Here is a 48603-nt window from a genome sequence, read left to right as displayed (position 1 = left end):
TACATCACCCCGGCCGCTTTGTTCGCGGTTTTTTGCTTGGGTGTGTTAGTGTTGTTTGGTTTGTCCTTATTTTTGTTTTCGTTGCTTTTGGGTTTTTTTGTGGTTTGGGCTGGTTATGTTTAATTGTGAGTTTTGGTGTTTGTGTTTGGTATGGTGGTTTGTTTGGTTGATGCTTGGCGTGAGCCGTATCATGTGGTGATTGAGGTTGAGAATGATAAGTGCAGGATGGTTGCGAAGCTTGCGTCTTTAGGGTTTGAACGTCTAAAGGTTGTTGATGTGCGCAGTTCCACAAGCGGGTCTGTTCGGCATTTGATGGATGTTGGTGAAGAGCAGGCGAAAAAGGTTCCCAGAGAACTTGCTGTTAAAGGGCATGTTGAGGGCAAATCGGCGGTTTGGCTTGAAAGTGAGGGCTGTGAAGTTTGCAATACCATTTTGGGGCATGATGCTTTTTTGGTGTCTGGCAAGAGTATTCAAGGTAACATTATAAGTTACAGTTTTATGGTGCCCACGTTTGAAGCATACAGGGGCATTATCGCTGATTTGGAAAAAGCAGGGCACAAAGTTGAGGTGCGTAAAATCGGCAAGCTCGAGAAGCAAATAGGCGTCTTAACAGAGAAACAAGAACGCATCTTTTGGCTGGCGCTGAAAAGCGGCTTTTTTGATTATCCACGGCAAATTGGCATGGCGGAGCTTGCAACTAAACTGGGAATTAGTCCTGCAACGCTCTCTGAGATAATGCGCAGAGGAACACGAAGGCTTTTGGAGCACTATTTTAAGCGTGAAATACAGCTGTGATTTTTTCTTAGAACCTTACTCTTCACAATAGTTGCAGGATTGAAAATGTTGCTTAGTGGTGTTTGTTTTTAGTTTGTTTGCTTATTGTGGATGGCGGCGCAGGCAAGCTTGCCGAAAAAGACCCTTTTTTATTGGATAACTCCGAAGATGTACGCTAGCAAACCCACCAAGAACAAAACCAACACCATATTCTTTATTTTTCTGGCTTTCTCCCGTGAAGGCTCCAAAAGCAGAAGAACAGAACAAGCAACCAATCCTACATCTGTCACTAAAACAATCGGTACAAACCAGAAGCCAACTAGCCCCAGCATCCATGTGACAGGCGTCAAAGCTACTGCGAAAATGTAGAATGCTACAGCTGCAACCGCTGCTTTTCCTTCGCCGAAACGCACAGCCAGCGTTTTTATTCCTTCTGCTCTGTCGCCTTTAGTGTCTACTATGCCTTTTGTAACTTCTCTGCCAGTGTTGGCTAGGAAAGCCATTGACGCAAACAGCAGTACATTCAGCGCGATAGTGCCGATGGCAACGATGCTTCCGTAGATGAAGGGGATAGCTACGCAGGCGCTGACCAAAAAGTTGCCAGGTAAACCGCTACGTTTGCCAACAGTGAGGTAAGTTGCTGTGATAACAAGCGACAGCGCCGCTACAGCAACGCATAGGGGGCTGACTAGGTATGCGAAAACGAAGCCTATAGCCGAGAGCACGACGACAAACGCCAAGGCTTCGGTGGTTTTTACAACTCCGCTGGGAATAGGGCGGTGGGGTTCATTAATGGCGTCGATTTTGCGGTCGTAGTAGTCGTTGATTGTCATGGCGGCAGCGCAGAATGTAAAGCCAGTCAGGAAACCGAAGAGGATGTAGAGCCAGTTGAGGCTGCCGAGTTGGTCAAGTGTTGGTTGGCTTGGAGCTATGCTGGCAAGAATTGCACCGACGAGTACGGCAAAGCCCATCATTGCACAGTTGACTGGTCGCATTAACCTTACAAAGCCGCCATGTTTACTCATAGGGGTCGAACCATTTGTGAAGTTAAGTTAGTTGAGGTTAGTTATAAAAATTGGCGACTAGCCAGTATTATTTTTATTGTAGAATGCGCTTTAGAAAAAGCAATGCAACCTTCTAGCCATACTCAAGCCAAATCAAGCAAAAAACAGCAAGTAAAAAGGACTCTGCTGATTATTGCAGGAACCATTTGCTTGGCACTAGGAGTCATAGGGATAGTTTTACCGATTTTACCGACCACGCCGTTTCTTTTGCTTGCCGCAGCTTGCTATCTCCGCAGTTCTGAACGCCTGCACAAGTGGCTGCTAAACAATAGGTGGTGCGGGGAATACATTAAAAACTACCAGCAGGGAAAAGGCGTCCCTCTTAAAACAAAAATTGCAGCCTTAACGATTCTTTGGGTAACAATATTGTATTCAACATTTTTTGTCGTACATGAAATTCTGATTGCTCAAATAGTGCTTTTAGCTGTGGCTGTTGGAGTAAGCGTGCACTTGATTCGAATGCCCACTTTTAAATGTCAAAGAGAAAAATCGCTAGTGTGTTAGGGTAGCAAACGTTGATTCTCGCGAAAAGATACTTTAAAGGGTTAGCGCATCCCATTATCAATGATACTTTGGTGAAGCCTTTGAGCAACGATTACGCACCCTTAGTTGGAGATAATTATGCACCTGAAAAACTACGAGTAATCATCCCTGTAGGCGGAAAAGCCACGCGACTTCTGCCCTTAACAGCAGAAACAAGCAAAGCTTGCCTCCGCTTGCTCAACAGGCCACTGGTTGAATACTCGCTTTTAACGCTTGCTAGTCAGGGCATACGCAACTTTATCTTTGGAGTAAAAGGCTACACCAACTACCGAGACATTTACGACTATTTCGAATCAGGCTACGGCTTTAGCGTACGCTACAACATCAAACCACGTGTCCACATAAAATACCAGCCGAACGTTGAGGACTTGGGAAGCGCTGATTCAGCCCACATCAACATGGAGTACTTCGACCTCAAAAACCCCGTTTTCGCCGTTCAAGGCGACAACATCTTCGACCTAAAAATAAAAAACCTAATTGACTTTCACCAAGAAAAAGAGTCCTGCTTAACCATCGTTCTGCGAGAAGTAGAAAACGTTGAAGGTTTAGGCATAGCAGACATTGACAAAGACAGCCGCATAAAACGCTTTGTCGAAAAACCCTTGCCTAAAGAAGCGCCAAGCAAACTGGCAAACACTGGGCTCTATGTGCTGTCGCCTGAAATTAGAAAGATTTTCAAAGAAAAAGGCGTTCAACAACTCATCAAAGAAAAAAATCGCTTAGACTTCGGCTACGATTTCATTCCATACGTGATTCAGACTGGACGCCCAGTGTATGGATACACTCTCAAGGGCAGCTGGTTTGACGTTGGCACGCCAAGCAATTATTTGGAGGCTATGAAGAACCTGTTGAATGGTCGTTTTTCAGCGCTCAGCGACTTTGGCGGTCGCCTAAACGAGGCACAGCCGATATGGGTACAAGGTGAAAGCAACGACTCAGAGAAACGTCGAAGTGAAATTGTGCGCAAAATAAAGCAGAAACGCATCACCCTCAAGGGTTCAGTTCTGATTGGTCGGCACTGCCAAATTGAGGACGGCGCAAGAATCACTAACTCCTGCATCGACAACTTTACACGAATCGGCAGAAACGCGGTTGTTTCGAATTCAGCGGTGATGGATAGGGTGATTATTGGGGATGGCGCTGAAGTGTCTGATAGCATTATCGGGCGACATGTTGCAGTGAAATCAAGCGCTAACAAACCAACGATAATTAGAGGAGTTTCTGTGGTTGCAGACGATGTTTTAATAGAAGAGGGGTGCGTACTCAACGCTACAAAAGTTTATCCGCACCAAAAAGTCAGGGGAGTTTTTGAAAACCAAACCATAATCGCAAATTAACACCGTTTATACCGTTTAAGAACCTCAATTATTCTGCTTTGTATCGAGCGCAAAAATTCGCTTCCCGCTGTGCTTTGGTTATAGCTACCTACGTGTACTTTACGTCCTGCTCAAGCGATTGGGCTTCTTTGGTTTGACTGATTTATTCTTGCTTGCTTTCGGAGAAGACCGCTTTTTCAACTTGAGAACTGTTGTAGCAATTGCGGCAATGACTATTGCTATCACTACGATGTAAGCCCATTCTGGCGCTGAATTATTTGTACTTTCCGTGGAGTCGGTGATTGCGGGATTGGACGGTGCTGTTGGGGTGATTGGGGGTGCGGTTCCTTGGAGGATTGGTTCATCTACTTGTAACAGTAGTGAATAGGTCGAAATTTTAGATTCTTGAGGTACAATTGATTGGTTCATATCAAAGGCGCCGAATTTAAAGTCAACCTTTGCTTGAGGAGATAGCTGAGTAGTAACTGTTTCACTGGTGTACCCTCCTACTGCAACCACGGCACCTGAAGAGTTATAGAATGTTCCTATGACCCTGACGTTTTTAGCTACCTGAGTGCCTGTGTTTTGGATGGTGCCAGTGACCCAGTACACGCCTTTATCCTCTGAACTAGTGCCGATTATTGCTTTGTTTGACGTGACTTGCAAGTCAGGGTAGAGATAATTTGTTGTTGGATCAGCCATGACGACTTGAAGTTCAATGTCTGAAATTCCTGACCATATACCACTATTTTGTGACAAAAACTCCATGTAGAAAGGTGCCTTCTGTTGTGGAATTAGGTTTCTAACCCAAGCTTGAGCGCTTGATTCTAATTGGCTCCCATCTGCTGTGGTGACTAAACCAGCTATAATCACTCGGCTTATAATAGAAGTTCCAGTATTCTCAATTTCTCCGACTACTGTTAGGTAACCTAGTGAATCGATATAATAGCTGTAGCTTACAACCTTTACATTCTCGGGTTGACTTAGTGCGTTTGGAACCAACTGTGCGCTGGTTACTAGCATTGTTAATATCAACAAGAGATAAACTGCTTTCTTTATCACGAGATTTGCCTTTCTTATGTTTTAGCTTTCAAATTAAAGTGTCGTGATATAAAATTGTTTTTCCAAATTAGTAAATCACTCAGTCTTAAAGTACCCATCAGAGCTGGCGCCTTTTCGTTTTCACATAATTACCACATTGAAATCTAAAGGCTAACCGATAAACGGGCAGGGAATTTGAGGTTCTCCGTCTATACCAAGTGCCGTCTGAGTAACTCTGATCCGTCATCCAATTAAGTCAAGCTAATGCCTTCTCATCATCCGGCAACACATTAAAAGGGTGATGAAAAATAAAAGCCTTTAACATACTCTTGGCTGGAAACTTCGGGGAACGCTTTTATTTTAGTTTTAAATAAGGCTCAGGTAAGGAGTTCTGAGAATATGAATTTTGTTGGAAGCCAAACAGAAAAGAATCTACTAGCAGCTTTTGCTGGCGAATCACAAGCAAGAAACCGCTACACATTCTTTGCTAGCGTAGCTAAAAAGCAGGGTTTTGAGCAGATAGCGGGGATTTTTGAGGAGACCGCGGCGAATGAGAAGGAGCATGCGGAACTATTCTTTAAACACCTCAAAGGCGGCATTGTAGAAATCCAAGCGTCTTACCCTGCGGGCATAATTGCGCAGACGGCTGAGAACTTGAAGGCGGCTGCTGAAGGCGAAAAACTTGAGTGGGGTACACTCTACCCGAATTTTGCTGAGGTTGCAGAGAAAGAGGGCTTTGCAGACGTTGCTAACACTTTTAGAATGGTTGCTCAAGTGGAAGCCTACCATGAACGCAGATTCAACAAGTTACTGGCGAACGTGCAAAACGGCAAGGTGTTCAAGAAGGATGCGCCGATTAAGTGGAAATGCAGAAACTGCGGCTACGTTTTCGAAGGAGCAGAAGTGCCCGACAAATGCCCAACATGCGCTCACCCACAGGCGTACTTTGAAGTCTGGATGGAAAACTACTAACAACCAACAACCTTTTTCTTTCCCTTTTATCCGCGTTTTATACGATGTATCGGTCTGTTTTTTCAAAATCTCTAACAATCTCCATTACGTGTTTTAAAAGAACACAAAGAACATCAGCATCTATACTTGCATCAAAACGATACAGAAAGTTATTTGTGTTTCTTAAAGTAAACCAGTAAGCTTATGCTCACAATAACCACAGACACTACAGCGGTGGCTATTATTAGTGCTGTTGGAAAAGGTCTTGACTCATCTCCGTCCGTAGATGTTGTTGGAACTGGTGTTGGTTCGTCATTGACCTTGGGGGCTCCAGCACCATTTGTAGGGTTAACTAAGGGGTTATAATCAACAATAAAGCTTAACTCATTAGGACCGGCTGTATAGTTGTATGGTGTGTCCCAAATACCTGTGTGCCCTATTTCTTTAGCATCAGGAAACAATGTTTTATAGTCACTCCAATAGTTCCTATCAAATTCAGCCCTACCATACAAAGCAACCCATACCACGCAATTGATGAAATCATTTTCAGTTACAACAGTTCCGCCAGCCCAATCTACAAATATTGCCGGGTTGCCATCGATAAAAACGTTATATTTGATTATATTCCCTGAACCCAACAAGCCATCATCGCTCCATCTGATTTCTATTCCACCCCCTTCAAAGGTGTTGTTGATGAAACAGTTACCAGCTGAGGAAGCAAATATGCTACTATTATCACAAAATCGCACATTCTTCACCACAACATTACCATAAGCAGAAACACCAGCATCATCTTTTCTAAGATCTATTCCTTTTGGATTTCTCAAAGGGAAGTTTTCATTCCCTCTAATCGCATATCCGGCGCCATCAATTGTAATGCCGTCTTTTTCAACTTTTATGGCGCCAAAAATATCCCCCGTAAACGTGTAAACATCACCGTTACGTTGAATCAAATCTGTTCCCGCAACACTTCCATCAGACATAATGGTTATGTTGGAATATGTCTGTGCAGATACCAAATTAACAAACTGACCTGCGATCACTGCTGAACATAACAATAGCAGAAACAATAAAGCTACACCCGCTTTCTTAATACACCCAAACTGCGATTTAACCAAAGTGAAATTTACCCCTCGATGCAAAAAACTGCTTAAGGTCAAACAGAAAAATGCTAACACTTCTGGCTCAACCATACTCCAACAGGCATAATGGCATTAATATTTTACTGAACTAATTTTTTAGGGAATTAGGTTTTAACAAAAAAGGAAGTAACGATGTTACCTGTGTCTCTTCTTAACTACTAATCCGATTGCTAATGCTCCAACAGTTACCGCTACAACCGCTACCACAATTGATATCATATTGTCAGGTGATGATGACTGTGACTCAGCGCCAGAAACGTTGATGTCATCGATAGCATAGGTTCCACCGGTTGCCATGTTGCTGTATGAGATGATTTCGCCGGTGTTAGCCCAAATAAACGCTGTGATGGCAAATACATTGCCAGGATAGACTTCGTCTAGATACATTCTGACGTCCCAGTAAGGTCTAAGCACGTAATCAACAGGAACTACAGCTAACTTAGCCATCGTAGCGTCCTTATTAACTTTAAAGTTTTGTACTATTGAACCATCAGGCATTTCATAAGAATAAGACGCTAAATTTTTTATCGCTATGTCAACGGCTTGCTCCATTGAGATATTTACTGAGGTGTCCCCAATTGTGTAAAGCCCCCGAGTGTCATACACTGAACGCACAAAACCCCCGATAACGCCAATTTCCAATTTGGTATAGTCTACACCGTTAACTGTGTATGTCTGCTTCAAATCTGTCCCACTTACTTCGAGTTTTGTATTTCCTTTGGTTATTATGGAATTCTTTGTTAGATCGACATCGCCTAGCATTGCTATTAGGTTAGTTGAATCAATATTGGTGTATGTTTGGTATTTTTCAAGAAAACCCTTCACTGCATCATTTCGGTTAGCGTACTGTGTGTTGGTGATAACTTTTGAGGGCAATAGCGAAGTGAAATAGGTTGTTAATACATCTTTTTCAAAAATAAAAATGACCTCTATGACATCTTCGTCACCATTACCTTCCAATGGAGTCAGTGCATACATTAGATCAGTTATTTTTCTGTTGTCATTGGCAAGTGGTACCCCATCCATTATTGAGCTGATTTTGAGTTCGATAGTGTATTTTGATAAATCCACCGACAGTACATTCTCTATGAAGTTCATAGCTTTATCTTGAGCAGCAGCTGTTTGACCTGCATCTAACGGTTGGGTGCTTGGTCTTGCAGGTATAGGAGTCAAAGTGTTATCTTGGGCAGCATTTTTTTGGCCTGCAACTAGAGCCGAAAAGGCCCCAAAAAAAGACGTGGCAATCAACACAACAAGCAAGGGTGCAAAAATTTTTGTCAAATAATTTTGTTTTTTCACCTATTTTTTCCTCCTAAGGCAGTGTTTTGTACATGTTTCCCCATACTACTAGCCAATTTGCTAGGGCTGTGTTTTCAAAAGAGGTGCCGTATACTGCGTAGGACATTAGTATTAGGGCATTGGCTGTTGAGTAGCCTTGCCCCATTCGATAATAGTACGTGCCAGCAACGTTAGCGTAGTTATAGTTGGGGTTAATGCCCCATTCATACTGAGGAGAACCAACTGTAGTGCCGCCACCTATAGTTACTGTGTAGTATTGTTGGCTTGTAAAGTTATATGCCAAAAGGTTTTGTTTGTCATTCCAGCCTAAGTAAACTTGACTGCCAGAAGTACTCCAATTGGCTATATTGATATTGTGTGTAAAGGCTACGGGCAATCCACGATATCCGCATGCATCAGGGTTTGTACCATTTGGTTTAATTGCTGTTTGGCAGTGCCATATAAACGTGTGAACGTTCTTTGATGAGGTTCTAGGGTAAATTTCATAATCCCATACAGTAGTGCTATCATTCATAATAAGTCCATAATGGGCATTGCCGTAGTCACATGTTTTTGCGTTTCTGTGCCCTTTAGAGTAGATTACGGCTGTGTCATAATCTTGCAGGGAGCTGAGAATAGTTTTAAAATTGCTGCCTGTACAGGAAGAGTCGCGATAAGAATTGAGATTACTATTTACCCTAATGGTAGATATTGTTCCGTTGTCAATTTGGTAACTGATTAAAGTTAGGGCTTGTTCTATACCTCGGTCGCTGTCCCAGTCTTGGCTTTGATTATTATACCAGCCATATGGTTTTTGTATGGAAAAATTGAGTACATTCGCGTTAAATAGGGTTCCGTTTATAGGGTAATGTATCGAAATTACGGGTACTTCAGCCCACATCACTGGAGCAATAAAATCATATGGTGCACCAAACTCATTCGGTGTTGAGGGGGTAGAGCAATCGACCAAATTCACCGTTGTGAATGTTGCAAAAATGAAACTAATAAAGATCCCCGACAAGCGTTTTTTTCTTATAGGCATGCTTTTTCACATACTGATTGTAGCATAAAGTGTTTTAATAACTCTTCTCAAGGGACAACCTGTTCTTTTAGGAGAACACTCTGTTCCTTGGGGAGAGTTATAAGACTCTTACCTCTTACCTTTGCTTACTTAAGTAGTGATTAAATCTAAAATAGGTGGTTAGCATAAACAAACAATTAAGACTGCTTTCCGGTATTCTATTATGTATAGCAATAGTTATTACAATATATTTTTCGGTTAATTTCTATCGCTCAAATCAACTATCTGTCAATCAATCTTCTCCAGAGCCTTCGTCTCATCCAACCCTAAACCTTACCGTATTTTCACCCGAGAATAAAACGTACGAATCTTTTCATATACCACTTAATTTTACAGTTAGCGAACAAGCTTTAGGAATTCTATATACCATTGATGGCGGCAAAAATATTACTGCTAACAACGAAACGATTACTGGGTTGAGTTATGGAACACATACCATAAAAGTTACCGCGTATGATGATATAGGGTACGCGACCTGTAGAGAAATCTTTTTCACTGTGGCTTCTGAAAAGACCGAGACTGTAATAGACTATTTTAAATCGAAGGGGTTTGCTATACAGGACTCTCCATCTAACGTCTCTTTTTCTACAGCCGCTCTTGATCTTGGAGGAAAAGAGACATTGGCCTACACCGCTAAACAGCTAAAAGCTTCAGTAATATACAAACTGGAGATTGGCGAGTGGATCTATTTGTTTGTGAATAATTCGTATGGAGATAAATTCTATATCCGTTTTATGGGATAAAGACGATATGGGCTTTTTTTATATAGAATCTTTGGCTGTTTGTAGTTCTGTTGAACAGGTGATAAGTTAAGCATGGCCAATAGAAAGGCGTAATTAAGTATTAATGCTGCCGACTTAATTGAAGGCAGCCTCCTTCGAAGGCGTGTCACCGCCTGTGTCCCAATTAATAAGGGAAAGAAAGAGAACGGGAGGTGTGATAGCATGAAAAAAAAAGTTACTTCTTGTTCTTATTGCAACGGCACTTCTTTTACTTGTAAGCCTTGGACCCGCTTATGCTACAACACTTAACGTTAATGAAGCCCCAAATGCTAAAAAAGATAATACCTCGTCTTCTGATTTTATCATACCAAACAAACTAGTGAACGCATCCGTCTTAGAGCAAATATGGAAACGAATGCTGGAACATAAGACACAAGAGATATCAAACGATTGGGAAATGTTACTAGATGACCCGCCTAGTTCCGCGAGTATATCGCTAATAACCTTCCATATTGCTGGTCCACCTGAAGGAAATGCACTTTGTGAGAATTGGCAGAGTCTCGCAGGCACACCCGATGGCTCTTATGCACATTTATATACGGAGGAATATCGAGACCCGGAATACTATGATACCGATGAATCTATCATAGTGGGGGTGATGGACACATGGGCCATTGGAAATATTTACCTTACTGGCTATTCAGAAATCGGTTCCTATTCAGATGTATGCGTTTGTGCGAGCGATGATCCAAACAGAACAATGTTAGAATGGGATGACATAGGATATGCGAGGTTCACACAAACTACCCCTCAAACGATATGTGTAGGAACTGCTACTAACCCGTTTCTATACATCGCAGTCTTTAGTTGGGCTAGAGAAGACCATGAATTAAACGACGCCTATGTTGACTCTGCGGTTGCGTATCAATACGGTAGTAGCCCGAATCAACTCATCATTGAAGCAGGACAAGGTGGCACTACTGACCCTGAGCCAGATACATATTATTCTAGTGAACCCATAACCGTTACTGCAATAGCATACCAAAACTATGAGTTTGATCACTGGCTTGTAGATTGCTACTATCAATCAACAGATAACCCAATCGAAATAGAGATGTGGGACGGAGATCATACTCTGGAAGCCTGTTTCTGCTTTATACCGACGCTGACAATAACGTCTACATCTGGTGGCACAACCAATCCTACTCCTGGTCAACATCAGTATGATTATGGTACTGGTGTGACGGTGTATGCGATTCCAGATCAGGGCAGCAGCTTTAGCTACTGGCTGTTAGACAATGAATATGTCTACACAGATAACAGCATTTATGTCGATATGTCTGCTGATCATGACTTGGAAGCGCACTTTAACGAGGCACTGCCAACTTGCCAGCTAACAATAACTGCTTATGACTATACCCAGTCGGTGCCTTATGTTGAGCCGAATGTCTGGGTCGATAGCCAATGGGTTGGCACTGCGGACTTGATGGTTAATGTTCAGTTGGGTACTAGAGAAGTCTGGGCAGATGACCCTTGTTATGTCGAGTATTATGGGTATGGTCCAGCCCTGTATACCATAGTTGACGGCGAAGTGTACAGTGGCGGTGCATATGCAGAGCTTCCAGTCTGGCGACTACATAAAACGATAGAATTCGTCTACATATGGCAAAAGTAAAACTCCCCTTTTTATTTTTTCAAATTGAAAATAAAAATAGGTCTCAGTTGATTCTTCAACTATCTTACCGAAAGCCAATCCTTTTAGAGCACACTTGAAAGTGCTATAGAGACTGGGAGCTGAAATGTGTTTGATACACAGTTCTGCTGTTGCCAACTTTGTCTGCTTGCGAAAATATCCACAACCAGCCAGCAACCCAACAAAAAACTCTCAAAAAACACCACCATTGAATAAATACGACAACTTAATCGTAAACCGTGTTTGGGGCTATTTTGTCGTGTTTTTCCCTGATAATTGGAGCGATACTCTGTTTAGATACTTTAATGTTTCAATAACGGTCAGGGTTTTATCGTTATCGTAATTTAGCCGGATAAGCCTCTTTCGTCCCAATAATTGTTGGATAATGAGGCTCTCTTTTTCTAGAATACTCAAGTTACGGTTAACTTCATGATGCGTACTATTAACTAATCGAACGAGTTGCATTATTGAAATTTCTCTGTTCTCATCAAAGTTTCGAGAATTCTTCGACGGATATCTGAACCAATTATCTTATTTATTTCCAATATCAAGGAACCTCCAAACATTGAGTTACATTTGATTTAATGATGAAAAGAGATTTATCGCCGAAAACTCTTCACCTCTAAAGACAGGTTTATTGAGTCTTAATTCTGTAAACTGCTTATAAAATTTTGCACACTAGGGTTAAATTATTTTTGATAACTTTTATTTAATATCTTAAGGAAAAGAAAGGGAAAAAATACCAAAAGCTAAATAAAAACTAACTGCGTCGAATGTACCTGAAGAGGATTAGTTGACTGCATTTTTAGAAAGCATATATCATATACTAGAAAGTATTCGCATTATTTAATACATTTTAATCACTGTTTTGATTCTGGGATTTGAACTGATTTAAATCCTTATGATTTAAAGGAGGAAAATAAATGAATAATACTATTAGAAAGAAAATCGTTGGGTTCTTACTAATGGCAACACTCATATTGTCTTTTGTAGCGACGGTTCAATCTTTTGCTATAGCACAAGAGCCTTCGGATGTTACTGACGTTACCGCAGAACAAGCACATGAGCTAATAAATAGACATTCTTCTAACATACTGATATTAGATGTTCGAAATAAAACAGAATACAAGTTTGCTCATCTATACAATGCATTGCAAATACCTTGCCATGTGCTTGAGGGTCTAATACATTATTACGAGGCAGTGCAAAATGCAACTATTATTGACTGGAGAATTGGCGAGCTAATGGAACACGTTGACGATCCGGTAATTGTTTATTGCCAAGGAGGTTCCAGAAGTGCAGTAGCGGCAAATATCCTTTCAGAAAATGGTTTTTCTGAAGTCTACAACATTGTTGGCGGCATAGAGGCTTGGTTGCAAGCTGATCTCCCAATTTACAATACTGCTCATGACATAACTGTTGATAGAAACAGAATTACTATCGATCCATGGACAACATTCAGCTGTGCATGTGGAACACCGTGCGGTTCAAATGAAGATGTAATACAGAACCGGACATTGGACATAATTGAGCAAACCGAAAACTTTACTCAGGGTATTCTTTCATTTGAATATAATGGTACAATGTATGAACACACTGTTTCGGCGACCACAATCTGGAATTACGCAGATAGTGATCATAAGTCTAACGTGACTGCTAGCTTTGAATTACTTCAGTCAACCGGCGGAACAGTAAACATACAGGAGTACGTATTGGAGTATCAAATTCAAACTTGCGCCTATAATTTTTCAGTGACTTCCATACTTCAGCCTCTGGATGCTAATACTTACAACGCCTCAGCAACAATGGTTAGATTTGTCCCAGTAGGAAAAAATGAATTTCTATCAATAGAGCGAGTAAACTTCACATCGTCAGTCACACTTTCAGGACTCTACTCCTCACTTGCAAGAGTTTGTAAAAACCTTGCGCATACATATCAACGTGACGGCATAAAACACAATGATGATATTCTAAAAGGTCTTGCTGACAGTTACGGTCACATGGCTAACGAATTAAAAAGCTTGTCCAAATTAGTACACATAGAATTCAGGAATTATGACCGAGAAATCATTCAAAGCATAGCATTGGTAACTGATGATTACTGTTGGGCTTGTATGTTGGTATGCGGTCTTTTGATAAATGTTGTTACTTGCGGTCCTTTGGACTTTCTCTTGGTCCCTGCCATTTGTGTTGCTGCTGGAATTGGCACAGTGGGAATCGCTGGCGTTGCTTGTGTTATAGTCGCGGGGGTTCTTATAGGTGCTTTATGTGAGGGAGGCATAGCTTTAGGTTGCGAGTGGGTTTGTCACGAACTGCATTATTGCGGGATTAACTATATCGAATATATTACTTGCGCTGCCCCCTATGGCTACGGAGCGGTTTATAACGAACAATATATGACTGGTGAACCTGACGGGTGGGGTGCAGCGATTGTCGGCTATTATTGGGGAGATGGCGGAGTCATAGCAGGCCAGTTAACTCAGATGAGTAGCGGAGGTATGTATATTCGCTTACATTCCGCTGATTATACATCACTTTGGGTCTATACTTCACTTGATAATCAGGACTGGGAGTGTATTGGTTTCGACGTTGTGCCCCCAATCTATGGATATGATAACATCTATGCATTGAACGTGGACCCTTATCTTTACGTCGCCGTAGCAGCCATGGCCGGGTCGAGTGTATGCGCGATAGAAATAGACTCAATTTCGGCAAATTACTGATGATCTAACAAAACTTCCGTAAAGTACTCTTTTTTTCTGATGTATTGTCGCCTTTTTTACAACCACTAAAAGTATGATTAGCAGGTTGCAGGATAGACCTCAAACCTGTTGCCTGACTTAAGGTAAGAGTGTCAAAGAAAAAATAAGATATTTTCTGTATAACTGCTATACGTAAAAAAACAAGACAAACTATAATAAACCTATTTCACTTAAAACCAAAAAGGAAGTTAACCTTGGCTTTTGCAGGTTATGACTTTCAGATTTTGTTAATACGGTCAATTAATTTTCTATATTCATCTCTTGCATTGCGAGCTTGTATCATACTGAAACTCATACAAGTAACGAAAACTGCCAAACTCACTATCAACAAAGACTGATTCTCAAGAACAGCGCCAATAGCAAGAGCAAAACCGGCTATAAAAAATGAGATAAATACGATAAGGGGGATCCGACTTAGTGACTGATCAACATTATCTATTTGATCCTGCAAACGAGGGACGTTTGTTTCTTCAGGCATAATAATCACTATATAATTATTACAGTATCGAATAGAAAAGCTTTGTGCAATTTGCTTCTTGTGCTTACAAAGCTATTTCGCGTTTCAAGCTTAGCCGTTCGTACCTATACACGGTAATGCATACTATAACAATGTTCGCTATTCATTATCGCCACCGATTCCTAATCGGTCGACAAATGATTAAAGAAATAAGGGGCAAAATGGGGCACCGCATTGGCGGGATTGACCCTGACGATTTTTCCGTCTTTTTAATAGAGGGAGGGGTGTGGCAGAGCAAGCAACCTTTCGTATATACAGGCGTATATACAGCGCCACCCCCTCCTCGCTGAGACTTCACGCATAAACAACCGCCCAAGCTACCCCACACTGATTGTGCAACGTCCACAACCAAAAAACAACCCAAACCACAAACAAAAACAAAAAAGCAACCTTCTACCCAACCCATAGGTTGATGTTGTACTAAGGAGCACTTTTCATCATCTACTACTAGAAAAAACAAGCCACCACAAACACAAGCCAAAATAATCGTAAAATTGATAAACAACCACTGCTTCTCTGATAGCGTTAAGGTGAAAAATTGAAATGGCAAGCAATGTCACAGTAAAAGACATCATGCAAAAAGACGTTAAAACAGTAGAAAACAACACCGTAGTAAAAGACGTAATCACACTCATGAACAAATACGACAAAGACGCAATCCTCGTCATCCAAAGCGGCAAACCAACAGGCATCATAACAGTAAAAGACATCCTAATCCGCGCAGTCGAAGCAGAAGTACCACTAAGAACAGTCATCGCAAGAATGGTTTACACAAACCCACTAGTAGTCATCGACCAAAACGCAACCCTCAAAGAAGCAGCCGAACTCATGAAACACTGGAACATAAAACACTTACCAGTCGTCGACAAAAACGGCGCACTCGTCGGCATGGTAGACGACAGACAAATCGTCCACGCAGACCCAAAACTAATCCCCATAATGGAATACGCACGCCGAAAATAAACTCGGCGCCAACACTCTATTTTTCAAAACCCACTTTTCAAACAATTTTCAGCAACAAAAAAAACAAAATTGTTTGGGCAACTACTGCTTCTGCTCTTTTGCCCACGCTTCTTTAGCCGCTTTTGCCAAAGCATCAAGGTTCGGCTGAGCCTGCAAATCATATAACACGTTTTTGAGTTCGTTATTAACCAGCAGTGCAACCTCACCAGGTCTCAACGGCTCAGGCCTCGTTGATTGATAAACGCGCAGAGCACGCAAAACAAATTTAACCATAACATCGTTTAATTGGTTCTGGAGGTCAAAAAGCTCATTTTGACCTTCCTTCATTTTCTGGGAATAACTAGCTGAATCCCATTTTCCTTCTTCAGACATACAATTTTCGCTCCTTTACCGTTCAATGTCAATCATGCATTATAGCCTTTTCTAATATCAAACCGCAACTTTTGGCCTGCCAAGCTTCCTGTTAACGCACGCTTGGATAAAACCAAAATACTCAGGCGAAGGTCTACCTGGACGGCTCTTGAACTCTCCGTGGAACTGCGAAGCAAAGAAAAAGTACTTATCAGGCAACTCTAGGGTTTCCATCCTTCTGCCATCACTGCTTTTTCCAGTGAAACTCAACCCATTTTTCTTTAAGACATCGATATAATCTAAGTTAACTTCGAAGCGGTGACGATGGCGCTCATGAATTTCTTCATCCCCAAACAGCTTATGCGCCAGCGTGCCCTTCTGCAGGATAACTTTGTGAGCACCCAAACGCATAGTTGCGCCTTTAACTTCGATGCCCCGTTGCTCAGGCATAAGGTCAATGACTGGATACGGCGTGTCAGGGTTGATTTCTGTGCTGTTCGCATCCGTTAAACCACAAGCATTGCGTGCAAACTCGATAACCGCTAACTGAAAACCATAACAAATCCCCAAGAATGGGATGTCATGCTCTCTTGCGTACTTGACGGCTGCAATCTTGCCCTCTGTACCTCGTGGACCAAAACCGTAAGGAACAAAAATCCCATCAAAGTTGCCAAGATCAGCAATACATTGGGGGTCACGCTCGAATTTCTCAGCCTCCAAGTACGAAATGTACACTTTAGCTTTGCAGGCTGCACCTCCATGCCGGAGTGCCTCACTCATGCTTACGTAACTGTCACTTAAACCAGCATACTTGCCAACTAAGGCTATTTTGACTTCATGTTCTGGATGAATAATAGCGTCCACGAAGCGTTGCCACTCATTGAAGTCTTTGTTGTCACACTTTAAAGCTAAGCGTTGACAGATAAAGTCGCCCATACCTTGTTTGTCAAGAATAAGCGGCACCTGATAAACAGATTCAGCATTATAAGAACAGAAAACAGCGCTTTCCGGTATGGTGCCGAACAACGCAATTTTTCTTAGCGCCTCAGCATCAATCATCTGCGGGCTTCTGGCAACTATAGTATCAGGTTGAATACCGATGCGGCGAAGCTCGTTAACGCTGTGCTGGAGGGGTTTGGTCTTGAATTCACCTGTTACGTCCAAAATCGGCACCAAAGCAACATGAACATAAAGCGTGTTTTCATACCCCTCTTCAACACGCATTTGTCGTATAGCTTCTAGGAATGGTAAGCCTTCGATGTCGCCGACTGTACCGCCGACCTCAGTTAATACAATGTCGGCGTTCACTAACCTACCAGCGTGTCTAATTCGGTTTTTTATTTCGTTAGTGACATGGGGCACAATTTGAACACACCGCCCCAAAAAATCTCCATGGCGCTCTTTTTCTATAACTGATTTGTAGATTGTTCCCGTTGTTAAGTTGTTTTCCTGTTTTAGGCTTAAATCTAAGAAGCGCTCGTACCAGCCTAAGTCTAAGTCTGTTTCGCCGCCATCGTCGGTAACGAAGACCTCGCCGTGCATGTAGGGGTTCATGGTTCCCGCGTCGATGTTAACGTAAGGGTCGATTTTTACAACCGTCGGTTTTAATCCTCTTGCTTGAAGCATTTTGCCGATGGAAGAAGTTAAAATGCCCTTGCCAACAGAACTCAACACACCGCCCGTTACGAAAATGTACTTTACCATGTATGTCCCTGCAATAGCTTACACTTTTCATGCTAACTTAATATAACTCTTTTGTGCAGATAGCTGTAAAATTCGTATCATTACACCTTCTTAGCAATGGACTATAGTGAGCAGCGCCTGACTGTACCTGCGGCTTCGCCTCAATCCTAAAAAAATAAGCCACATACCAATTATGACATGATAACTGGTCACAAAACAACTACCGCCTAAAAATTAATCTAAAAAGATTATTTTCAGAAAAATTTTAATGCCAAGCACTTTAACTATAATTGGAGAGTATTGGATGCCTAGAGCCTTTGTGTTGATAAACGTTGAATCAGGTGCAGAGGAACAAGTTGTCGATGAACTCAAAAAACTTGAAGGAGTCGAAGAAGCTTACTATTCGTATGGCGTCTATGATATAATTACTAAAGTCAAGGCTGACTCAATGGAGAAACTCAAGGATACAGTTACCCGTAAGATAAGGACACTTGCTAAAGTCAGGTCAACGTTGACATTAATCTTAACTGAAGAGTAAGCATGTAAAGAAGCGGTGATTCTCCATCTTTTCTTACTATAAGGCAAGCCAATAAGCGAAAGTTACAATAGGGCATTAGGAGAAAAACAAACACTTATGGCAAGAAAACTCACTCTCATAATAATCGCATGCATTTTGGTTCTCAGTTTAGATAGTGTTGCGTTTGCTGATTTGTCGGTTGGTGTGAAGAAAGGCGATTGGATAGAGTATAAAGTAAGTTATACTGGTTCGCCTGTGGCAGAACACGATGTTGTGGGGGCTAGAATGGAAGTACTCGAGGTGCAGGGGTCAAACATCACTGTTAGGATTACGTCAAGGTTTTCTGATGGGTCAACTGAGCAGTCAACCACGACTTTGAATTTAGAGACCGGGCATTTAATTGATAACTTCATAATTCCAGCCAACCTCAATGCAGGAGACACCTTCTTCGCTGAAAATTTGGGCAATGTAACCATCACAAAAGCAGAACAGCGCACATACGTAGGGGCTACTCGCACGGTTTTGTATGCGTCAACAAGCGAGAACACGTACATTTGGGACAAAGTCACAGGCGTAAGTGTTGAAGGAAACGCCGCAACGCCACATTACACAATACATACGATAGTGGAAAATACGAATATGTGGCAGCCAGCAGAGGGGCAAAATTGGACGATTTTAATTGCAGTCGTTCTTATCGTTTTAGTTGCAGTAGCTTTGGTAACAGGCGTTTTATTGCGCAAAAAGAAGAAACGCTCATGAACCCCAAAAAGCTAAAAGCAATGTTTGATAGAACGTGTTTTATCAAGGCTTGAAACCTGCATGGAACCCGCGAAAAAAACCGTCGTAAAGAACCCTATTATTGTAATTTTGATTTTTGGGTTAATTGCCTTTATCGTTTATGTTTTATTTTTTATTGATCCATCAAAGGTACTGGATATTCTCTCACAGATTAACCCTGTTTATTATGCTGGTGCTTTCGTAGCATATGTGTTTTACGCATTTTTTTCCGCGCTGGTCTGGCGATGTTTACTCAAAAACTTATCTGTTGATATAAGCATACGGAAGGCTCTTTTGTACACGTGGGTTGGATTGTTTTTTGAAGCAACCATTCCGCAGCTGGGCTGGTCTGGTGAAGTTTCAAAAACGTATTTGCTATCCAAAGATGCTAAAATTGACACGGGAAAGATTGGTGCTTCGGTGGTTGGTCAAAAAATTTTTGTTTTAACTTTAACGGTGGTCTCATTGGGTGTTGGCTTAACATCGGTTCTACTTAGCTATCCCTTACCACCCACAGCTACATTTCTTATCGCTACCGTCTTTTCACTTACTCTCATTGTTTTGGTTCTTGTCTATTATATAAGCGTTAAACCCTCGGCAACAAAAGTACTGCTAAACTGGGCATTACGTATAGTAACATTTTTCCGCCGTGGCTGGAACCCTGAAAACTTTAAGGCGAAAGCTGAAGACATGTTAAATCGCTTCCACAACAGCATGAACCATTTAAAAACTAACCCTAAAAGATTAATCCTTCCCACCATTTATGCGGTTGTATCCTTTATTTTCGAAGTGTCCGTTGTTTTTCTATCTTTTATCGCCTTAGGTTACCCTGTACCTGTTGATAAGGTACTCATTGTTTTCACACTAACAGGAACTCTTCAATCCGTTGGAGTAACATTCTTTGGCTTTCCAGAAATCATCATGAGTGCCTCTTTTTATGCTCTTGGAATCCCCATACCGCTAAGTTTTTCAGTGACTTTGCTTTCGCGGATTGTTAATCTATGGTTTAGACTGATTGTTTCCTACATCGCGTTTCAATGGGTAGGCATCAAGATTTTAAGAAACAAGCAAGCATAGTCTCAGCTAACTATGCGTTAAACTGATACTCTGACATGTCGGTTTATGAGAAAGATTTTAATTCAGACCCAAGTAACTAATTATCTGAGGATAAATTATGCCTACAGCCTTTGTATTGATAAACACTGAAATCGGCTCAGAATCGGATGTTTTAAAAGAGTTAAAGAAAGTGGAGGGCGTTGAAGAAGCTTCCGCGGTTTACGGAGTATACGACATAGTGGCCAGAGTAAAAGCAGACGCCATGGATAAACTAAAAGAAATCGTAACATGGCGCATCAGGCGATTAGACAAGGTTCGGTCAACACTGACAATGATTGTCGTAGAAGAGCGTTAAACGCTCAAAAATCCCTTTCTTTTAACAAACACCAAATTATATTTGTCATTATTTTTCATTACTTACACAACCATTAATCATTCAGAATCAATCTAATTATTGATAGTAATGAAATTTGAATTTAAATGCCCATGGTGTGGAACAGACTTCCAGAACGGAAAAGACCTTGACTTACACGCAAGAGACCATTATTCAAAAAACAAGGCAGCCTAAACGACGAAGTTTGTGATTGTATGCTGACAGTCACATAGTCTTAAATTTTTTACCAATGAAATTAACACTCCTGTGTGCCAGACTGAGGGAGATATATGAAGAGATGCGTGCAAATCAAGAAAACTGCGGAAGACCAAGCGGCAGTAGCGACTTTACAGAAAAATAGGCACACGCAGTTTTTTATCGGTTGGACGAAGAGGTTTGTGTATTCAACGATATTTTTTGTGTTCCCCTTGAATAAGATAGAGCACCCAAACCTCTGAACCCAACCGCCCAACCACCATAAATGATGAAGTGAAAAAATGCCTACAGCTTACGTCCTCCTAAATACTGAGATTGGAGCAGAAAGCCAAGTACTGAAAGCACTGAAAAAAATTGATGGTGTCGAAGAAGCGCATACTCTCTGGGGAGTCTACGACATCATCGCAAACATTAAAGCGGAAAACATGGAAAAACTCCGATTCATTATAACAAATCGAATCGAGAACATAGGTAAAATCAATTCGAAACTGACAATGATTTTGACTGAAACGCCAGAAACAGTAATACAGGAACAAATAATGCTTGAAAGCCCAATTGCCCAATAATTTTTTATTAGTCAAACAACAGCCTAAGCAACCTCTTTTTCTTTAAACAATATTTTTTACCTTCGCCAACTAATTCTCTGACTAACCTCGGAGAACGCCACCTTTGCCAAAGCAAACAATGCACATCGGCCTAGACGATACGGATTCAACTAAAGGAGGCTGCACTACGTACCTTGCTGCTGTTTTTATCGAAGAACTCGAAAAATTAAACGTACGTTTTATTGATTACCCAAGCCTAATTAGGCTCAATCCTAACGTGCCTTGGAAGACAAGGGGTAACGGCGCACTCTGCCTAAGATTCACCTATGAACCTGAATTTGAAGAGGAAATAAAAGATACAGCTATGACATTGTGGGAAGAACACTCGGCAATCAAAGAGAAAGGCACAGACCCCGGCATAGTTTTCTTAAAAGGCGCGCGAATCCCAAAGGAAGTGCAAGTTTTCTCTAAAGGTGCCCAAACAAGCATAGTTACCCTAAAACAAGCTATGGCACTCATCAAGAAGTTTGGGGCTGAAGCGGCTGGTTTCAACACTTGTAGGGGCATCATCGGGGCACTGGCAGCCATAGGCGAACCCCTCAACTGCGACCACACTTTTGAGTTGATTGCTTATCGAACAAAAGAGGAGGTGGGTTCAAAGCGGCAGGTAGATTTGGCGTCGATTTTTGAAATGGACAAGCTGACTGCACCCTACACTTTCAACAACGTTGACACTGAAAAAGGTAGGGTTATCATTACGCCGCGTGGTCCAGACCCAATCCTCTTCGGAATCAGAGGCGAAACACCAGCGGTGGTGAAAAAAGCGTTTGAGCTTGTTAAACCGCTTGAGCCCGTGGAGCGCTGGGTAATTTTCAGGAGCAATCAGGGCACGGATGCTCATCTAACACCTGTAGAAGCGCTCGGTAAGATTGAGCCTTACAGTTCAGTAATCGCCAACGGAGTGGTTTCAAAAAACCCACGATTAATTCCAGTTCGCCATGTAATCTTTTCCATCAAAGACGACTCTGCCGAAGTGGATTGCGCTGCGTACGAGCCGACCGGTAGCTTGCGCAAAATCGCAAGAGAACTCGTCGTTGGCGACAGCATCGAAGTCTACGGCGCAGTACGAAAGGTAGCAAAAACTAAGTCATTAACAATCAATTTAGAAAAAATCAACATTCTATCCCTAAAACCAAAGACGCGCACTGAAAACCCAATCTGCCCAAACTGCAAAAAACGCTTAAAATCCATGGGCAAAAGCCAAGGATACCGCTGCGAGCGGTGCGGCGGCAAATTCCCCGACTTGGAAAAAACCCAGCAAATTGTGCCAAGAGCACTAAAGGCGGGGTTGTACGTAACTGCAACAAGGTCACAGAGGCACCTCACCAAGCCTCTTCGGCGCTATGGACAAGAAAAGACAGGCTCACTAAAGGAGGCTTTGATAGAGGGCTGGCATTCTTGAAATTTTCTCGAAATTATTTAAAAGCATGAAGCTCGTAACCCATTAACTAACATTGGGAGCACCAAACAAATGAAGTTTACAGCAAAGGACTACGACCTCCCCTTCTTTAAAGAAGAGGGTTTTGTTAGGAAGCATTGTCCAAAATGCGGCGAGTATTTTTGGACTCAGAACGCTGAGCAGGAAACTTGCGGCGAATCAAGTTCTGACGAGTGCGGATGCTACACGTTCCTTGGCAACCCCGCAACCAAGAAAAAGTTCAGCCTTTCCCAGATGCGAGAGGCATTCCTCTCATTCTTCGAGAAGAACGGGCACACCCGCATAAAGCCCTACCCAGTGGTTGCGCGTTGGCGCAAAGACATTTACTTAACACACGCAAGCATCATCGACTTCCAACCTTACGTTACCGAAGGCATCGCGCCTCCTCCTGCAAACCCGCTGGTGATTTCCCAACCTTCAATAAGGCTTACGGATATTGCAAACACTGGCCCCACGTTTGGCAGACACCTGACAATTTTCGAGATGGGTGGAGCACACGCATTTAACTACCCAGATAAAGAAGTGTATTGGAAAGACGACACAGTTCGTTTCCACCAGCGTTTTGCCACTGAAGTGTTGGGCATACCCTCGGAAGAAGTGATTTACAAAGAAGGCGTCTGGGTAGGCGGAGGTAACGCAGGTCCAGACGTTGAATGCATCGTGCGAGGCTTAGAAGTGGGCACGCTAGTGTTTATGCAGTACAAGGTTGTCGGCGACGACTTTATTGAACTGCCGATTCGCACGGTGGATACGGGGTATGGTATTGACCGTTTCACTTGGATTAGTCAGGGCGTTCCAAGCCTCTTTCAAGCTATCTACGGCAAACTGCTCGACAAAGTGCTGGACATGGCAGGAATAACTAACGTGGACAATGACTTCTTGGAGAGAGTTGCAAAGTATTCAGGGTTGGTCAGCGTTGATAAGCGTGCTAACAGGCTTGTGGCACGCAAACGCGTTTCAGAACTCACAGGCATCGATTTAGAAACGCTTGATAAAGTGCTGATTCCGCTTGAGAACGCTTGGGCAGTAACCGATCACACCAAAACGTTGAGTTTTATGCTCTCCGAAGGTGTTGTTCCTTCAAACATTCAAGAGGGCTACTTGGCAAGGCTGCTGTACCGCAGGGTTTATCGATTGTTACGTATGTTAAACATGGAGCCAGCAAAGCTCTATGACATCATTGATTTGCAGGCGGATTACTGGGCAAAAGACTTCCCCCACATCAAAGAGATGCGCAACGAAATCGTTGAAATGCTAAAAGTTGAGGAGGAAAAGTTCGAAGACACTCTTAAGCGTGGAGAAGGCATGGTGAAACGCATCGCCAGTGACCTCAAAGCCAAAGGCACAGGCAAGTTGCCTATGGATACGCTCACTGAACTCTACGATTCACATGGGCTTCCACCTGAAATAGTCAAGCAAGCCGCAGAAAAAGAAGGCATCGATGTGGAAGTTCCTGAGAACTTTTACGCGTTAATCGCTAAGCGCCACATGCAGGCATCCAAACCCGTGGAGGAGGAAGAGGCCAAAGCTGAGGAGTCACTCGAAAAAGCAGCTGAGCAACTGCCCGCGACAGAGCCGCTTTATTACGCTGATGTTTACATGAAGGAATTTGACGCAAAAGTCCTCAAGATCATCAACAGATTGCATGTGGTTTTGGACAGAACATGCTTCTACCCTGAAGGCGGAGGACAACCATCAGACCAAGGCTGGCTGACTGTTGGCGATTCAAAGTTTGAAGTTGTTGAGGTTGTAAAGATTGGCAAGGTTATAGTGCACAAACTCGGCGCTCCTGCAACGTTCAAAGAAGGCAGCGTTGTCCATGGCGTTCTAAATTGGGAAAGACGATATCCACTGATGAAGGCTCACACGGTTACTCACGTAATCAACGGCGCTGCAAGGCGGGTTTTGGGCGAGCATGTTTGGCAGTCAGGAACCCAGAAGGGGCTTGAAACGTCACGGCTGGACATTTCGCACTACCGCAGACTGACCCAAGAGGAAATTCACAAAATTGAAACGTTGGCAAACCAAGCGGTCATGGCCAACATGAAAGTTGAAACACAATGGCTTCCACGCAACGAAGCAGAAGCACGTTATGGCTTTAGGCTCTATCAGGGTGGTGCGGTTCCAGGTAAAGACATCCGTGTCGTGAAAACTGGCGATTGGGATGTGGAAGCGTGTGCTGGAACACACTTGGGCAGTACTGGCGAAGTCGGCTTTGTCAAAATCGTTTACACTGAACGCGTCCAAGACGGCGTTGAACGGCTCGGTTACGCGGTTGGACTTGAAGCGCTAAAGGCAGTACAGGAACACGAGACGCTACTCTGGAAAGTATCCGAAGTTCTCAATGCGCCCATAGACAAGCTTGATAAAACTGCAGAGAAAGTCATCAAAGACCTCAAGGAAGCTAACGTTGAGAAACGCCGCTTAATCAAGGAACTCGCAGAAAAAGAAAGCGCAATCGGACAAGAGCAAACGGCAGAAGAAGCCGTGCAAATTGATGGCATAGCCATTGTGAAACGGGATTTCGGAGAAGTAATCGATGTGAACCGTATGGTGCAGACTGCAAGTGAAATCATTAAGCGCAACGACTCAGCCGTCACGATATTCTATGGTGCAGACGGAAAAACCTGCAGAATCATGGTAATGGCTGGCGAAGCAGCAGTGAAAAAAGGCGTTAATGCAGGCAACATTGTCAAGGAGGCGGCGCCGATTTTTGGCGGTGGCGGAGGCGGCAGACCCAACTTTGCTCAAGGCGGCGGAACCAAATGTGACAAACTCAAGGACACGGTGCAAGCGGCTGAAGAAGCAGTCAAGAAGCAACTCAAGAAGTAATGTTTTAGAGTCTTACTTCTTATTTGTTCTTAAGCATCTCTAAGAATTTTCATGTTTTAGAATTTAGTTGATTTGGATTTTTATGCCGATTGCGTTGTAGACGTTTCTTTCAATGGTGCGTTTGAGGTTGCTGATTTTATCTATGGTCGAGTTGTAGACGTTATGCTTAACGGTTTCGTGTGTTTCGATGCTGGTTTTTCTAGCCTTTAAAAGGTCAAGTTGCTCTTGGAATTGAGCCAGATTCTGTTTGATTTCATCCATCTTAGACGAAGCCACCAACTGTTCTTTTCGGGTCGCCATCTCTTTGCAGCGCACCTGAAGCTTCAAAAGCGAGTCTTTGTGAAGTATCTCTTGAACTGTCTGGTCGGCTTTTCGGGCTTTATCAGATTTTAACTTAAGCTTGTCATCTACCAACAGTTCTTCAAGCTTTTCAAGGGCATCTTTAAGCAGTGGGTAACCGTCTTTTTCTGCTGCTAACGTGTCAAAAGGCTTCTCTAAGTACTGATTTATCACGTTGACTTGGTCAGGTGTAACGCCTCCGCCACCACCTGAAGCGGCTAAAGCTTGCATTTTAATGAATGGTTTCTGCAGGTGCCTCAGCGCGTGTTTTAGTTCATTGCTTAAGGCGTCTATTTCAGTGTTAACCATGTTAAGCTTGTCGATGGGGCCTTTGGTTTTGAGGCCCTCTATTTTTTGTTCTATCTCTGCGATTTCCTGCTCGATTGGTACGCGCTCGTTTTTGATGCTTTCTTTGTCATCCTCAAGGGTGGTTAACTGTTTTTCTACACTCTGCAGTTCGTTTAGTAGTAGAAACGTTTCTTCCAAAGTTTTTGTTTTAACATACTCCTTCGTTACGAAATCGTTTAGGGCAGCATACGACTGCTTAGCTTTTTCGTAAAAAACAAGGAATTTTCTTCGATCCATGATGAAGAAGGGTGAGATTCTTGGGAACCAGTTTTTGATGTCTATGTCGGTTACTAGGAGAACTTTTTGGGTTTCCTGAGCATACCTGCTCATAGTATCATAGGATACTTGGTCTGGGGGGGTGAGTTTTTTTAGGCGGTCAAGAAAGAGGCGGGCAAGCTTGTTTAAGGCGCGGGCGCGGTTGTAGAGTTTCATGTTTCGCCGTTCAATCTCTTTGGAGCTTGTGTCAAAGAGTTGTTTGCTGACTTCTGAAACCGTTTGTAATGAAGTGTTCATGTCGTCCCGTAACTTTTTGGCTTGGGCATGAACAGGAGTGAGGGTGGCGTTGGTTTGTTTTTCAAGCCAGCGTCTTGTTTCTTCGGAAGATGAGAACTGCATTGTTTGTTGCGTCAAGCTGCTTCGCTTTATTTTTACTGGCTTGAGTTATTTATGATTATTTCCAAATTTTCCCTAATTGTTTACGCTTTTTTAAGTAGCTACTCTTAAATAGGTAATAGAGAATTCAGCATCAGCAGGGAAACAAAATGGACACTAAAAAACTCACTTTCGTAATAATGATGGGTGCTCTTGGAAATGTTTTATTTGTCATAAGCTACCTGACCGGCCAAATAGCACCCGGCGTAGCCTTAGATTTATCCCTACTTGCTGTCTTCATCGCTGGCTTCTTTGCAGGACCCAAAGCAGGGCTGGCAACAGGCTTAATCGCGGGCATCATACCAGGAATTATGTTTGGACCAGCAGGGAATGGCGGAATACTAGGACTAATTGGCCTGCCCATAGGGAAAGGTCTTACTGGATTAACGTCAGGACTAATTTCAAACGGTTTAAACCTGCACCAGAAAATGCACAAATCCCTTTGGGCAAGCCCATTAACACTTTTATCATACGTACCTGAAGGCGTATTTACATACTCCTATTTTATAGCACTATTACCACTGTTTATGCAATCAGCCCCTCTTGCAAGCACAATCATAAACGCAATCATGATAAAAGCCGTGGTAGAAGTAATCGTTATGAGCGTCATAATCGCCGCATTGATGGGCAACAAAGGCTTTAGAGATTTCATTCAGAACTCCTTCTGCAAAACACGGCTGACAGCCACCAACTGAACCCTCTATTTTTTATCCAGAAAACGACTTTTTACGAAAACGAGGATTTTTCTCGTGAGATATTTCAACTCTGACTTTTCTTTATCGTTGATGCGTTCTCAGGCATGCCATGGGATAAAGGAGACAGGGAACGATCTTTTTTTCGGTCGATAGACTTACAATTAAACCATATGATTTCTAAAATTAAGTAAAAAGATGACACAAGATTTTTGCAATTTGTCAGGAAACAAAAGTCACCACTGTGTCCATTTTCACGTAAAATGCAGAATCGCTGTTTGAAGAAAAGATTAAGAGTAATTTTTCATTATCAATCACTATTATTGAGATATCAAGCGTGGGGTTGACATAACGAATACTAACATTTGATTTATTCCGAAAAGTATCAATTAGTGGGTGGTCACTACTATTACAAACCAATATTCGCATGGCAGATACTGAATTATTTTTAAATTCATCCTGCAATAGAAGTTTTATAACTTTAAGCTGTAGCAAGGACAGCACATTATTTTTTGCCTCTTTTAGTGATCGAATAATTAAACGATCAATTTTTTCTTGACCTTTTATTACTAAAAAGCTCTCTAAAGGAACATATTCAACTTTAGTTTTTTCCGTTTCCATGAATGATCTTAATGTCATTGCCTGCTTTATTTCTCGCTCTTTTTCATCGATAAATAAATTTATAGTTTTGGTGACAGGCGTAGTTGTGAACCGTGTTGGAGACTCAAGTGTTGCCTCTACTAAGCCTTTACTTTGAAGGCTCTTTAAAATACGATAACCTTCAGCTTTATGTATTCTCAGTCTTTTGGTAATTTGGTCGCAGGTAATGGCCTTATAGCTACAAAGAAAGAAATACATATCAATTTCTTTTTTAGTCAATCCTATTTTTCTAAGAAAGGCTACCATAAGCTCAGTTGCCAATTTCTCAACCTCTCAGCTAGTAACCTTTGCATCTAGCCATATTTTATTTGCAATAACTATACTTATTATTTGTGAAAGGAGGTGAAACAAATAAAAAAGAAAACGCTTGTTTCATCATCGATTGTTTTCTTAACGGTGATATTAATGGCTAATTACAGCATCCCAACAGCTGCAGCGGAACCTATTGGCAATGGTGGAACCCGTGACCTATACGTTTATGCAATGGACACTGACATTACTTGGGCTTACAGCTGGGGAAGTGGTACACTCTATTATTATTGCTGGGGTGATGGCGAACAATACATCGGCATAGTATTTAATTGGGCAGGTTGCCAAATGGGGGCTTATCCATTTGCAGTACATAAAATCCAAGTTGACATAGGCCGAGAATTTCAAATACTGGATACAAATGTTCCATGTGTGGACTACGGAACGGTTTCTTGGTGGGGTTGGCTCTGGGGAGAAGGAAATAGGCTTCAGTCCTTTCGCATGTATGATTTTTACTTCTCAGAAGGTCAATACTACATAATCGCTAAACGAACAGATTACGTCAGTAGTCAAGTTTGGGTTCAAATGTGGGCTGGTGTACTCTACGGTAACATGCAGATGTACACAGACTTTGACACATACATATTAGACTTACCGCCTCATTCCTAATACTAAAAATATCACTACATATCTCATTTCAACCCATTTTTTTGAATATTAGGCAATGGTAAACTGGACATTGCTCTAATGATTTCAAACTTCTTTCAGCAGGTTTTAGTAAAAAAAGAATTTTTAAGACTTTTTCAAAAGGATGTAGTCAGAATCCTAACGCTTGCGATAGCACCTTAGGATTTATTTGTCCTGCTTTGAACGTCCTACCTGTTTTTGCGTTGTTTATCATCAAGAGGGCTGGAGCAAATAATCCGTGGTCTATCTTGTAGAAGTCTTTGTCGGCTTCGCGGAAAATCTGCAAGAACGGCTTGCCATAATCCTTAGAAGCCATAGAGGGCGCTTGCTCAACGATTTTTTGCAACGCCGCTTCATCATCATAATCAACAGTTAGGTAGACTGTTCCGCCGTAGAGTATGGCATCGTTGGTTCGCGCCATAGCAACCTCAAAATCCACGCCGACAGGTGGAATCGGAGCGTAACCCATTGCATAACGAATTACTTTAGGGCTCAACCCAAGAATTCGCAGTTTGTGAATGCCCACCTCAACCACTCTGCCAGCGACCTGCGTTAAACCAGCCGCGCTCGCAGTTGGAGCAACAACAATAAGCAAATTCTCAGCTGAAACACCGCTTGCGGTCGTCACTTTTTCGATGAGGGCATCGGAAGGCAACACGTTACTTTCAAGTGTAAGCACTGCTTTATCGCTTTGGTCTTTGTAGCCGATTTCCTCAAAAATATCCTTGGGCTTTAGCGCCAGCGCGCGAGCGGGGCCAGAGCCGATGGCTATGTTGTCGCCGTCTTTGATGCGCCAACCTGCAAACTGTGAACCCAACGCGGCAATGGCAGGATGGTCAGTGCTGATGGTTATTGACGGGAAAGTTATGTCGCCGTAGGTTTTGAAGCCTACCTTGGCTTTGCCTGCGCCGCCCATGCACAATTCCGTCAATTTCTTGCCAGCTTGAAAACCACCTTTAGCTTTCACGCCAGCGTCAACGATTGCTGCTCCAGCACTGGATTTTGTAACTATCACACCGTATAATTCTGGTTTTTCTATGAGTTTTTGGGCTTTCTCCCAAGCCATCTGATTTACGCTAAACACCATGAAGATTTCACCTTAACGTTACTTGACCTGCTTTAATATTAAAGTTAACGCCAACATATTTGAATCCTAATAGTTAATCTATGCAGAAACCTATAGGGGTAGGTCACTACTGGCGCTTTCTCAAACCAAGCATCAATTAGGGCGTCCAGCGAAATGGCAGTTTAACTTTACGATGGCGGCTTGATTTTGTCTACAAACCGCGCCTGAAGTTTGGCAAGTTTAGGCGCAATCACTGCCATACAGTATGGTTCCCGTGGATGCTTTTTGTAGTAATCTTTATGATAAGTCTCTGCTGGATAGAACTTTTTTAGCGGCTCAACACTTGTAACGATGGGCTTGTCCCAAATTCCTTCCTTGTTCAGCTCATCAATCAACTTTTCGGCAATAACCTTCTGCTCTTCATCATTATAAAAAATCGCAGACCGATACTGCGTGCCTACATCAGCACCTTGCCGATTCAGCGAAGTCGGATCATGCATAGAAAAAAATATCTCCAATATCTCTTTGTAACTGATAACTTTTGGGTCAAAATAAATTTGAGCAGCCTCAGCGTGCCCTGTCACACCTGAAGAAACCTGCTCATATGTCGGGTTCGCAACGTTACCGCCAGTGTAGCCAGGCTCAACTCGCACTACACCTTTAATAATGCTAAAGGCAGCTTCAGTGCACCAAAAACAACCGCCGGCTAACGTCGCGATCTCCAAAGTTTTTTCTCTACCTTTTTGCTGACTCATAAAAGCCTCTCCTAAAAAAGACTGCGAGCACTTAGAACTTAACAGTTTCTGTATGTGATGGCATAACAACATTGCCCTAAGAAACATTTTAAGTTTCCAAACAATTAGCCTTGTAGCAAACCTCGGGGCCAAACATGCAAAAAAACAATTCACAACATAAAATCGCGATTACTCCATTAGCGGCAGAAAGCTTGGGCGTCCGATCTATGTGCACGCTGGTGCAAACTCCCGACGTTACAGTACTTTTGGACGCCGGGATTTCATTATGTCCATACCGCTTTAACTTGCCCCCGCACCCCATCGAGTTCCAAACCATCAGTCGCTTGCGCCGAACCATCGCGGAAGCCGCCGACAAAGCTACTGTCACTACGATTAGCCATTACCATTTTGACCATCACACGCCTTCATTTGAGGACTGGGTTGTCAACTGGACAGAGGAAACAGAAACCGCACGCCAAATCTATCAACACAAAATCGTACTCATTAAAGACCCGAAAGAAAACATAAACGCCAGCCAAAGACAGCGTGCATGGATGTTCCAAAAAACAGGCGGTAAACATGCCAAAACGCTGGAATCAGCAGACGGCAAAACTTTCACTTACGGAAAAACAAGGCTGTGTTTTTCTGAGGCTGTCGCTCACGGGTCTGAAGATTCAATGTTAGGTTGGGTAATTATGACTGTTGTTGAGTACGATGATGAACGGTTCATGTTCGCGCCTGATGTTCAAGGACCAATGTCCACTCGTACGCTGGAGCTTATTTTAGCTGCGCACCCCACATTAATTATGCTGGGTGGACCACCACTTTATCTTGGCGGTTTCCGCGTTGACATGGCGCAACTGGGGTTTGGCCTTCACAACCTAGAAAAAATTGTAGAAAAAGTGCCAATGATAATTTTGGAGCATCATGCCCTTCGAGACGAGTTTTGGAAGCAAAAGATGGAAAGCGTATTTTTAAAAGCTGCAAAGTTCGAGCACCGCATCGTGACTGCAGCAGAATACGCAGGTAAGGAAAACAATTTTCTAGAATCCCATCGTAAACAAATCTACAGAGAACAGCCGCCATCAAACGAGTTTAAACAATGGATGAAAACTTTAAACAACAAAAAAATAGCCAAGCCACCCATTTAGTTCACGAGCACGCGAAGCATCTATCTGTTGACTGCCAATGCCTTTAATCAAAAACGCCTGTTGCCTTCAATCAGTTCCTTAACGGTTAACATTTCAATTTCTAGGCGATAATTCATTTTAGCTCTTACTTTTCCTCTAACGGCATCATCGCCAAAACTGAAAGCCACAATCGTTCCGCCTCTTGCACGATTCCTAGCCAATGCAGCTGCAAAGGAGTCAATCACGCTCATTCCAACGCCGTCTGATTGCTTAATCAAAACTGGTTCTCCTCCACTGGTGTAGCCGTCTATTCCCATAGCTGTGTCCCTTGCTGTGGGCGGTCTGCCGTTAAGCTTGGCTAAGACCCAATCGTTAAATTCACGTGATGAAAGTCTTCGCAAACTTTTCTCGTTTACTCGTCTGCTTTTCATTAGGAAGAATGTTGTTGCACCTGCTCCAGCAATAACTGCCACACCGACGCCAGCGGCAATAGCCGCTAATGGGATACCGCTCGCATCTTGCTCTTCTAAATCGGATGCCTTGTCAACGTAGCCTTTTCCATCACAGGTTGGGCACTCGATTTCTCCTGTACCGTCGCATTCTGGGCATGTTTCTGTTGTTTGGATAGCAACTCCTGTGCCGTCGCAGTATGGACATGTGACTTCGTCGACTTGAGTTACGGCTATGGCTGCATAGTTGAGTAGCTGCATTTTTGTGTATCCTCCATAGAACTCTATTTTGATGGTTACGCTGATTTTTTCTTTTGGCGGGAAAGTGATTTTTTCTGAAGTACCACTGTGTCCCGAGATGGTTGCAGTGACTATTCCTTTGGCTTCGATGGTTTCTTGGTTTTCAAATTGTCCTGTGATAAATGTTGCTTGCTCGCGTTGCTCTGCGTCTTTACCTCTAAACAGGACGGTTGGTTTGAGGATGCCTGTTGCGTTGCAATGTTGGCAGTCTCCGTAACTTTGAGTTGTTGTTTTGCCAGTACCGTTACAGTTTGGGCAAGTTATGATTCCTGTTCCATTGCATTTTGGGCATTGCGTCGTTGCAGTTATGAGAGCTAAAGTTGAAAATGATAGGAGTATGATTAGAAAAATTGTTAACAATTTATTGTTCATTGATGTTTTCTCCTTTGTGTTGGTGGTTCTGCCTGTTATGAAAGGTATTGTTATGTTTTCTTTAAATAAACTTCGGAAAAAGTATTTTTAATTTGATTAATTTCAGTTTATTTGACTGCATATTTTAGTTGTTACTACGAAGGCTGTCATTAAAACAAACAGGGAATGTTATTTTGATTTTATAGTGTAGTCCGCTTCGAATGTTCTTGGGTCTATTTCTCTTGTTTTGTCAGCTTTCAACACATACTTTTCTGTCAGCATTTTGAAGTGGTTAGCGAAGCTTTCGACGTAGTCATGTATGCCGCAACCGTAGCAAAAGCCACCTGTAAAGGAAACGGTGAGCAGGGGCGGGGCGAAAACTACGAGTTTGACGGCAATTTCTGCTGGTCGCAGACGATTGTAGAACACTATGGCTTTGTTAACGGTTGCTTCTAAGTCAGTCTCTGGCATCATGTCTAAACAGGAATCCTTGAGCCATCAAATCCAAGTTTTGAAATGCCAAGCTCTTCCTTAACTTCGCGCAACTGAGCGGCAGTAAACACTGGGCCATCATGGCAGACACGGTACTTGCCAATTACACAGCTTCCGCACAAGCCAATACCGCACCGCATAAGCCTCTCTAAACTTGCCTCCAGAGGCAGCTTGCGTGCTTCAGTCATTTCAAAAATTTTCTTCACCATAACTTCTGGGCCGCATGTGTATATCATGTCAAACTTTTCTCTGTCCAGCAAATTAGCCAGCGGTTCAGTTACTAAGCACTGTAATCCCGCGGTGCCGTCCTCTGTGGTGGTTATGAGGTTTTTCTCTTTGCATATGTCGCCAAGTTCACGCACAAACAGTAACTCATCTTTTGTCTTGGCGCCTTCAACAAACGAGAGCCGCTCCGTCTTCTCTGCTAATTGCCGAGCCAAAAACAGTAAAGGCGCTGTCCCTGTTCCTCCGCCAACAAGCAGAACTTTGCCGCGGCTTAAAGTAAAACTGGTTCCAAAGGGTCCACGAACGCCCACGGTTGCGCTAGCCTCCAACTCATGCATGTGCCTAGTTGCATCCCCAACAGCCTTAACTGAAACAGAAACTAACCCGTTTGAAGCATCCAGAATGCTCAGAGGAATCTCGTCGATTCCTGGAATCCAGAGCATCAAAAACTGGCCTGGCTTGGCTTTACAGCATAAACGGTCAGGTAGCACGAAAGTCTTTACGGTTGGGCTTTCATCTTTGATTTGCACAATTGTTGTTGTTCTTAACGTGTTACTTGCGGTGAGCGAGCCCGACAATGTCTCTTACACTCCTATAATTTTTTCTTCTCAAGTACGTTTCTACTCCTTTATTGATGGCTTGGAAAACATCTGTGTCCTCAAACGCAACAGCCGTGCCAACCTGCACTGCACAAGCGCCCGCTAAGAAGAATTCTACGGCGTCACGCCAATCTGTTACTCCACCACAACCGATGATTGGCACGTTCAACGCTTCGGCGATGTCCCAAACACACCGCAACGCCACGGGTTTGATTGCTGGACCTGACAAGCCGCCTTTTAGGTTGCTTAAGATGGGAAGCATAGTGTCGCTGTCAATTGCCATGGCTTTTAGCGTGTTTACAGCTGTCAGGGCGTCTGCTCCTGCTTGAACTGCTGCCTGCGCCAAAACCGAAATATCTGCAACGTTGGGTGATAACTTTACGATTAGGGGTTTGTTTATTGCTGCTTTCGCTTTTTCAACAACTTCTGAGAGTATCTTTGGGTTCTGACCTATTTCAGCGCCAGTTTGCTTAACATGCGGGCAAGATACGTTGAGCTCCACTGCATCAGCGCCTGCTTCAACAGCTTTCTTTGCTACAGTTGCGTACTCTTCTGCCGAGTAACCAAAAACGCTAACGATAAGTGGAACTTTCAGAACCGTCTTGCAGAACCTAATCTCCTCAGAATAAACATTAATTCCCGGATTAGGCAAGCCCATCGCGTTAATCAAGCCTGACTCAGCCTGCACCACCGTCGGGTTTGCATAGCCGATTCGTGGTTCAATTCCCACAGACTTTGTTACTACCGCGCCTGCGCCACCACGCACGACACGTTGTAGCGACTCAGTTGAATACCCCAAAACCCCCGACGCCAGCATAGTGGGATTTTTGAGCATCAACCCAGCAAAAACCGTGCTTAACAGACTGCTTTCCAAACCAACTTCACCGTTCACCCTATTCTAAAATACTGCCAAAAGATAAAGCTTCGTTTAAACAAGCCACACCATCAAGGCACCCATAAACTTAGCGTTTTTCCTGTCTACTTCCTCCATGGTGCAAACAAAAAGCGCATCTGTAGATGTAAAAAAGAAAAATGAGGGGAAGGCAACCTCAAGGGCGCCTTATTTCTTCTTTTTAGCCTTTTTAGCTGTCTTTTTGGCTCCTTTTGCCACGATACTGACCTCAATGGTACAATTAAGGTCGTTTTATATTTAAAATTTACTAAAGGCTAACTATTCTGTCACAACACATAAAATATCCTAAAAACAGGTGCTATAATAAAAATAAGCTTAAAAACAGCCGACTTATAAGCGCATTTTTCCCATGCTTTTAAACTTGACAAAATATACATTTACATGTTAAAAATGTAGCGGAATTTACTTGGCGCTTGTTTCTCGGAAAATCTTTTATAGCAGTGCAGTGTAAAAAATTACATAGCGATGCAAAAAATTTCAAGGTGGCAAGTAAGATAAAATTAAAAGTAACGACAAAACAAATCGCCATTATAGCAGTGTTTGGAGCAATCTATGCAGTCCTAAGAGCATTACCAACTGTCCCAATGATAGGTGTAGCAGGAGCATACTTCTCAGTCTCAGATATTTTAGCGCCTATTTACGGAATTATATTGGGGCCATTTATAGGAGGAGCCAGCGTTCTAATTGGCACGTTCACAGCTATGACTGTGAAAGCCCCAGTATTCTTAGGGCTTGATTTTCTGCCAGGATTCATAAATGCAGTTGCTTTGGGATTTCTCGTAAGAAGAAAATGGCTACCAGTAGTAGTATTAAACGTGATTTTGCTCATAGGCTTTGTTGCTAACCCGTTAACAGTAAACCTGATAAATGTGCCTTTAGGGGTCACTAACATAACTGTTCCCTTTGCGTGGTTGCACATAGTAGCACTTGTACTGCTTATTTCACCAGTGGGATTGAAAGCGACACAATGGGTACAGACGTTAAAATCAACCAAGGCCATCTCAGGATTCGCCATATTAGCATTAATTGGAACAATGATGCAACATTTGATGGGCAACATTTTATATGAAAACATATTTGTTTATGTTAACAAGTGGATGACTCCTGAATCGCTTGCTTTAAACTGGAATGTAGTTTTCTACCTCTACCCGTGGGAACGCTTAATGCTTGTCCTACTAGCCGTTGTGATTGGCATACCCTTAATCCGAGCGCTTCAAAAAACAGCACTTATCCCAAAAAGCTCTGCACCAATACCAGAATCAAATTACAAATCGGAGCCCAAAACTAATTTTTAAAGAGAAAAGCATCCTGAATGTACTCTTTTCCTGTTCTTAAGGCAATTTCTGCTTTTTCTAGTTCACTCCCTAAATAAGCAGCATGATCGATTCTCGATGTTAAACCAAGTTCAACAATTTTAGAATAAACGCTCTCAGCCGTTTGACCCTTGATCACGTTAAAGGGTTTATTCAACTCTTTGGAAGCATATTGAACTGCGACTAAAAGTTTCTCTTCACGGTCAACGTAAATTTTGAACATGCCAGCTGGGTCGAAAATGGCAGGCTCCAAGGTTTCTGAGGCAACAATAACCTTGGTCTTTTCTTCTAATTTTTTATCGTAAGGTTCCTCGTGCGAGCGTTTGTCTTTGAGAACCAACAAATCGATGCCAAGGTCTTTAGGCACAGAACCGCGCCGCTTAGCTAAGAACATCATTTTAGCAGCAGCCACTTCCTCTGCCACGGTACCTTTTGCTTTAGTGCTTTTCTCGGTTGCCAAAAGGATGCTTCCGCCAACTTCAGACGATAACCTCGCCAAGATAGCGTTAAGACCAATCGAGTCAGCGTCAAAAAGCTCCGTTACGTTTGAGACTCCGACAAAGAGCGGCACAGAGGGGTTTCTTTGGGCAAACTCTTTGAAAGCAATGAAAGATTCCAGAATGTCTGAGGGCTCCAAAATCAAATCGGCAAGGCAACGCTTTACGCCGAGCTGTTTTGCTTTAGTGATTATTTCTTCGAGGAACTCTACACGTTGTTGTGCTTTTTTTGGAAAGTACCCTTGTCGCTGATTGGTAGGAATAATAACAACCGCCACATCCCTAATGTAAGGCGCGATTTCTTGGATGTTTCCTGCGTCGCCGCTCAGCACCAGCGCCGCGCCAGCTTCCACTGCCGCTTTAATCTCGGCTGGGTCAAGCGTGTCAATGCTCACAGGCACATCCACAACCTCCTTAACCCACCCCACGATACACCTCGCCAAATCTGGCTGGGGCTCGCCTGAAACCATGCCCACATCGATGATGTCTGCGCCGACCTCAACGAACCGTTTAGCTGTCCGCTGGATGGCTTCCTTATCCATTAATGCAGCATCGACAATTTCTGCGAGTACACGCATGGGAAAGTCTTTGCCGACCGCCACATTGCCAATCAGCATGCTGCCCGGGTTCTTGAGCAGTTCATCGCGGTTTGCTTCAACTTTCTCGATTTCTTCGAGAGCTTTCTGCTGAAGTTTTTCCCGCAGTAAATCGCACGCTGGCACCGTTGTTGAAAGCTCAACTTCGCATAATGAATCAAGAACTGTTGGCAGGTCGGCGGCGTACCGTGGACCTTTAAAGGCTGGAATACCGACTGCTTGCGAGATTACTGTGGTGTCGCCTCTGACGAGCCCAGGCACCAAAATCGTGTTAAAGCCTGATAGTTTCATGTTTTCAAGCGCATCAGCTATTACTTTGGGGGTTAGTAGTGCGGCGACAGCCATCTTTAACGCCACAGTTTCTGTTTCCACAGCGCTCTCTTTCGCATAGCGCTTAACTGTTTCCTCTGCAAGCGTTCCTGTTACCAAAAGTACCTTCATCTCGCCGTCACTTGGTTATTTTTATTTTTGCGCCTTTATTGTTTGCTTTTGCTATGAAAACTTGCCCGCCCACACCTTGGCGCAAGTAAGCCTTAACTTTTGCGAGCATCTGCTTTGCCTGCTCTTCTTTCACAACTGCGTAGAGCGCTGGCCCCCAAGAACTCTGCCCTACACCATAAGCTCCAGCGTTTTTCATGAAACTTATGCAATCTGCCGCTGCTTGGCTGTGGTATGTTCCACCTTGAGCTTGTGCAAAATGGTTCCCTGTTAAGATTTGGATTTTTGTGAGGGCATCACCGAAGTTTTCTATGTCTTTTTCAGCTATGGCTGGAAGAAGCTTAAGCATAATTAAGCGGCAAATTTGAGCAACGTCTTGCGCAGGCATTTTAGTTAGTTTGTCGAAGGCTGTGTTTTCTTCTGAGTTGGCTAAGCCTTTCTTTAAGTTCGGCACAGCTACGATAAAGCGCCACTCATTGGGGAAGGGTTGGCGATAGATTAGAGGTGGAAACATTTCTTGGTGCTTGAGGTTTTTGCCTCCGTCAACTACAAAACCGCCGCCCTGAAAGATTGCGGTGCCAACACATGTTCTTCTGGCACGCCCCATGACAGTTGCTAATTCAGGAACAGAAGCCTTGACATCAAAGAGCTTTGCAAGCGCAACCGCAACCGCTAAGGAGAGTTGGGTGCCTGAGCCTAAGCCCACGTGTGATGGAATCGCCTCAACAATATTGAGGTGAACTTTGGGTTGTACGTGGTAAGTAGAGAAGAACCGCTGAGCAAGAACTGTTGCCAACTCTTTTTCTTGACCTGTGACCACAAATTTTTCTGAGTGTTCGGCTTCGACTATTACGTTTGGGTGATCTATGGCTACGCCTAAGCCGCCAAACATCCGCCCCAAATCACCGTTCATATCTATTAATCCAAGATGAAGCCTAGCTGGAGTCTTAACCAAAACCTTCACTGCCTATTCCTCCAAGAGTCGATTCTTTTCGTTAAATCAGCCATAACCGTAGAATACGCTGAGTTGGGAGCTACGCGGTTTACAATTTCATCGCTGTTTTTAATCATTTCCAAAAGCTTGCCAACACGTTCTTTTTCTTGGGGACTGTTGATGAACGCTTTTACGCGGGTAGCATGGATTATGGCTTCCAAAGTTAATGCCATCGCACGGTTGTAAACTTGCGGATAACTCCTCACGGCATCAATCCGCTCCACATTCAAGAAGACTCTATTTTTCTCATCGTCAAGCGACTCTATGCCTGCAACTGTAACTTCAACTGTTGCATCAGCCAAGCGCAACTTAGGGGCATTAACGGTTTGTGATTTCTCAAACCACTCCGTGGGTAGTTTTCCGTTTGGGTTTGCTTCTTTGAAGGCGGTTTTGTAGAAAAGCTCTATGTTGCTTGTTAGGTTTATGACTCCGCATTTGTTGGCTCTGAGGTTTCGGCTGGTTGCTGAGGAATCAAACAGGTTGAACGTGAGTTTTTGCTGGTTCTGCATGGTAATGCCCATGGGTGCAGCGTTGGGTGTTCCATCACTGTTGTAGGTTGAAAGTATGGTCTCAAAAATTACGCCTTTCACGAAGCCTAAATCAGTTAACTGTGCCATTTGACCAACCCAGAGCCCTTTTGGATGGGCATGAGTATTCTTTTTCAACCGAGTGTAAATTTTCACAGTGGAATAATAAAGTTATGCCAAACAAACACCTGTCGCAAGCCAAAAAGTCAGGGGGTTATAATGTGATAGTCTATATCCGCAAGGTATATATCTAAGTGATATATAACAATAAGCTATAAGGAAGGCAATCGTAATGAAAGGCAACAACGCAAAATATGTTCTCCTGGGCCTCTTAAGCCACAACCCCATGAGCGGATATGACATAAAAAAATCCGTGGCAACACGCATGAGTTACTTTTGGGACCTAAGCTACGGACAAATCTACCCAACACTAAAAGAACTTGAAAAAAACAAGCTCATAACCAAAAAAGTAGAAATCAACCAAAATGGTCCCAACCGCAAAGTCTACACAATCACCGCTACAGGAATCAAAGAACTGCAAGCTTGGCTTGTCAAACCTGCAAAAAAAGAAGTTCACAAGTACGAGTTTCTGCTTAAACTAATCTTTGGCGACCAAGCTTATCCAGAATTAAACCAAAAACACATTGAAGAGTTCAAGGACAGAAACCAAAAAACCCTGCAGACCATGAATCTCTTCCTTGAAAACATCAAACCAATCTTAAACCAAAACGAATCCCACTTTTACGTGTTACTCACGATTCTGCTTGGCAAGAGCATATCTCAAGCCAGCGTAGAGTGGGCAGACACAGCATTAAAAATGCTCAAGGAACACGCAAAAGCGGAGGTGAAAACTTGAGGTTTTGGCCACAGAAAAGGTGGAAGAAAATCTTGCTGACAACTTTACTGATTATCTTGGCTGTGCTGATCGGCATCGTAGGCTACCTTGAATGGAGCGTTTACAGAGAAGTCTCCTCAAACGTTGAAGTACTAAACGCGCAAGGCGCAAAAACCGCTCTTATCATTTACCATCCAGGCTTAACAGACTTTGCACGAAACGTAACCTACTCCTTCGCTGATGGACTTGTATCCAGCGGCTGGCGAGTAGAAATCACAACCGCAAGCGCGCAAGCACCAACCGACCTATCCAAATACTCGCTGCTGGTATTGGGCTGGCCAATTTACGACTTTAACCCTGGACCAACAATAACAAACCACCTTGACAGAATCGGAGACTTAAACGGCATCGACACAGTAGTCATGGTTATTGCAGGAGGCATGGATCCTTTGCATGCACAAGAAAACATGAACACGAAAGTGCAGAACGCCAACGGAAACCTTATAGCGACGCTACAAGCTTTCAGAGGCGGGACTGCCGCGCAAGACATGTTTAACGCTGCAAAAAACATAACACCCTAAGGGTGCAGCCATGAAATACCTAATCGTTATCCCAACGGCGATAACTTCGCTACGAATCGCATTTCTCCCGCTCTTCTTTTTCCTCTTTAATGAAGGCAATGCGACTTCATGTTTGCTTCTGTTTGCTTTTTGTGTAGCCACAGACTCAGTGGACGGCTACTTAGCCAGAAAGCTCAATGTGACCTCAAAGTTTGGCGCTTACTATGACGCTACAACTGACTTTAGTTTCGTAATTGGTATATTTGCAATCTTTTACGTTAGCGGATTGTACCCCGTTTGGTTACTTCTACTCATAATCGCAGCGTTTGGTCAATTCTTAGTTACAAGTCACTATGCCAAAAAAATCTATGACCCAGTAGGCAGGTACCTGGGAAGTGCACTCTATATAGGTATAGCCTTAACCTTAATTTCACCAGTACAAGCAATGTTTAGCTTTGTTCAGTTTGCCTTTATGGGCTTCTTTTTGCTCTCACTCACAAGCCGCATAATCAGCTTAACTAGAAAAAACGTTTAACTTATCGCCACCACTACTTTCACATAAATTTCGGTGCGTCCTTTGCCAGAAACAAAACTCAAAAACAAAACTGAACTGCCAGCGCAAGTTCGAGTTTCCGTAGGCACTGCCATCGTTCTTGGTCTTCTGGAAGGAAAAATGGATGCGGAGCCCACAACGGCATACCTAATGACGCACAAGACTGGCAAGTGCTCAGCAAACTGTGGTTTCTGCCCGCAAGCAAGAGGCAGCAAAAGCAATACTGAACTTTTGTCCAGAGTCACATGGCCAGCCTTCCCAACCGCCAAAGTTCTAAAAGCGCTAAGCGTAACATCGGATAAGGAAAAAATCAAGCGAGTCTGCATCCAAGCCCTAAATTACCCCAGCGTTTTTGTTCATCTTGTTGCGTTAGTTAAAGAAATCAAAAAACACGCCGCCGTTCCTGTCTCGGTTTCTTGTCAACCCCTCAACAAAGAAAACATGAAGCTACTGGCAAAAGCAGGCGTTGACAGGTTAGGCATAGCACTAGATGCCGCAACCAAGGCACTGTTCGACAAAGTTAAGGGCAAAGACGCAGGCGGCACCTATTCTTGGGAAAGCCAATTCCGTCTTCTCAACGATGCGAACGCTGTTTTTGGAAGAGGCAACGTTAGCACTCATTTGATTCTTGGGTTAGGCGAAACCGAGAAAGAAGCTGTTGCGATTATTCAGAAATGCGTTGACATGAGCGTATTGCCAGCGCTTTTTGCTTTTACACCAGTGCGCGGCACAGCAATGGAAGAAAAATTGCCTCCACCTTTGGAGTCTTATAGGCGTGTTCAACTTGCCAGACACTTAATCGTCAATGGGAAAGCTAGAGTTGAGGATATGCGCTTTAATGATGAAGGCACCATTATCTGTTTCGGGGTAACAAGGCAAAATTTGGAAGCTGAAATCGACAGTGGCTTGGCTTTTCGAACTTCTGGTTGTCCTGACTGTAATCGTCCGTTTTACAATGAAAAGCCCAGTGGTCCCATCTACAATTATCCCACGACTCTTAGCCGAAAAGAAACAGAGAAGGTAAAGAGGCAACTTTTGTTTTAGGTTATCAGTTGGTCAGCGGTTTCCTGCAATTGTTTCTTGTCAATTTTTTGCGGTTTCGGTTTTTGCCTTGTTATTTGCTCAACTAAGCGCCAGAACTGTTCCATGGTATACCCTTTGAGAAGGTCCTTCATGAGTTTTTTAACTTGATAGTACGTCATTTGGGCTTCACCTTTGTCGAGACTTTCTTGTGGACCCTTAATGCGTCTAAAGAGTTCGTCCATTTGGCGTGGCGAAGCTCTGATTCCAGCGTTTTCTAAGAGTTTTTGGATGAGCGTTTGACCTGTGTTTCTGCCGATGAAAATCATGGTTTCTCTGCCCACGATTTCAGGCGGGAAGGGCTCGTAAATGAGTGGTTGAGACATCATTTCCTCAACCTCTTCCTCAACTTCATGCGTGAAAATGTTCTCGCCGATTATCGGTTTGTGAAATTGAATCGGAAGGGCAAACGCTTTCTCTGCTGATTGCGCAATACGGTAAATCTTGCCCATATCAATTCCAGTGTCAATGTTATAGAGAAGCTCTGCAGTTGTCACAACCTCTTCAAACGGCGCTATCCCAGCACGTTCACCAAAACCCGCAATGCAAGTGTGCAGGTATGATACACCTTCTTCCATAGCGGCTAACGTGTTGGCTGAGGCTAAGCCGAAGTCATTGTGGCAGTGAATGGAGAGGGGGATTTTCTTTCTAATAGACTCAGGCAAGCCATCTCGAATGTGGGATATCAAATAGCGCATAGAAAGCGGTCTTATAAAACCCACAGTGTCAGCTATTCCTAGGCGAATTGCGCCAGCGTTGGCGGCTGCTTCGAAAGCCTGCAAGATGTCTTCTATTGGGGTTCGGGTGCCATCCATGAGCACGAAATTCACGTTTGTACCATGTTTTTTTGCATATTCTATGCTGTCAGCTATTCTCTGGAGAGCTTGTTCTTTGGAAATCTTGAGCTTGTATTGAAGGTTCAAGCCGTTAAAGGGTGACTCAATAGTTATTTCTTTGATTCCGCACTCTAAACAGGCAGTAACGCTGTTTTTTGTAGGTTCAGCTGAAGCGGTAAGCTTTGAATAGCTAAAGCTCTCGTTAACAATACGCTTAACGTTCCGTTTCTCATCTTCAGATATCGCTGGAAAGCCCACGTTTATTATGGCAACACCTGATTCATCCATCAACTTAGCAAGCCTAACCTGCTCCACGTAAGTTAAATAAACCGTGGGTGCCTTGATGCCTTCTCTGAAAGTTTCATCCCAAATAAAAACGCGATCAGGCAGTTTAGGGGGCAAATTCTTGCGCAAACGGTTATAGTTTGCAATCAGCCCCTGAGCTTCCAGCTTTTTAAATATCGTTTTTCTCATTTATACACAATCCACAAAGGAAAGTACACTTATGTTTACTAACAAATTCTTATATAAAACTGCATCTATTAGAAGAACTCCGCCTTCTGTTTAACAGCCAATTTACAAGTTTATTTTCATAGGGAGCGTCCCCTAAGCGTCTGGTTGCAAAAGTCTTAAGTGCAAAAACAACCAAACTAATAAGCGCCAAGGGGAAACAACATCATGGGCAGTCTCAAAGAAAACATTGAAAAAATCAAGAACCTAGAAGCTGAGAAAAAGAACCTGTTAATTGAAATCGAAGAGCTCAAAAAAATGGCTGACGCAAAAGCCGTCGTTCTTGAGAAAGAAGTTGGTGCTCTTCGGGATGAAGTTAAATCACTCAAGACTCTAATAAACGGCTCAGAACCAAATCCTGAAAAGTAAACAAGATTTAAAATTATAAAATAAAAGCAACTAAAGTGTTGATTAGCCCTAGCCTATTGGCTGGGTTCTTTGCATTAGAGCCTTAATACTGTTAGCCAACGCGTTGCATGCTTGTTGCCGCGCATCTTTAGAGGTGTCAGTTTCCAACTTTTCCAGTTCCTTATGAAGACGGTCTGATTCTTCGCTGAGTTGCTGTTTGGTTTTTTGATAGCTGTCATGGAGTTTGTCTTGTTCAACTGTGAAGTTCTGTAAAGTAACTTCTAACTCATTTTTAGCGGCTTTGAGGTCTTTTGTTGTTTGGGCTAGTTTTTCCTGTGCTAGTCGTTTTTCTTTGAATTTGAAAAAGCCGATTTTTACGTTCTGCTGTGCGGCAAGTTCGTCTTCTAGTTGGCGGATTTTTGTGGTTAGGCGTTGAACATCGGTGTTGCGTTTGTTGCTTAGTTCTCTTGTTTTTTCTGCGTACTGTTTGTCAGCTTCGACTATTTTGTGGTTAGTTTCGGCGAGCGCTTTTGCTTCGTCTGTTAGGGTTGATTCTTGAAGTCTTTTTTCAGCAAGTGTGGCTTGTACGGTTTGCATGATTTGGGTCTGTTCTTCAAGGTACTGCTCATCGGTTTTTATAACGGGGTTAGACTCGAATTCCGTAAGGGTTTGTTTGAGGTTTATGAACCAATCATCAAAGTATTGGCTAAACGGTGAGAGAGCAAAAATTTGGTTACCCAGTTTTTCAAGACGATTCAGAGTTTTTTCCACAATTTCTTGAGGCGACGCCTCTGGGGTTTCTTGTTGGATTTGCTGTTTGGCTGTTGCCCGTTGCTTTTTCTCTTTGATTTTTTTGTCACGTATGGTTTTTTTGGTTTGTGTTTTGGCGCTACTATGCGGACTGGTTTGTGCTCTAAAGCTCATGGGCAATTTATGTATAAAGGCAATATTTAAATGGTGTCACATTTGGGGAGCTTGGTAGTTTTTGAATTATCAAAAAGTTCCATATCATTTTTTTACAGTTTGATTAGAGGTTGCGTTTTTTGTCGGTCTTAGTGTGGCTTTTGAGGGAGCTTTTTTTGGCGGTTGCGTTTTGATTTTCTTAACAAGCAGAACTGCTCCAACAATGGCGACGATTACTATGCCTATTGCTATGGCGGATATCAATGTCTGGCGGTTAATGCCTGTTTCTTGGTTTTGAGTTGGTTCGGCGGTGGGTGGGGAGCTTGGGGGCAAAGTTGGCTGATTCGCAGGCGGTTCGCCTTGCAGTATGGGTGCCATGACTTGTATTAGAAGAGAATAGTTCTTGATTTTTTTGTTGTCCGGAATTTCGTCTTGGGGCAGGTCAAAGGCGCGAACCTTAAATGAAGCGGTTCCTTGCGGCTCCAGATTGCGAGGGGTTAGGAATTCTTCTGTGAATCCAACTGCTACCACTGTGCCCTCTGCATTATAGAATGTTGCGACTACAGTGATGTTTTTCGCTGTTTGGGTGCCTGTGTTTTTGATGTGCCCGTTGACCCAGAAAGTGCCATTTGAGTCGATTATGTTTGAGTGGTCGGTTATTTGTAGGTCTGGGTAGAGGTAGTCAGTTGTTGCTTGGGGTTTGTAGGCTTTGAACACGGCGTCGGTGATGTCAGGGTAGGCGTACCATAATCCATTGCTACTTTGGGGGTTGTTAAAAGCCATAATGAATGGCGCTTTTTGTTGCGGGAGGAGGTCTAGAACCCATGCTTGTGTAGCCCATTCCGCATGAATACCCTCTGAGGTCAATATATCTCCTTCCAATATAACTTCACGAATGGTATTAGTACCCACATTTTGGATTTCACCCACGACCATCAGAATGCCTTCACTGTTGACGTACCAGCTGTAACTGAGCACTTTGATGTTGTCTTCTGACACGGTTTGGCTTTGTGCAGTTGAAAATAAAGTAAGCGTCAAGGACGATACGACTATTAGGAAGATCAAGGTTATCGCGGATTTTTTCATGAGGATGAGCGCCCTTCTTGCAGTTTACTCCAAAAGAACGAGGGTTGTAGTATAAAACAGTTTTTCAAAATCTGACCCCAAATTGGGTTATTGTAAATTATGGGAGCCAGTTTCTTTGGAAGTTTAGGCGTAATCTTAAAAAGTAAAATTGTGAGATATTTATGAGGCTGGGATTACTGTGAATGAAAAGTTACATCCATATGTAGTTTTTCTTCCTATGGAGAAGAAAGACAAGATTCTCTCTGCAATATTTGGTTCAAAGGCAGGTGTGGATCTGTTGCGTTTTTCGCTGAAGCAGGGCATTTCAAAGAACATTTATCAAAAAGACCTTGTCAGAAAGCTCAACTATTCTAACAAGACCATCATAGAGAACCTCAAAGCCCTTACTGCCTTGGGTGTTTTGAATGAGAGCATGGAAAAAAATGAGAAGGAAGGCAGAATCATCTGGATAAAAGCCTATCAGCTTACGAATTTGGGAAAGTGGTTTGCATTATTGCTGGCAGAGCAGAAAGAGCTTTCTGAGACTGAAAAAGCCGAAATTTTACAGAGCCTATTTCGAACCTACGTAAAGCAGGTTAAGCGGCTGTCAGAAGAGATTGGAATCAACAAGAAGACGCTTGAAGAAACGTTTAGAGAGGAAATGAAGAGCGCACAGTAGACGCGCGTTACAGTTTGTTCGCTGTGACAAAACCTTAAAATAAGCAGTTCAGCCATACCTCTTTAGCGATTGGCAGGCTGCGCTGAATCGCTTGCGGGGTTAAAGTTTTGGACGACGGAAAAATTTCATTAAAAGAATTAATAATCTCATTCCTAAACGAGTTAAAAGCAGTACTCAAAGAGTACCTCACCAAACAACAAGAAGCCCTAAAACCACGCCTCAAAAAAATCTTAATAATCACCATAATTGGCGCTGTACTTTTGGCGCTGGGCATCTCCATGGCAGGTTCAGCGGCGCTCTTCATTCTCATCGGTTCCCTGCGGTACCTACAAACTTTTTTGCCCTCTTGGGCAGCATGGCTCATCATGGGTGCCACCGCCGCAATTATAGCCGCCGCGTTATTCTTAACGCTCTACTTAATGATAAAAAAACAACTAGCAACGGATAAGGCACCAGTTGAGCAAGTAACTTCTAACAAATAGAAGTGTGGGCGTTAGGCTGTATTAGTGACTTTTAATACCAAAGCATGCTGAAAAATCACTGCTTTTTATAGGGGGATAGGGTTTATCGGCAAAGCAACAAACTTCTGCGGCATAGCCACTGTTTGTAGTAATAAATATCGTATAGAAAAAAAGTCAGTCATGTTTTGGGTTTTATTGTTATCTGATAGAGATTTGGCCAGTTCTTGCCAGTGACAAAGAGTCTGTCTGTTTTTGGGTCGTAGGCTATTCCGTTTAGAGTGTTTTCTGGGTTATCTGTTTGGTATATTCCAGTTAAGTCTATGTAACCTTTAACCTGTCCTGTTTGTGGGTTGATAATAGCGATTCTCTGTTCGTACCAAATGTTAGCGTAAACGTCACCGTTAACATACTCAAGCTCATTGATTCTCTCAAGCAAAACTTCACCATCATAAACCGTTACCTCACTTGTCTTCTGGTAAGTCACAGGGTCAAGAAAATACAACTTTGATGTTCCATCACTCATAATCAACTTGTTTCCATCATAAGTCAAACCCCAACCTTCCGTTAAATAAGTGAAATTACCCAGCAAAGTCAACGTTTCCTTATCATATACAAAACCAATATTATTTTCCCAAGTCAACTGAACAAGTAACCCGTCAACCATAGCTAAACCTTCACCAAAAAAATCCGCCGACAACTCAACCTGCGCCAAAACTGCCCCAGTTACTAAATCAACACGCCGCAAAACAGAAGCACCATACCCCCCAGTACTTTCATAGAAAACACCATTGTCTATTACCAAACCCTGAGTAAAAGCGCTAGAATCAT

The 48603-nt window shown here is 42.9% G+C and carries 49 protein-coding genes (1 of these 49 running past the window's edge); 26 read left to right on the top strand and 23 right to left on the bottom strand.

Translation table 11 applies throughout. From position 1 onward, the window contains the following. Positions 1-150 precede the first annotated feature (150 nt). On the top strand, positions 151-795 hold the full coding sequence (locus NWE95_09525; protein ID MCW4004135.1) for a helix-turn-helix domain-containing protein: 645 nt from the start codon (positions 151-153) through the stop codon (positions 793-795). A gap of 128 nt (positions 796-923) precedes the next feature. Here the strand turns inward: NWE95_09525 and NWE95_09520 are convergent, their stop codons facing one another. Further along, a complete protein-coding gene (locus NWE95_09520) occupies positions 924-1799 on the bottom strand; it encodes a geranylgeranylglycerol-phosphate geranylgeranyltransferase (protein ID MCW4004134.1) in 876 nt (291 codons plus the stop codon). Between the two features lie 102 nt (positions 1800-1901). Between NWE95_09520 and NWE95_09515 the strand changes: the two genes are divergently transcribed. Both NWE95_09515 and NWE95_09510 read left to right on the top strand, forming a co-directional pair. Further along, positions 1902-2342 (top strand): YbaN family protein, encoded by a 441-nt coding sequence (locus NWE95_09515; GenBank protein ID MCW4004133.1) that lies wholly within the window; start codon positions 1902-1904, stop codon positions 2340-2342. An 80-nt stretch (positions 2343-2422) separates the two neighbouring features. Beyond that, positions 2423-3718: an NDP-sugar synthase gene (locus NWE95_09510; GenBank protein MCW4004132.1), complete on the top strand. Its 1296-nt coding sequence runs from the start codon at positions 2423-2425 to the stop codon at positions 3716-3718. A 99-nt stretch (positions 3719-3817) separates the two neighbouring features. On the opposite strand, the gene NWE95_09505 is transcribed toward NWE95_09510, so the two are convergent. Beyond that, a complete protein-coding gene (locus NWE95_09505; protein ID MCW4004131.1) occupies positions 3818-4759 on the bottom strand; it encodes an FxLYD domain-containing protein in 942 nt (313 codons plus the stop codon). Positions 4760-5137: 378 nt separating this feature from the next. Here NWE95_09505 and NWE95_09500 point away from each other — a divergent pair, with 378 nt between their 5' ends. After that, positions 5138-5710, top strand: coding sequence for a rubrerythrin family protein (locus NWE95_09500; protein MCW4004130.1), 573 nt, complete (start codon positions 5138-5140; stop codon positions 5708-5710). Between the two features lie 149 nt (positions 5711-5859). On the opposite strand, the gene NWE95_09495 is transcribed toward NWE95_09500, so the two are convergent. The 3 genes from NWE95_09495 to NWE95_09485 all read right to left on the bottom strand — a co-directional run bounded on the left by NWE95_09495 (position 5860) and on the right by NWE95_09485 (position 9151). After that, on the bottom strand, positions 5860-6882 hold the full coding sequence (locus NWE95_09495; protein ID MCW4004129.1) for a hypothetical protein: 1023 nt from the start codon (positions 6880-6882) through the stop codon (positions 5860-5862). Between the two features lie 84 nt (positions 6883-6966). Further along, complete coding sequence (locus NWE95_09490; protein MCW4004128.1) at positions 6967-8130, bottom strand: hypothetical protein; 1164 nt, start codon at positions 8128-8130, stop codon at positions 6967-6969. 13 nt (positions 8131-8143) lie between these two features. Next, complete coding sequence (locus NWE95_09485) at positions 8144-9151, bottom strand: hypothetical protein (protein MCW4004127.1); 1008 nt, start codon at positions 9149-9151, stop codon at positions 8144-8146. Positions 9152-9306: 155 nt separating this feature from the next. Here NWE95_09485 and NWE95_09480 point away from each other — a divergent pair, with 155 nt between their 5' ends. The 3 genes from NWE95_09480 to NWE95_09470 all read left to right on the top strand — a co-directional run bounded on the left by NWE95_09480 (position 9307) and on the right by NWE95_09470 (position 14328). Further along, positions 9307-9933 carry a hypothetical protein gene (locus NWE95_09480; GenBank protein ID MCW4004126.1) on the top strand — a complete coding sequence of 209 codons (627 nt, stop codon included), beginning with the start codon at positions 9307-9309 and terminating at the stop codon, positions 9931-9933. Between the two features lie 394 nt (positions 9934-10327). After that, the gene (locus tag NWE95_09475) at positions 10328-11587 is read left to right on the top strand and encodes a hypothetical protein (protein ID MCW4004125.1); all 1260 of its coding nucleotides are present in this window, start codon (positions 10328-10330) and stop codon (positions 11585-11587) included. A 941-nt stretch (positions 11588-12528) separates the two neighbouring features. Beyond that, positions 12529-14328: a rhodanese-like domain-containing protein gene (locus NWE95_09470; GenBank protein ID MCW4004124.1), complete on the top strand. Its 1800-nt coding sequence runs from the start codon at positions 12529-12531 to the stop codon at positions 14326-14328. A gap of 256 nt (positions 14329-14584) precedes the next feature. Here the strand turns inward: NWE95_09470 and NWE95_09465 are convergent, their stop codons facing one another. Further along, positions 14585-14845: a hypothetical protein gene (locus tag NWE95_09465; protein ID MCW4004123.1), complete on the bottom strand. Its 261-nt coding sequence runs from the start codon at positions 14843-14845 to the stop codon at positions 14585-14587. 582 nt (positions 14846-15427) lie between these two features. Here NWE95_09465 and NWE95_09460 point away from each other — a divergent pair. After that, the gene (locus NWE95_09460; GenBank protein MCW4004122.1) at positions 15428-15847 is read left to right on the top strand and encodes a CBS domain-containing protein; all 420 of its coding nucleotides are present in this window, start codon (positions 15428-15430) and stop codon (positions 15845-15847) included. 81 nt (positions 15848-15928) lie between these two features. On the opposite strand, the gene NWE95_09455 is transcribed toward NWE95_09460, so the two are convergent. Continuing rightward, entirely contained in the window at positions 15929-16219 is a 291-nt protein-coding gene (locus NWE95_09455; GenBank protein MCW4004121.1) for a hypothetical protein, read from the bottom strand. A 57-nt stretch (positions 16220-16276) separates the two neighbouring features. Then, positions 16277-17902 carry a CTP synthase gene (locus NWE95_09450; protein MCW4004120.1) on the bottom strand — a complete coding sequence of 542 codons (1626 nt, stop codon included), beginning with the start codon at positions 17900-17902 and terminating at the stop codon, positions 16277-16279. 283 nt (positions 17903-18185) lie between these two features. Here NWE95_09450 and NWE95_09445 point away from each other — a divergent pair, with 283 nt between their 5' ends. From NWE95_09445 to alaS, 7 genes are all read left to right on the top strand, one after another. Further along, entirely contained in the window at positions 18186-18419 is a 234-nt protein-coding gene (locus NWE95_09445) for an Lrp/AsnC ligand binding domain-containing protein (protein MCW4004119.1), read from the top strand. Between the two features lie 96 nt (positions 18420-18515). Then, on the top strand, positions 18516-19157 hold the full coding sequence (locus NWE95_09440; protein ID MCW4004118.1) for a hypothetical protein: 642 nt from the start codon (positions 18516-18518) through the stop codon (positions 19155-19157). A 60-nt stretch (positions 19158-19217) separates the two neighbouring features. Further along, positions 19218-20252, top strand: a complete 1035-nt coding sequence (locus tag NWE95_09435; GenBank protein ID MCW4004117.1) for a flippase-like domain-containing protein — start codon at positions 19218-19220, stop codon at positions 20250-20252. Positions 20253-20349: 97 nt separating this feature from the next. Then, positions 20350-20586 carry an Lrp/AsnC ligand binding domain-containing protein gene (locus NWE95_09430; protein MCW4004116.1) on the top strand — a complete coding sequence of 79 codons (237 nt, stop codon included), beginning with the start codon at positions 20350-20352 and terminating at the stop codon, positions 20584-20586. A gap of 515 nt (positions 20587-21101) precedes the next feature. Then, positions 21102-21386, top strand: a complete 285-nt coding sequence (locus NWE95_09425; GenBank protein ID MCW4004115.1) for an Lrp/AsnC ligand binding domain-containing protein — start codon at positions 21102-21104, stop codon at positions 21384-21386. A gap of 103 nt (positions 21387-21489) precedes the next feature. After that, positions 21490-22827, top strand: a complete 1338-nt coding sequence (locus tag NWE95_09420) for a tRNA(Ile)(2)-agmatinylcytidine synthase (GenBank protein ID MCW4004114.1) — start codon at positions 21490-21492, stop codon at positions 22825-22827. A gap of 69 nt (positions 22828-22896) precedes the next feature. Next, positions 22897-25695, top strand: coding sequence for an alanine--tRNA ligase (gene alaS, locus NWE95_09415; GenBank protein ID MCW4004113.1), 2799 nt, complete (start codon positions 22897-22899; stop codon positions 25693-25695). 63 nt (positions 25696-25758) lie between these two features. Here alaS and NWE95_09410 read toward each other — a convergent pair whose 3' ends face one another. Further along, the gene (locus tag NWE95_09410; GenBank protein ID MCW4004112.1) at positions 25759-27012 is read right to left on the bottom strand and encodes a hypothetical protein; all 1254 of its coding nucleotides are present in this window, start codon (positions 27010-27012) and stop codon (positions 25759-25761) included. A 131-nt stretch (positions 27013-27143) separates the two neighbouring features. On the opposite strand from NWE95_09410, the gene NWE95_09405 reads away from it, so the two are divergent. Next, a complete protein-coding gene (locus tag NWE95_09405) occupies positions 27144-27728 on the top strand; it encodes a hypothetical protein (GenBank protein ID MCW4004111.1) in 585 nt (194 codons plus the stop codon). 219 nt (positions 27729-27947) lie between these two features. Here NWE95_09405 and NWE95_09400 read toward each other — a convergent pair whose 3' ends face one another. Next, the gene (locus NWE95_09400; protein MCW4004110.1) at positions 27948-28646 is read right to left on the bottom strand and encodes a hypothetical protein; all 699 of its coding nucleotides are present in this window, start codon (positions 28644-28646) and stop codon (positions 27948-27950) included. 81 nt (positions 28647-28727) lie between these two features. Between NWE95_09400 and NWE95_09395 the strand changes: the two genes are divergently transcribed. Continuing rightward, a complete protein-coding gene (locus tag NWE95_09395) occupies positions 28728-29303 on the top strand; it encodes a hypothetical protein (protein ID MCW4004109.1) in 576 nt (191 codons plus the stop codon). Positions 29304-29451: 148 nt separating this feature from the next. Here NWE95_09395 and mch read toward each other — a convergent pair whose 3' ends face one another. Both mch and msrA read right to left on the bottom strand, forming a co-directional pair. Next, on the bottom strand, positions 29452-30408 hold the full coding sequence (gene mch / locus NWE95_09390) for a methenyltetrahydromethanopterin cyclohydrolase (protein MCW4004108.1): 957 nt from the start codon (positions 30406-30408) through the stop codon (positions 29452-29454). 167 nt (positions 30409-30575) lie between these two features. Further along, positions 30576-31142 (bottom strand): peptide-methionine (S)-S-oxide reductase MsrA, encoded by a 567-nt coding sequence (gene msrA / locus NWE95_09385; GenBank protein ID MCW4004107.1) that lies wholly within the window; start codon positions 31140-31142, stop codon positions 30576-30578. 134 nt (positions 31143-31276) lie between these two features. Here msrA and NWE95_09380 point away from each other — a divergent pair, with 134 nt between their 5' ends. Beyond that, the gene (locus NWE95_09380; protein MCW4004106.1) at positions 31277-32272 is read left to right on the top strand and encodes a hypothetical protein; all 996 of its coding nucleotides are present in this window, start codon (positions 31277-31279) and stop codon (positions 32270-32272) included. A gap of 47 nt (positions 32273-32319) precedes the next feature. Here NWE95_09380 and NWE95_09375 read toward each other — a convergent pair whose 3' ends face one another. The 4 genes from NWE95_09375 to NWE95_09360 all read right to left on the bottom strand — a co-directional run bounded on the left by NWE95_09375 (position 32320) and on the right by NWE95_09360 (position 35541). Next, the gene (locus tag NWE95_09375; protein MCW4004105.1) at positions 32320-33372 is read right to left on the bottom strand and encodes a hypothetical protein; all 1053 of its coding nucleotides are present in this window, start codon (positions 33370-33372) and stop codon (positions 32320-32322) included. Between the two features lie 168 nt (positions 33373-33540). Next, a complete protein-coding gene (locus tag NWE95_09370; GenBank protein ID MCW4004104.1) occupies positions 33541-33825 on the bottom strand; it encodes a hypothetical protein in 285 nt (94 codons plus the stop codon). A gap of 2 nt (positions 33826-33827) precedes the next feature. Further along, positions 33828-34646, bottom strand: a complete 819-nt coding sequence (locus NWE95_09365) for a dihydroorotate dehydrogenase electron transfer subunit (protein MCW4004103.1) — start codon at positions 34644-34646, stop codon at positions 33828-33830. Further along, positions 34621-35541: a dihydroorotate dehydrogenase gene (locus NWE95_09360; GenBank protein ID MCW4004102.1), complete on the bottom strand. Its 921-nt coding sequence runs from the start codon at positions 35539-35541 to the stop codon at positions 34621-34623. The genes NWE95_09365 and NWE95_09360 overlap by 26 nt, the downstream gene beginning before the upstream one ends. A gap of 521 nt (positions 35542-36062) precedes the next feature. Here NWE95_09360 and NWE95_09355 point away from each other — a divergent pair. Further along, positions 36063-36875, top strand: a complete 813-nt coding sequence (locus NWE95_09355; protein MCW4004101.1) for a hypothetical protein — start codon at positions 36063-36065, stop codon at positions 36873-36875. On the opposite strand, the gene NWE95_09350 is transcribed toward NWE95_09355, so the two are convergent. The 3 genes from NWE95_09350 to NWE95_09340 are packed head-to-tail and all read right to left on the bottom strand — an operon-like array spanning position 36865 to position 40035. Then, positions 36865-38427 carry a dihydropteroate synthase-like protein gene (locus tag NWE95_09350; protein ID MCW4004100.1) on the bottom strand — a complete coding sequence of 521 codons (1563 nt, stop codon included), beginning with the start codon at positions 38425-38427 and terminating at the stop codon, positions 36865-36867. The two genes, NWE95_09355 and NWE95_09350, sit on opposite strands and share 11 nt — an antisense overlap. 7 nt (positions 38428-38434) lie before the next feature. Next, positions 38435-39379, bottom strand: a complete 945-nt coding sequence (locus NWE95_09345) for a kinase (protein MCW4004099.1) — start codon at positions 39377-39379, stop codon at positions 38435-38437. Between the two features lie 5 nt (positions 39380-39384). Continuing rightward, positions 39385-40035: a DUF447 family protein gene (locus tag NWE95_09340; protein ID MCW4004098.1), complete on the bottom strand. Its 651-nt coding sequence runs from the start codon at positions 40033-40035 to the stop codon at positions 39385-39387. Positions 40036-40237: 202 nt separating this feature from the next. On the opposite strand from NWE95_09340, the gene NWE95_09335 reads away from it, so the two are divergent. The 4 genes from NWE95_09335 to NWE95_09320 are packed head-to-tail and all read left to right on the top strand — an operon-like array spanning position 40238 to position 42937. Then, complete coding sequence (locus tag NWE95_09335; GenBank protein ID MCW4004097.1) at positions 40238-40801, top strand: PadR family transcriptional regulator; 564 nt, start codon at positions 40238-40240, stop codon at positions 40799-40801. Next, positions 40798-41361: a hypothetical protein gene (locus NWE95_09330; GenBank protein ID MCW4004096.1), complete on the top strand. Its 564-nt coding sequence runs from the start codon at positions 40798-40800 to the stop codon at positions 41359-41361. The genes NWE95_09335 and NWE95_09330 overlap by 4 nt, the downstream gene beginning before the upstream one ends. 10 nt (positions 41362-41371) lie before the next feature. Continuing rightward, on the top strand, positions 41372-41875 hold the full coding sequence (locus tag NWE95_09325) for a CDP-alcohol phosphatidyltransferase family protein (protein MCW4004095.1): 504 nt from the start codon (positions 41372-41374) through the stop codon (positions 41873-41875). 42 nt (positions 41876-41917) lie between these two features. Next, entirely contained in the window at positions 41918-42937 is a 1020-nt protein-coding gene (locus NWE95_09320) for a radical SAM protein (protein ID MCW4004094.1), read from the top strand. Here NWE95_09320 and NWE95_09315 read toward each other — a convergent pair. Continuing rightward, on the bottom strand, positions 42934-44283 hold the full coding sequence (locus NWE95_09315) for a hypothetical protein (GenBank protein MCW4004093.1): 1350 nt from the start codon (positions 44281-44283) through the stop codon (positions 42934-42936). The two genes, NWE95_09320 and NWE95_09315, sit on opposite strands and share 4 nt — an antisense overlap. Positions 44284-44487: 204 nt before the next feature. Between NWE95_09315 and NWE95_09310 the strand changes: the two genes are divergently transcribed. Continuing rightward, a complete protein-coding gene (locus NWE95_09310) occupies positions 44488-44688 on the top strand; it encodes a hypothetical protein (GenBank protein ID MCW4004092.1) in 201 nt (66 codons plus the stop codon). 48 nt (positions 44689-44736) lie between these two features. Here the strand turns inward: NWE95_09310 and NWE95_09305 are convergent, their stop codons facing one another. Both NWE95_09305 and NWE95_09300 read right to left on the bottom strand, forming a co-directional pair. Beyond that, positions 44737-45591: a hypothetical protein gene (locus NWE95_09305; GenBank protein MCW4004091.1), complete on the bottom strand. Its 855-nt coding sequence runs from the start codon at positions 45589-45591 to the stop codon at positions 44737-44739. Between the two features lie 84 nt (positions 45592-45675). Next, positions 45676-46656: an FxLYD domain-containing protein gene (locus NWE95_09300; GenBank protein MCW4004090.1), complete on the bottom strand. Its 981-nt coding sequence runs from the start codon at positions 46654-46656 to the stop codon at positions 45676-45678. A gap of 217 nt (positions 46657-46873) precedes the next feature. Here NWE95_09300 and NWE95_09295 point away from each other — a divergent pair, with 217 nt between their 5' ends. Both NWE95_09295 and NWE95_09290 read left to right on the top strand, forming a co-directional pair. Beyond that, positions 46874-47314 carry a hypothetical protein gene (locus NWE95_09295; GenBank protein MCW4004089.1) on the top strand — a complete coding sequence of 147 codons (441 nt, stop codon included), beginning with the start codon at positions 46874-46876 and terminating at the stop codon, positions 47312-47314. A 107-nt stretch (positions 47315-47421) separates the two neighbouring features. Then, entirely contained in the window at positions 47422-47796 is a 375-nt protein-coding gene (locus NWE95_09290; GenBank protein MCW4004088.1) for a hypothetical protein, read from the top strand. A 157-nt stretch (positions 47797-47953) separates the two neighbouring features. On the opposite strand, the gene NWE95_09285 is transcribed toward NWE95_09290, so the two are convergent. Beyond that, positions 47954-48603: the 3' portion of a glutaminyl-peptide cyclotransferase gene (locus NWE95_09285; GenBank protein ID MCW4004087.1), read on the bottom strand. Its footprint extends 79 nt past the window's final position; only the last 650 of its 729 coding nucleotides appear in the window; its start codon lies off the right edge, out of view — the gene reads right to left on this strand; it ends in the stop codon at positions 47954-47956.

This window comes from Candidatus Bathyarchaeota archaeon, from assembly GCA_026014725.1.
Taxonomy (GTDB): Archaea; Thermoproteota; Bathyarchaeia; order Bathyarchaeales; family Bathycorpusculaceae; genus Bathycorpusculum.
The sequence above is the reverse complement of the archived record's forward strand: the minus strand, read 5'-3'. Positions and strand labels throughout refer to the sequence as shown.

What these genes read in the sequence shown, in the direction of transcription:
- NWE95_09295 (MCW4004089.1), top strand. Translation starts at nt 46,874, where the DNA reads ATGGAGAAGAAAGACAAGATTCTCTCTGCAATATTTGGTTCAAAGGCA.
- mch (MCW4004108.1), bottom strand. Translation starts at nt 30,408, where the DNA reads ATGGTGTTTAGCGTAAATCAGATGGCTTGGGAGAAAGCCCAAAAACTC.
- NWE95_09430 (MCW4004116.1), top strand. Translation starts at nt 20,350, where the DNA reads ATGCCTACAGCCTTTGTATTGATAAACACTGAAATCGGCTCAGAATCG.
- NWE95_09350 (MCW4004100.1), bottom strand. Translation starts at nt 38,427, where the DNA reads ATGAAGGTACTTTTGGTAACAGGAACGCTTGCAGAGGAAACAGTTAAG.
- NWE95_09340 (MCW4004098.1), bottom strand. Translation starts at nt 40,035, where the DNA reads ATGGCACAGTTAACTGATTTAGGCTTCGTGAAAGGCGTAATTTTTGAG.
- NWE95_09445 (MCW4004119.1), top strand. Translation starts at nt 18,186, where the DNA reads ATGCCTAGAGCCTTTGTGTTGATAAACGTTGAATCAGGTGCAGAGGAA.
- NWE95_09465 (MCW4004123.1), bottom strand. Translation starts at nt 14,845, where the DNA reads ATGCCTGAAGAAACAAACGTCCCTCGTTTGCAGGATCAAATAGATAAT.
- NWE95_09380 (MCW4004106.1), top strand. Translation starts at nt 31,277, where the DNA reads ATGCAAAAAAACAATTCACAACATAAAATCGCGATTACTCCATTAGCG.
- msrA (MCW4004107.1), bottom strand. Translation starts at nt 31,142, where the DNA reads ATGAGTCAGCAAAAAGGTAGAGAAAAAACTTTGGAGATCGCGACGTTA.
- alaS (MCW4004113.1), top strand. Translation starts at nt 22,897, where the DNA reads ATGAAGTTTACAGCAAAGGACTACGACCTCCCCTTCTTTAAAGAAGAG.
- NWE95_09450 (MCW4004120.1), bottom strand. Translation starts at nt 17,902, where the DNA reads ATGGTAAAGTACATTTTCGTAACGGGCGGTGTGTTGAGTTCTGTTGGC.
- NWE95_09475 (MCW4004125.1), top strand. Translation starts at nt 10,328, where the DNA reads ATGCTGGAACATAAGACACAAGAGATATCAAACGATTGGGAAATGTTA.
- NWE95_09515 (MCW4004133.1), top strand. Translation starts at nt 1,902, where the DNA reads ATGCAACCTTCTAGCCATACTCAAGCCAAATCAAGCAAAAAACAGCAA.
- NWE95_09405 (MCW4004111.1), top strand. Translation starts at nt 27,144, where the DNA reads ATGGACACTAAAAAACTCACTTTCGTAATAATGATGGGTGCTCTTGGA.
- NWE95_09425 (MCW4004115.1), top strand. Translation starts at nt 21,102, where the DNA reads ATGCCTACAGCTTACGTCCTCCTAAATACTGAGATTGGAGCAGAAAGC.
- NWE95_09495 (MCW4004129.1), bottom strand. Translation starts at nt 6,882, where the DNA reads ATGGTTGAGCCAGAAGTGTTAGCATTTTTCTGTTTGACCTTAAGCAGT.
- NWE95_09525 (MCW4004135.1), top strand. Translation starts at nt 151, where the DNA reads ATGGTGGTTTGTTTGGTTGATGCTTGGCGTGAGCCGTATCATGTGGTG.
- NWE95_09315 (MCW4004093.1), bottom strand. Translation starts at nt 44,283, where the DNA reads ATGAGAAAAACGATATTTAAAAAGCTGGAAGCTCAGGGGCTGATTGCA.
- NWE95_09435 (MCW4004117.1), top strand. Translation starts at nt 19,218, where the DNA reads ATGGAACCCGCGAAAAAAACCGTCGTAAAGAACCCTATTATTGTAATT.
- NWE95_09310 (MCW4004092.1), top strand. Translation starts at nt 44,488, where the DNA reads ATGGGCAGTCTCAAAGAAAACATTGAAAAAATCAAGAACCTAGAAGCT.
- NWE95_09375 (MCW4004105.1), bottom strand. Translation starts at nt 33,372, where the DNA reads ATGAACAATAAATTGTTAACAATTTTTCTAATCATACTCCTATCATTT.
- NWE95_09305 (MCW4004091.1), bottom strand. Translation starts at nt 45,591, where the DNA reads ATGAGCTTTAGAGCACAAACCAGTCCGCATAGTAGCGCCAAAACACAA.
- NWE95_09300 (MCW4004090.1), bottom strand. Translation starts at nt 46,656, where the DNA reads ATGAAAAAATCCGCGATAACCTTGATCTTCCTAATAGTCGTATCGTCC.
- NWE95_09335 (MCW4004097.1), top strand. Translation starts at nt 40,238, where the DNA reads ATGAAAGGCAACAACGCAAAATATGTTCTCCTGGGCCTCTTAAGCCAC.
- NWE95_09500 (MCW4004130.1), top strand. Translation starts at nt 5,138, where the DNA reads ATGAATTTTGTTGGAAGCCAAACAGAAAAGAATCTACTAGCAGCTTTT.
- NWE95_09370 (MCW4004104.1), bottom strand. Translation starts at nt 33,825, where the DNA reads ATGATGCCAGAGACTGACTTAGAAGCAACCGTTAACAAAGCCATAGTG.
- NWE95_09470 (MCW4004124.1), top strand. Translation starts at nt 12,529, where the DNA reads ATGAATAATACTATTAGAAAGAAAATCGTTGGGTTCTTACTAATGGCA.
- NWE95_09460 (MCW4004122.1), top strand. Translation starts at nt 15,428, where the DNA reads ATGGCAAGCAATGTCACAGTAAAAGACATCATGCAAAAAGACGTTAAA.
- NWE95_09520 (MCW4004134.1), bottom strand. Translation starts at nt 1,799, where the DNA reads ATGAGTAAACATGGCGGCTTTGTAAGGTTAATGCGACCAGTCAACTGT.
- NWE95_09455 (MCW4004121.1), bottom strand. Translation starts at nt 16,219, where the DNA reads ATGTCTGAAGAAGGAAAATGGGATTCAGCTAGTTATTCCCAGAAAATG.
- NWE95_09485 (MCW4004127.1), bottom strand. Translation starts at nt 9,151, where the DNA reads ATGCCTATAAGAAAAAAACGCTTGTCGGGGATCTTTATTAGTTTCATT.
- NWE95_09325 (MCW4004095.1), top strand. Translation starts at nt 41,372, where the DNA reads ATGAAATACCTAATCGTTATCCCAACGGCGATAACTTCGCTACGAATC.
- NWE95_09440 (MCW4004118.1), top strand. Translation starts at nt 18,516, where the DNA reads ATGGCAAGAAAACTCACTCTCATAATAATCGCATGCATTTTGGTTCTC.